25 protein-coding genes and 2 pseudogenes are annotated in these 48,089 nt (G+C 67.2%); 17 read left to right on the plus strand and 10 right to left on the minus strand.

The genetic code is table 11. The annotated features are described in order from the left end of the window. Positions 1-171: 171 nt before the first annotated feature. On the minus strand, positions 172-888 hold the full coding sequence (locus ABDV69_RS03755) for a spermidine synthase (RefSeq protein ID WP_343571990.1): 717 nt from the start codon (positions 886-888) through the stop codon (positions 172-174). A 76-nt stretch (positions 889-964) separates the two neighbouring features. On the opposite strand from ABDV69_RS03755, the pseudogene ABDV69_RS03760 reads away from it, so the two are divergent. After that, a pseudogene (locus ABDV69_RS03760) lies at positions 965-1,456 on the plus strand (ArsA-related P-loop ATPase); the annotation flags it as partial. Beyond that, positions 1,433-1,549 (plus strand): annotated as a pseudogene (locus tag ABDV69_RS03765) (transcriptional regulator); the annotation flags it as partial. The pseudogenes ABDV69_RS03760 and ABDV69_RS03765, both read left to right, overlap by 24 nt. 31 nt (positions 1,550-1,580) lie before the next feature. On the opposite strand, the gene nhaA reads toward ABDV69_RS03765, so the two are convergent. Beyond that, positions 1,581-2,762: a Na+/H+ antiporter NhaA gene (gene nhaA / locus ABDV69_RS03770; RefSeq protein ID WP_343571991.1), complete on the minus strand. Its 1,182-nt coding sequence runs from the start codon at positions 2,760-2,762 to the stop codon at positions 1,581-1,583. A 31-nt stretch (positions 2,763-2,793) separates the two neighbouring features. Next, entirely contained in the window at positions 2,794-4,299 is a 1,506-nt protein-coding gene (locus ABDV69_RS03775) for a SulP family inorganic anion transporter (protein ID WP_343571992.1), read from the minus strand. Positions 4,300-4,680: 381 nt separating this feature from the next. Between ABDV69_RS03775 and ABDV69_RS03780 the strand changes: the two genes are divergently transcribed. The 3 genes from ABDV69_RS03780 (at position 4,681) to ABDV69_RS03790 (ending at position 7,770) form a co-directional block, all read left to right on the plus strand. After that, positions 4,681-5,670 carry a malate dehydrogenase gene (locus tag ABDV69_RS03780; RefSeq protein WP_343571993.1) on the plus strand — a complete coding sequence of 330 codons (990 nt, stop codon included), beginning with the start codon at positions 4,681-4,683 and terminating at the stop codon, positions 5,668-5,670. Between the two features lie 70 nt (positions 5,671-5,740). Continuing rightward, the gene (locus tag ABDV69_RS03785) at positions 5,741-6,925 is read left to right on the plus strand and encodes a malic enzyme-like NAD(P)-binding protein (protein WP_343571994.1); all 1,185 of its coding nucleotides are present in this window, start codon (positions 5,741-5,743) and stop codon (positions 6,923-6,925) included. Between the two features lie 20 nt (positions 6,926-6,945). Beyond that, positions 6,946-7,770: a glycine betaine ABC transporter substrate-binding protein gene (locus ABDV69_RS03790; protein WP_343572018.1), complete on the plus strand. Its 825-nt coding sequence runs from the start codon at positions 6,946-6,948 to the stop codon at positions 7,768-7,770. Between the two features lie 108 nt (positions 7,771-7,878). On the opposite strand, the gene ABDV69_RS03795 is transcribed toward ABDV69_RS03790, so the two are convergent. From ABDV69_RS03795 to ABDV69_RS03815, 5 genes are all read right to left on the minus strand, one after another. Next, entirely contained in the window at positions 7,879-8,709 is an 831-nt protein-coding gene (locus ABDV69_RS03795; protein WP_343571995.1) for an SDR family oxidoreductase, read from the minus strand. Positions 8,710-9,058: 349 nt separating this feature from the next. Further along, positions 9,059-9,343, minus strand: a complete 285-nt coding sequence (locus ABDV69_RS03800; protein ID WP_343571996.1) for a WXG100 family type VII secretion target — start codon at positions 9,341-9,343, stop codon at positions 9,059-9,061. A 20-nt stretch (positions 9,344-9,363) separates the two neighbouring features. Then, positions 9,364-9,660 carry a WXG100 family type VII secretion target gene (locus ABDV69_RS03805; RefSeq protein WP_343571997.1) on the minus strand — a complete coding sequence of 99 codons (297 nt, stop codon included), beginning with the start codon at positions 9,658-9,660 and terminating at the stop codon, positions 9,364-9,366. A gap of 56 nt (positions 9,661-9,716) precedes the next feature. Continuing rightward, positions 9,717-10,916: a PPE family protein gene (locus ABDV69_RS03810; RefSeq protein ID WP_343571998.1), complete on the minus strand. Its 1,200-nt coding sequence runs from the start codon at positions 10,914-10,916 to the stop codon at positions 9,717-9,719. A 16-nt stretch (positions 10,917-10,932) separates the two neighbouring features. Further along, the gene (locus ABDV69_RS03815) at positions 10,933-11,229 is read right to left on the minus strand and encodes a PE family protein (protein WP_343571999.1); all 297 of its coding nucleotides are present in this window, start codon (positions 11,227-11,229) and stop codon (positions 10,933-10,935) included. Between the two features lie 302 nt (positions 11,230-11,531). Between ABDV69_RS03815 and ABDV69_RS03820 the strand changes: the two genes are divergently transcribed. From ABDV69_RS03820 to ABDV69_RS03870, 11 genes are all read left to right on the plus strand, one after another. Next, on the plus strand, positions 11,532-12,233 hold the full coding sequence (locus ABDV69_RS03820; RefSeq protein WP_343572000.1) for an alpha/beta fold hydrolase: 702 nt from the start codon (positions 11,532-11,534) through the stop codon (positions 12,231-12,233). Positions 12,234-12,852: 619 nt separating this feature from the next. Continuing rightward, the gene (locus ABDV69_RS03825) at positions 12,853-14,598 is read left to right on the plus strand and encodes an AMP-binding protein (protein ID WP_343572001.1); all 1,746 of its coding nucleotides are present in this window, start codon (positions 12,853-12,855) and stop codon (positions 14,596-14,598) included. A 261-nt stretch (positions 14,599-14,859) separates the two neighbouring features. Next, a complete protein-coding gene (locus ABDV69_RS03830; protein ID WP_343572002.1) occupies positions 14,860-20,163 on the plus strand; it encodes a type I polyketide synthase in 5,304 nt (1,767 codons plus the stop codon). Further along, positions 20,147-24,907 carry a type I polyketide synthase gene (locus ABDV69_RS03835; RefSeq protein ID WP_343572003.1) on the plus strand — a complete coding sequence of 1,587 codons (4,761 nt, stop codon included), beginning with the start codon at positions 20,147-20,149 and terminating at the stop codon, positions 24,905-24,907. Before ABDV69_RS03830 ends, ABDV69_RS03835 begins: the two co-directional genes overlap by 17 nt. 6 nt (positions 24,908-24,913) lie before the next feature. Beyond that, on the plus strand, positions 24,914-30,208 hold the full coding sequence (locus ABDV69_RS03840; RefSeq protein WP_343572004.1) for an SDR family NAD(P)-dependent oxidoreductase: 5,295 nt from the start codon (positions 24,914-24,916) through the stop codon (positions 30,206-30,208). A gap of 17 nt (positions 30,209-30,225) precedes the next feature. Beyond that, positions 30,226-35,649, plus strand: a complete 5,424-nt coding sequence (locus tag ABDV69_RS03845) for a type I polyketide synthase (protein ID WP_343572005.1) — start codon at positions 30,226-30,228, stop codon at positions 35,647-35,649. Continuing rightward, complete coding sequence (locus tag ABDV69_RS03850) at positions 35,646-40,076, plus strand: beta-ketoacyl synthase N-terminal-like domain-containing protein (RefSeq protein WP_343572006.1); 4,431 nt, start codon at positions 35,646-35,648, stop codon at positions 40,074-40,076. The genes ABDV69_RS03845 and ABDV69_RS03850 overlap by 4 nt, the downstream gene beginning before the upstream one ends. Before the next feature lie 9 nt (positions 40,077-40,085). Further along, positions 40,086-41,078: an ATP-binding cassette domain-containing protein gene (locus tag ABDV69_RS03855; RefSeq protein ID WP_343572007.1), complete on the plus strand. Its 993-nt coding sequence runs from the start codon at positions 40,086-40,088 to the stop codon at positions 41,076-41,078. A gap of 13 nt (positions 41,079-41,091) precedes the next feature. After that, positions 41,092-41,937 carry an ABC transporter permease gene (locus ABDV69_RS03860; RefSeq protein ID WP_343572008.1) on the plus strand — a complete coding sequence of 282 codons (846 nt, stop codon included), beginning with the start codon at positions 41,092-41,094 and terminating at the stop codon, positions 41,935-41,937. Next, positions 41,934-42,797: an ABC transporter permease gene (locus ABDV69_RS03865; RefSeq protein ID WP_343572009.1), complete on the plus strand. Its 864-nt coding sequence runs from the start codon at positions 41,934-41,936 to the stop codon at positions 42,795-42,797. The genes ABDV69_RS03860 and ABDV69_RS03865 overlap by 4 nt, the downstream gene beginning before the upstream one ends. 36 nt (positions 42,798-42,833) lie before the next feature. Next, a complete protein-coding gene (locus ABDV69_RS03870) occupies positions 42,834-44,093 on the plus strand; it encodes an acyltransferase (protein ID WP_343572010.1) in 1,260 nt (419 codons plus the stop codon). Here ABDV69_RS03870 and ABDV69_RS03875 read toward each other — a convergent pair. Further along, a complete protein-coding gene (locus tag ABDV69_RS03875) occupies positions 44,086-44,916 on the minus strand; it encodes a class I SAM-dependent methyltransferase (RefSeq protein ID WP_343572011.1) in 831 nt (276 codons plus the stop codon). The two genes, ABDV69_RS03870 and ABDV69_RS03875, sit on opposite strands and share 8 nt — an antisense overlap. 125 nt (positions 44,917-45,041) lie before the next feature. Here ABDV69_RS03875 and ABDV69_RS03880 point away from each other — a divergent pair, with 125 nt between their 5' ends. Beyond that, complete coding sequence (locus ABDV69_RS03880) at positions 45,042-46,520, plus strand: cytochrome P450 (RefSeq protein ID WP_343572012.1); 1,479 nt, start codon at positions 45,042-45,044, stop codon at positions 46,518-46,520. Positions 46,521-46,542: 22 nt separating this feature from the next. Here ABDV69_RS03880 and ABDV69_RS03885 read toward each other — a convergent pair whose 3' ends face one another. Continuing rightward, positions 46,543-47,859 carry an IS4 family transposase gene (locus ABDV69_RS03885; protein WP_343572013.1) on the minus strand — a complete coding sequence of 439 codons (1,317 nt, stop codon included), beginning with the start codon at positions 47,857-47,859 and terminating at the stop codon, positions 46,543-46,545. Between the last annotated feature and the right edge of the window lie 230 nt (positions 47,860-48,089).

The following is a 48,089-nucleotide window of genomic DNA, read 5'->3' on the forward strand; positions in this document are numbered from 1 at the left end:
TACGGTGAGGGTAGATATCCACTCGGCCCCAGTGAAAGCCATCGGTAGCGGCGACGTCACGCGCCGACAGCAAATCGGTGTTCGCTGGTTCACGTCGCGACCCACAGTCAGTCGCCGAAATGTGCGCTGTAAATCGCGGGGGCTGTGCGACGTAGTCAATCCAGACGGTCGTCAGGATCGGGTCGCGAGGTAGACGGTGGCGGATGACCGACCTCGGATGAGGGGGTTGTCGAACCAGATCTGCTGGGCCTCGACGTCGGTGAAGACGGTCTCGAGGACGGATCTGAAATCGTCATCCGGTGCATCGTCGGACCACATCGCAAATGCACCACCGGGGACGAGCCGAGCGGACGCGGCGCGTAGGCCGTCGCAGGTGTAGAAGTCTGCATGAGGGTCGTGCAAAACGTGGCGGGGCGAATGGTCGATGTCCAGGAGGATCGCATCGTAGGTTCGGCCTGGCTGCTGCGGGTCGAAACCCACCGAATCCGTCGCGGTCGCGAAGAAGTCCGCGCAGACCAGCGAAACCCGGCTGTCGGCGGCTAGGCCGGCCGTATCTGGTAGCAAGTCGCGCTTGTGCCAGTCGATGACCGCATCGGAGTATTCGATGACAGTGAGCGTCCGGATCCGGTTGCATCTCAAAGCTTCTCGCGCAGTGTAGCCAAGGCCGAGTCCACCGATGATCACGTCCAGACCCGCTCCCGGCGTCCGTGCCAGGCCCAGCCGCGCCAACTCCTTTTCGGCAGCGGTGAACAGGCTGGACATGAGGTACTCGTCATCGAGCTTGACCTCATACACATCGGCACGCACCGTCAGATCGAATCGGCGCCGCAAGCTGATCACACCCATCGGCGTCTGCTGCCACCCCAACTCCTCCAAGCGTGCGCTCATCGAAGCGACGATAGTCCAGTCTGAAACGGTCACGGCAGACACGAGATTCCGGGACATTCGTCTCGGGGGAAGGTCACACCTGACCACCACCGACCCCGCCGGCCACCTCACCGACACGCTCCACGGAACACCGGAAAACCTGCGGGTGTCGAGCATCGACCCTGTCGAAGCGACCCGCGCCTACCGCGATCATGTGCTGGCCACCAAGGGCGCCGTGCTCGACGAGCAGGGCCGCTCGATGCTCGCCGAAGAGCTTCGCTCGCCCTGCACCGAGGAAGTCGCGGTGTTCTAGCTGTAGTTCTAGGCGTTCTCCCGCGTCATCGGCGAATCGCGACACACATTCGTCGTCGTCGACACCGCAGCGACCGGGCACACACTGCTGCTCCTCGACGCCTCCGGTTCCTACCATCGCGAGGTCGCCCGGCAACTGGGCAACCGCCACTTCACGACGCCGCTGATGCGCTTGTAGGACCCACAGCACACCAAAGTAATCGTCGCGACTTTGGCCGAAACCACCCCGGTCATCGAGGCCGCCGGATTGCAGGACGAACTCGAACGCGCCGGAATCCACGACCGCCGTGGCATGAACGTCCACCACCGCCCGCATAGCGACGCCGTCGCCGCGCTCTGCGCGGTGTTGGACCCCAATTGCTGCCGTTAGCCCGTCCCACACAGCGAGATTTAAAAGGGGTTCAACGCTGGCTTCGGGACCAGGTGAATACCGTCGCGGCGAGCATGGCGCCCACGATGGACGCAATGAAAATCCCAATCTTCGCGTGCTCGGTGAGCGCGGGGTCGGTATAGGCGATTTCAGTGATAAATAGCGCAACAGTGAATCCGAGCGCGCCGAGCAGGCCTAATCCGAGCGCGTCGGACCTGGTCACGCCCTTGGGGAGCTCGCCGAGACCGCTGCGTTCGGCAAGGATGATGGTGCCGGTGATGCCCACAACCTTGCCGACGAGCAGTCCCGCCAATACCGCCCAGGTCACTGCCGTTCCGAAAGCCGCGGCGGTTGCGCGCACCGAGAGTTCGACGCCTACGTTGACGATCGCGAAGACGGGCACCACCACAAATGCGCTGAACGGCGACAGCAGCCGCAACAGTCGCGCAAGCACGGCGCGGCCGCCGACGGTCTTCGCCGGGGTAAGCAGCGCCAGGACGACACCAGCAATGGTGGCGTGCACCCCGGATTGCATGGTGGCAAACCAAATTGCCAGTGCGACAGGGACATACGGCCAGATTTGAGCCACCCCCGCCGCTCGCAGCAGGACGACCAGCAGGCACCCGGTCACGGCGGCGGCCAGCCACTTGACGTTAATGCTGCTGGAGTAACCGAGCGCGATCACCGTGACCGCCAGCGCGTCGTCGACGGTCGCGATGGCCAGCAACAATGCCCGCACCCCCGTGGCCGCTCGACGAGCGACCAAGGCGAGTACGCCGACCGCGAAAGCCGGATCGGTCGCCATGGGTATGCCCCACCCGGCTGTCGCCGGCCCGTGCCGCGTGATCGCGAGGAACACCAGGGCAGGTAGCACTGCGCCACTGGCGGCGGCCAGTGCGGGCACGATGGCGGTGCGCAGACGGGCGAGTTCGCCGGTAGTCAGTTCTTGTTTGAGCTCTAGGCCGATGACGAAGAAGAACACCACCATCAGCCCGTCGTTGACCCAGTGCCGCAGCTCCAGGCGTAACCCCACCGATGCCCACCCCACCGGGGTTTCCCAGATGGTGTGGTAGGCGTGTCCGAGCGGGCTGTTGGCCCAGACCAGCGCCGCGGCCGTCGCGATCAGCAGCGCCAATCCCGATGCGGTGTCGGCGCGCCACCACTGGCGAAAGCCTCGCGATGGCCGATCGAGAGCGTCCAATGCAGTGCTCACCCCTTGTTGTTGACTCAGCCGACTCCAGGCCTCAGTGGGCTCCTGCCAGCAGCTCGCTAAGTTGTGCGTGCCGCTCCGCGCTGTTGTCGTTCATGCCGACGATTTTTACGGCTTTGCCCTTGGATTCGTACTTACGAACGATGGCGTCCAGTGTCGCCACACTCGACGCGTCCCAGATGTGCGCGTCGCTCATGTCGATGACAACGTTGACGGGGTCGCTGGCGTAGTCGAATTGGTAAACGAGGTCATTGCTGGAAGCGAAAAAGAGCGCGCCTTTTACTGCGTAGATGCGGGTGTCGTCGTCGGGGTGGGCGATGTCAACCACGTCGGTCACATGCGCGACCCGGCGCGCGAACAACACCATGGCGGTCAAAGTCCCGACCGCGACGCCAAAGGCCAGGTTGTCGGTGACGACCGTGACCGCGACTGTGCAGAACATCACGAAGGTCTCGCTTTTTGGCATGCGCCGCAATGTCTTTGGACTGACACTGTGCCAATCCATCGTGGCGACCGACACCATGGTCATCACCGCGACCAGAGCGGCCATCGGAATCTTGGCAACCAGATCACCCAAGCCGACCACGAGAGCCAACAGCAATGATCCGGCCAAGAACGTCGAAATCCGGGTGCGGGCACCGCTGATCTTCACGTTGATCATGGTTTGGCCGACCATCGCGCAGCCGCCCATGCCACCGAAGAAGCCTGTCACGATGTTGGCCACGCCCTGGCCGACTGCCTCGCGCGACTTGTCGGAGTGGGTGTCGGTGATGTCGTCGACCAGCTTGGCGGTCATCAGCGACTCCAACAGTCCGACCAGCGCCATCGCCAGCGCGTAGGGGGCGATCAATCCGAAGGTGTGTGCGGTCAACGGAACATCAGGCATCAGTAGATGCGGAAGGCTCTCGGGCAGCCGCCCTTGGTCACCGACATTCGGCACCGACCATCCAAGTCCGACAGTGGCGACAGTCAGGACCACGATGGCCACCAACGGCGCCGGCACGACCGTGCTCACCTTCGGCAGCAGCACCATCACCGCGACGCCGAATCCCACCATCGGATACACCAACCACGGCACCGAAAGTAGGTGCGGCACCTGCGACATCAAAATCAGAATCGCCAGCGCGTTGACGAAGCCCACCATCACGCTGCGCGGGACGAACCGCATCAGCTTCGCCACCCCGAGCCCGCCCAGGGCAAGTTGGAAAATTCCGGCCAGAATCACCGCTGCCAGGAGGTAGTCCACGCCGTACTGCCGAGCCAACGGCGCCACGACCAGCGCCACTGCTCCGGTGGCCGCTGAAATCATCGCGGGACGTCCACCTACGATCGCGATCGTGACCGCCATGGTGAAAGCCGCGAACAACCCGATCCGCGGGTCGACTCCAGCGATGATCGAGAACGCGATGGCCTCCGGGATCAACGCCAACGCGACCACCAAGCCGGCCAGCGCCTCCCGGCGCAGCCGGCGCGGTGAGCGCAGCGTTTTCAGCACCGACTGTTCATCGGCAGGCGTGACCCCGGTGGGCACGATCGTCATCACGACTCCGTTTCTACGGACGCGCGTCACCGCGCGAGGTTCGAGTCAGTTGTCGGCGGAATCGCCGTACTGCGAGGGAAGTGTTGCCGCCGAACGTCTTTGCATCAGCGGCGGTTCGAGGACGCCTACCCGATCCGTGCGGACCCGGGTGCGACTCGACTGGAATCACCCTACCTACGCGGGAGGGTTGAGCCGCAAACCCAAGTGCCACAATGTGCTCAAGCGCACAGCCGGTGTCAATCGCCTGCCTGCAGAGGGCGCAGCTCACACCGCGGAGGGGTAGGCATTCTCCGAGTGCGGCGGTGCGCTAGTTTCGACCCGACGCGATTGCGCATCAGGCCGATATCCACACTCCGATCTGCACGCAAGGAGCCAATGACCGTGAGCACTACCCCCCTGAAGGTTGCCGTCACCGGTGCCGCCGGCCAGATCGGCTACAGCCTGTTGTTTCGCCTGGCCAGCGGCTCGCTGCTGGGCCCCGACCGCCCGATCGAGCTGCGACTGCTGGAGATCGAGCCCGCGCTGAAGGCCCTCGAGGGTGTGGTGATGGAACTCGACGACGGCGCGTTCCCGCTGCTGTCCGGCGTGCAGATCGGCGCCGACCCGAACAAAATTTTCGACGGCGTGAACCTGGCGTTGCTCGTCGGCGCCCGTCCGCGCGGTCCGGGCATGGAGCGCGGCGACCTGCTGGAGGCCAATGGCGCGATCTTCACCGCCCAGGGCAAGGCGCTGAACTCTGTCGCCGCCGACGACGTCCGCATTGGTGTCACCGGCAACCCGGCCAACACCAACGCCCTGATCGCGCTGAACAACGCGCCCGACATCCCCAAGGAGCGGTTCTCCGCGCTGACCCGGCTGGACCACAACCGGGCCATCTCGCAGCTGGCCCGCAAGACCGGTGCCAAGGTCACCGACATCAAGAAGGTCACCATCTGGGGCAACCACTCGGCCACCCAGTACCCGGACATCTTCCACGCCGAGATCAACGGCCGCAACGCCGCCGAGGTGGTGGGCGACGAGAAGTGGATCGCCGACGACTTCATCCCGACCGTCGCCAAGCGCGGCGCGGCGATCATCGACGCGCGCGGCAGCTCGTCGGCCGCCTCGGCCGCCTCGGCCACCGTCGACGCGGCCCGGGACTGGCTGCTGGGTACGCCGAAGGACGATTGGGTCTCGATGGCCGTCGTCTCCGACGGCTCCTACGGCGTGCCCGAGGGTCTGGTCTCGTCGTTCCCGGTGACCACCAAGGGTGGCGACTGGAGCATCGTGGCCGGCCTGGACATCAACGACTTCTCCCGCGGCCGGATCGACACGTCGACCGCCGAGCTCGCCGACGAGCGCACCGCGGTCACCGACCTGGGCCTGATCTGAACGGGTCCGATCTGGGGCGGGCGCCGCTGTCGATTAGGGCTCCTTATGGGTAGTCAGTACGCTGGTTTGTGTGTCTGAGTTGATTGAATCGATACAGACCCACTCCGACGAAGGCGCCATCACCGACGCGGAGATCTTCGAAGCGCACGCGGGGGGCAAGCTGTCCGTCGGTTTGACGACCGCGCTGGACTCCCAGCGTTCGCTGTCGATCGCCTACACCCCGGGTGTGGCACAGGTCAGTCGCGCGATCGCCGGCGACCACACGCTGGCCGCCCGCTACACCTGGTCGGGACGGCTGGTCGCGGTCGTGAGCGACGGCAGCGCGGTGCTCGGTCTCGGTGACATCGGCCCCGCCGCGTCGCTGCCGGTGATGGAAGGCAAGTGTGCGCTGTTCAAGGAGTTTGCCGGGCTGGACGCCATCCCGATCGTGCTGGACACCAAGGACCCCGACGAGATCGTCGAGACACTGGTGCGGCTGCGTCCGACATTCGGTGCGGTGAACCTCGAGGACATCGCCGCGCCGCGCTGCTTCGAGATCGAGCGCCGCGTCATCGAGGCGCTGGACTGCCCGGTCATGCACGACGACCAGCACGGCACCGCGATCGTGGTGCTGGCCGCGCTGATGGGTGCCGCGACCGTGCTCAACCGGGACATGGCCGCGCTGCGGGTCGTCATCTCCGGCGCCGGGGCGGCCGGTGTCGCCTGCGCCAATCTGCTTGCGGCCAAGGGTATTTTGGATATCACCGTGCTCGACTCGCAGGGCATCCTGCACCGCGACCGGTCCGGCATGAACGCCGTCAAGGCCGAACTCGCGGCGCGCACCAACCCGCTCGACCGCACCGGCGGCATGGTCGAGGCGCTCGAAGGCGCGGACGTATTCGTCGGGGTGTCCGGCGGCGTGGTGCCCGAAGAACTGATCGCGACCATGGCGCCGGACAGCATCGTGTTCGCGCTGTCGAATCCCGACCCGGAAGTCCACCCGGACGCGGCGGCCAAGCACGCGGCGATCGTCGCCACCGGGCGCAGCGATTTCCCGAATCAGATCAACAATGTGCTGGCCTTCCCCGGCGTGTTCCGCGGAGCGCTGGACGCCGGTGCCCGCCGAATCACCGAAGAGATGAAAATGGCTGCGGCCGAAGCGATTTACTCTATCGCCGGCCACGACTTGGCGAAGGACCGGATCGTCCCGAGCCCGCTGGATCCGCGGGTCGAGCCAGCGGTCGCCGCTGCCGTTGCGGCCGCTACTGCGGAGTGACGGCCAGCCGGTTCGCTGCGCTGGCGCTGGCCGCGGCGCTGGCGACCGCGGGATGCGGACCCAGCGCGCATCACCCGGCCGAGTTGGTGGTCGGATCCCGGGCCGGCATCGAGCCGACGCTGCTGGCTGACATCTACACCGGCGCACTGCGTTCCTATGGTTTTCCGGCTCGCACCGAGCAGGCGCCAGACCCGTTGTCCAAGTTGGACTCCGGAGCGTTCGTCGTCGTCCCCGGCCTCACCGGCCAGGTGTTGCAGGTCTTCCAGCCGGGAGCCGGTGTGCGGTCCGACGCGCAGGTCTACCAGGCGATGATCGGCGCACTGCCGGAGGGCATCGCGGCTGGTGACTACGCCACCGCCGCCGAGGACAAACCCGCGCTGACGGTCGCCGGGTCGACGTCGAAGGACTGGGGCGGCAGCGATCTCGGCGTGCTGGTTCGGCACTGCGACGGCCTGACCGTCGGATCGGTCGTCGGTGCGCTCACGCCGACGGCGGTCGGTAGCTGCCGGTTACCCGGCAGCCGCGAATTCTCAGATGACGCGGCGCTTTTCGCGGCGGTGCAGTCGGGGGAGGTGACAGCGGCCTGGACCACCACGGCCGACCCGAAGGTGCCCGCCGATCTGGTGGTGCTCATCGACGTCAAGCCGGCGCTGGTGCAGGCCGAGAACGTGGTGCCGCTCTACCGCCGCAACGAGTTGTCGACTCGACAGCTGCTGGCGGTCAACGAGGTGGCCGGCGTGCTGGACACCGCCGCGCTGGTCGACATGCGTCGCCAGGTGACTGCGGGTGGCGATCCGCAGGCGGTGGCCGACGCCTGGCTGAACGAACACCCGCTCGGCCGCTGACGACGATGCAGACCGGAACGGTCTGAGGAGGAGCAGCGCAGACGACCGCTGACGACGATGCAGACCGGAACGGTCTGAGGAGGAGGAGCGCAGACGACCGCGCTAGCGCTAGCGCGACGGCGGCTTCAGCCGGCCGACGACGGGGGAGAGCAACCGCTGATAGCCGGCACCGGTGATGCGCACCAGCGCGTCCAGCACCACGGCGTCGTGGCCGACCAGCACCCGCGGCTTGTTCTTGCGGACGCCGTCCAAGATGATCTCGGCCGCCCGCCGTGGGCTGGTGCTGGCCAGTCGTTTGTCGAACAGCGACGACACCTTTTCGGCGTTGACGCCGTCGGCAGTCAGGCTGTTGCGGGCGATCGCGGTCTTGATGCCGCCGGGGTGCACCGACGTCACCTTCACCGGGTGGCCGTTGAAGAACATCTCCTGATTAAGGGCTTCGGTGAAGCCGCGCACCGCGAACTTCGCGGCGTTGTAGGCGGCCTGGCCGGGCATCGCCATCAGCCCGAACAGGCTGGAGACGTTGATCACGTGGCCGTCACCGGAGGCAATCAGGTGCGGCAGAAAAGCCTTGGTGCCGTTGACCACACCCCAGAAGTCGACATCCATCACCTTTTCCATCTCTTTGAACTCGGTGATCTCGATGTCGCCGGTGAACGCGATGCCGGCGTTGTTGTAGATCTGGTTGACCTTGCCGTAGTGCTCGTTGATGTGCTCGGCGTAGCTGCCGAAGGCCTCACGCTCGGTGACGTCGAGCCGATCGGATCGCACCGACGCGCCGATCGCCTTGAGCTGTTCTTCGGTGTGCGCGAGCCCTTCGAGGTCGACGTCGCTGATCGCCAGCGCAGCACCCGAGCGGCCGAGTTCGAGGGCCAGCGCCTGGCCGATCCCCGATCCGGCGCCGGTCACGACGGCAACTTTGCCGGCAAAGCCTTCCATGGACGCTCCTTGTCACGAGGTTGCCATCTAGGCTAGCCGGTACCACTGGTACCGCCGAGGGCGGGATCGGCCTGGTGCTCGGCGGCGCGACTCCCGCCAGCCTCACCCGTTACATCTGCCTCTGAGAGTGGCGACATCCTTTTTTCAGTCTGTGACCACAGCCGATATCACGGCCGGTTGATATCGCATGTGGTCACGATTTCAAAAAAGAGTGTGAACCAACTGTCGGTGCTGCTGTGACTCGTGGTGACTGCAACGAAAAACGCCGACAGGCCCGCGGGGTGCGGGCGCTGTCGGCGCCACGAATAGCATTCAACGCCAACGGAGTTGGCGTGGTGTGGGGGGGGTGTCAGGCCCAGCTGGAGCCGACGGCGGAGTCGGTCGACGACATGTTGTTGCCGGCAGACTGCACCTTCTGACCGTGGCTGTTGGCCTGCTCGTAGATGACCTGGAAGTTGCGGCCCAACTGGGTGATGAACTCCTGGCAGGCCACCGAACCCGAGCCACCCCAGAAGTCACCGGCAGCCAGCACATCGCGCACGATGGCCTGGTGTTCGGCCTCCAATGAAGCAGCTTGGGCGCGAATCAGCGCGCCGTGGGAATCGACATCACCGAACTGGTAGCTGATCGACATGAGTGTTCTCCTTGATAAGGCTAGCTGGACAGGATCTGCTGGGAGGCCTGCTCTTGCGCCTCGTAGTTGTTGGCGTCACGGATCAACCCGTCACGCACCCCGTGCAGCATGTTCACGATGTTGCGGAACGCGGTGTTCATCTGCCCCATGGTGTCGTGGGAGGTCATCTGAGCGGTACCGCTCCAGCCCGCACCGGCAATGTTCTGGCTCGATGCCCACATCTTGCGGGCCTCGTCCTCGACGGTCTGGGCGTGGGTGTCGAACCGGCCGGCCATCGAACGCATCTCATGCGGGTCAGTCATAAAACGGGTAGGCATGTTCTTCTCCTTGTTGTGGGCGTGTCGAAAGTTGTCGGGTTGTCTGTCAAGGAACGTTATCCGCCGGCGGGCGAGCGTGGCATCACCTTGGCGGCGACACGCGAGCCCATGGCGCTCATACCGCGGCCGGCCAGTGCGCCCATCAGTCCCTGCGAGAACGGGCTACTGGGCAGACCGGTCGACATGCTCGGTGCAGCGACGCTGTTGGCGGGCAGCAGCGGGGCGGCGCGATCCAGTCCCGCACCCGGTACACCGGTGTGCCAGGCGTGCGGCACCGACAGCCCACCCGCTTGCAGCGCATTGGACATCTGAGCCTGGATGCCGGCACCAAACTTGCCCAGTTGACCGCTCACGCCGCTCAGCACGGCGGCACCCTTGGTGTCGACCAGCTTGCCGACGTTGTCCAGCAGCGAGTCCTTCATGCTGGCCAGCGTGTCGACCGAGGGGCCGGCGCCGGCCCCGCCGCCGCTGCCCATGAACATACGAGCCGGAATGCTGGCCAGCATTCCCCCGTAGTACCCGCCCTGCAGTGGCAGCAGTGCACCCTCCGGGTTGGCGGCGAGCGCGGTGGCGACTGTCCCGAGGTAGGTCGGCAAATCAGCGAAGGATGCCGGCGTCGTCGCGCCCGAGTCGCCGAAAAGAAGCGCGACGTCGTTGATCAGTTGAAGGAAAACCGAGCTGGCGCCGGCACTGCTGGCCGCGGACGTCGCGGCGGCCGGCTGCGCGCCACTGGTCACCAACGGTGCCGCCGTCTGTGCCGGCAACGCGGCGGACGCGCCGGTCGAGGCATGCTGGTAGGTGTCCATGCCCAGCGCGTCCTGGATCCACATCTCCAGGTAGTCGGCTTCGTTCTGGGCGATCGCCCCGGTGTTCTGACCGAGGAAGTTGTTGGACACCAGCGTGGTCAGCGCGGCCCGGTTGGCTGCGATCACCGGCGGCGGGACCATCGACGAGTACGCGGTTTGGTAGGCGGCGGCAGCGGCCTTGGCCTGGGTCCCGGTCTGGGCGGCTTCGGTCGCGGTGCTCTGCAGCCAGGCGATGTACGGCTCGGCGGCCGAGGCCATGTGAGCCGATGACGGACCGAGCCAGGTGCCGGTGGTCAGGTTGGTGACCGCGGTCTGGTACTGGGTGGCGGTGGCCTCCAGGTCGGCGGCCAGTTCATCCCACGCCGTTGCGGCCTCCAGCAGCGGCGCAGACCCCGCGCCGGAGTACATCAGCGCGGAGTTGATCTCCGGGGGTATCAGCGAGAAGCTCATCGGCCTACGACCCCGCCTAGCCGGCCGTCGCGGCGTTGGCCGCTTCGGTGAGCGCGTAGGCGCCGGCGCCGGAGCGCAGCGCGGCCACCAATTGCTCGTGCACCTCTGCGGCCTGCGCGGCGATCTGCTGGTAGAGCGCGCCGTGCTGACCGAACTGGGCTGCCGTCATCGCCGAGACGAGGTCCGAAGCCGCCGGGGCCAGGCCCGTCGTCGGCGCGGCGGCGGCCGAGTTGCGGGCGACCATCGCGTCACCGATTCCGGACAATGTGCCTGCAGCCCCCTGCAACACGTCTGGCTGTGTAGTTACGAACATCTTGTCAAACCTTTCCCGCGACCCGGCCGGCACTGAGAGCTAACAGTACGTGAACCCTGTCGTGTGGATGGACCTCCCCTGGAACGATAGCCACTCATGGCGGCAAGTAAATCGTAAGACTTTTTTGCCTTTGGCGATAGACGAATCGGTGAACCCGTGTCGCCCAAAAAAGGCTCAGTGATTCCTTGGTATTTTCACAGGATCTTCAATTGGTTAACTGATCGACGTCGACCCGAAGCGGTTGGGGCCGGCGCCACCGCGTCGCCGTCAGGCCGGCACGTGGCGGACTGTATCGTTGCCGCGTGACCGGGCAGCCACCAAAGCTTTTCATCTTTCCGCACGCCGGGGGATCGGCCGAGTTTTACGTTCCCTTCGCCAAAGCCTTTGCCAGCGATATCAAACGCGTCGGCATCCGGTACCCGGGGCGCGGTGGTAATCACGACCTCGGGTCATTCACCACCATCGGTGCTCTCGCCGACAAGGTTTGCCAGATGATCAAGCCGCCGGCAGACCGGGAGGAAAAAGTCACCTTTTTCGGCCACAGCATGGGCGGACTGCTGGCGTTCGAGGTCGCGCGTCGGTTCGAGCAGGCGGGCAGTCCGATTGCGGCGCTGTTCGTCTCGGCCGTCGCCGCGCCGGGCCACGTCGGCTACCAGCACATCGCCGAGTCGGACCGTGGGCTGCTGGACGCGGTGAGCGAGATGACGGGGATCAATCCCGAGTTCCTGGAAAACGAAGAATTCGCGACCAGCATCTTGCCGACGCTTCGCGGGCTCAAGGCGATCTCGAAATACGACTGCCCACCCGAGGCGAAGTTGTCCTGTCCGATCTCGGCGTTCCTGGGCGACGATGACGAAGTCGCGACCCCGGAGAAGGTTCGACCGTGGTCGGAACGCACCACATCTGAGTTCACTATGAAAGTTTTTCCCGGCCACCATTTTTATCTGACTGACCACATCGCCGAGCTGGTGAGTGAGATCGAGACAAAGATCTTGTCCTCGTGAAATAAGACGATTGTTGTCACCAAACGCCGATCCAATCACGAACGGGAAACAGTGCCGTTTATTAGTCGCCGAACGCCTTATGTAGCCGAATGATTGGACGCCAATACCAAAAACCTGGATGGTTCGGCTGGCCTCTACCGGTTCGGGGTATCCGCGCCACATGCCGCCCCACGTCCAACCGGGGGCATCTGACCGAGAGTGAAAAATCCCACACCACTGCCTCGGCATGGCAAAATCCAGCAAACCCCCCCTTCGGCGGAGGTTTCACAGGTGGCGCAGCTGTCACGGCGGCGAGGGCGTCGCGTGCGTGGCGGTCGGCGCTGTCTCCACCACGCAAAAGTGACCGCGAACCGTTTAATAATCGGAATTATGTCAAGGATCTGACCGTCCGGTAAGGTGATCGCGACGCGACCGGGGAGTGGACGCCTCCGGAAGCGGTCGACTTAGCAAACCGATGGTCCCAGCAATGACGCTGGCTGGAGCGGGTCTTATGTTTGGTGCATGTATTACGTTCTCGGGTTTTTGGTCCGAGAAGCATGAGGCCCCTGTTAATCTCCGCATCACATGCGCCCGCTTGTTTGTCGTCCGGGGCGCTAGATCTCCAAGAGGGGGTGTCCCGATGGCAGTAACCGAAGCATCTATTGCCGCAATACTGCGGGAATGGGCCCGGCGGCAGCCGGATGCACCGGCGTACACGTATATCGACTACGACGTCGATCCGGCCGGCTACCGGCAGATGCTGACGTGGGGCGAGTTGTACGGCCGCGTGCAGGCGCTGGCCGCGGAGATCTCGACGGTCGGCGCGCCGGGGGATCGCGCCGCCATCCTCGCGCCGCAGGGCCTGGAGTACGTCGTCGCCTTTTACGCCGCGCTGGAAGCCGGACTGGTTGCTGTCCCGCTGCCGGTGCCGCAGTTCGGGCACCACGACGAGCGGGCTTCGGCCGCGCTGCAGGACTGCGCTCCCGCTGTCCTGCTGACGACCTCGACCGTTGTTGACGACGTGGCCGATAGCGCGCGCTCGCTGCCCGGCAAGGCGCCCGCGTTAATCGAGGTCGACAGCTTGGACCTGGACGTGGTGCCCGACTTCTCGCTGCCGGCTGCGCCGCGAACGAAGAACGCTTTGCTTCAGTACACCTCGGGATCGACGCGATCCCCGGCGGCCGTGGTGGTCACCCACAAGAACATCTTGGCCAACGCGCAGCAGGTGCGCGAGGACTACTTCGAGGCCGAAGGCGCTGTTCCGCCGGCCGACACCACCTTGGTGTCGTGGCTGCCGGTGTTCCACGATATGGGATTGTTGGTGGGTATCACCGGAGCCTTGATCATGGGCCTGCACTCGATATTGATGAGTCCGATGGCTTTCCTGCAGCGGCCGGCCCGGTGGGTTCAGGAAATGGCGAGAAACACCAGGGTGTTCACGGCAGTCCCGAATTTCGCATTCGAATTGGCGGCGCGCCGGACCACCGACGAGGACATGGCCGGCCTGAGTCTGTCCGGTGTGCACACGATCCTGTCCGGTGCCGAGCGCGTGCACGCGGCAACGATCCGGCGCTTCAACGATAGGTTCGGCCCGTTCGGGTTCCCGGCCAGCTCGCTGAAGCCGTCCTATGGTCTGGCCGAGGCGATGGTCTACGTGAACTCCTCCGGCCCCGGGCGACCGCCCACCGTCGCCACTTTCGACTACGAGAAGCTGTCCGCTGGCCACGCCGAGGCTTGCGACACGGGCAACGGAGTCGAACTGGTCAGTGTGGGCATCCCGCGCGCGTCGACGATCCGCATCGTCGACCCGGAGACCCGGGTGGAGAACCCGGCCGGCATGGTCGGCGAAGTCTGGCTGCACGGCGACAACATCGCCGCCGGTTACTGGCGCAAGCCGCAGCAGACCCAGAAGACCTTCGGGGGTCAGCTGGTCGGCCCGTCCAGTGGCACGCCGCTGGGCCCGTGGCTGCGCACCGGTGACCTGGGCACCATCTACGACGGAGAGCTGTACATCATCGGCCGGATCAAGGACCTGCTGATCGTCGACGGGCGCAATCACTACCCCGACGACATCGAGGCCACCACGCAGGAGATCAGCGGCGGACGTGTCGCGGCGATCTCCATCGAGGATGGTCGCACCGAGCGCCTGATCGTGATCGCCGAGATGAAAGACAAGGGCAAAACCCAGGAGATGGCCGACCGTCTCCGCGACGTGAGAGCGCAAGTCACCTCCGCCATTTCCAAGGCCCACGGGCTGCGGGTGGCCGACCTGGTGCTGGTTCCGCCCGGCTCGATTCCGATCACGACCAGCGGGAAGATCCGCCGTTCATCGTGCGTTGAGGTCTACCGACAGGACGACTTCAGCCGTTTGGATTCCACCGCTTAGTGAGGTCCAGACGGCTTTGCACCGCAGCGGAAGTAAAGCCAGTGTCTGCTCACACATTTTCAATGCCCGCTGTGCCGGGGGGGTGCGTTCGACAGCGGCCGAGTAGCGGTAACATCAGACTCCTCGGCTGGGTGGAACGTTGTGGGCGCGACGAGGCGAACCGACTGAACACGCCCGGATGACATCGGTCTGCGTCGCCGCGTTTTTCGTCGCACACGGTGTAATACAACAACAACTTTCCGACAGACCGGGGGGAGCGCGATGACTGCTGCACCGTCGGACCGTCGGGCCATCATCACCGAGGCGCTGCGCAAAATCGACGACCTGACGGCGCGGCTGGAGATTGCCGAAAAGGGTGACACCGAGCCGATCGCCGTGGTGGGAATCGGCTGCCGGCTTCCGGGCGGAGCGGACAGTCCCGCTGAGTTCTGGCGGATGCTGCAGGACGGCGGCAGCGGCATCGTCGCAGTTCCGGCCGAGCGCTGGGACGCCGACGCTTTCTTCGCCGAGGATCATTCCGTGCCGGGCACGATCGTCAGCAAGAAGGGCGGCTTCCTCACCTCCTGGCGCCCTGACGAGTTCGACGCCGAGTTCTTCGGGATCTCGCCGCGCGAGGCCGCGGCGATGGATCCGCAGCAGCGGCTGTTGCTCGAAGTCACCTGGGAAGCACTGGAAAACGCGGGCATCACCGCGGCTATGGTCCGCGGCAGCCAGACGTCGGTCTTCGTCGGCTTGACCACAAGCGACTACTACGTGAACGCGGTCGGAAAATCGCGGCCAGAAGATATCGACCCCCACGTCCCGTTCGGAAATGCGTCGAATTTCGCCGCTGGGCGGCTGGCGTATTTTCTGGGCGTTCACGGCCCAGCGGTCGTCCTCGATACTGCGTGCTCGTCGTCACTGGTCGCCATCCATTTGGCGTGTCAGAGCCTGCGCCGCCGGGAAAGCGATCAGGCGTTGGCCGCCGGCGCCAACCTGATGCTGACTCCGGAAAACAGCATCGCCACCTCGCGGTGGGGAATGCTGGCCCCCGATGGCCGCTGCAAAACCTTCGACGCCGCTGCCGATGGGTATGTCCGCAGCGAAGGTTGCGGGGTGGTGGTGCTCAAACGGCTCAGCGATGCGCTGCGCGACGGAGATTCGGTGCTGGCGGTGGTGCGCGGGTCGGCGGTCAACCAGGACGGCCCGAGCAGTGGTCAGACGGTACCCAACGGGCCGGCTCAACAGGCATTGCTGCGCACGGCGCTGGCCGCGGCGCGGCTGGCGCCCGCCGACATCGACTACATCGAGGCCCACGGCACCGGCACTGCGCTGGGCGATCCGATCGAACTGGGCGCGCTGTACCAGGTTTTCGGCGAGCGCAACGGCTCCGCGCCGTTGGTGCTGGGCTCGGTGAAGACCAACCTCGGCCACCTGGAGTCGGCCGCCGGTATCGCCGGCTTCATCAAGACCGTGCTCTGCGTGCAGCACGGCCACATTCCGGCGCATCTGCATTTCACCGCGTTGACGCCGAACGCCGTCGAGGGCGCGTCGACGTTCACCATCGCCGCCGACGGCATGGATTGGCCGGCGGTCGGGCGGGCCCGTCGGGCCGGGGTGTCGTCCTTCGGGGTCAGCGGCACCAACGCCCACGTGGTCCTCGAGCAGGCGCCAGCCACTGAACATGTTGCGCCGCAACCAGAATCGGTGATCACCACGCTGGTGGTCTCGGGTAAGACCCCGGCGCGCATCGCATCGACGGCCGCGATGCTGGCCGACTGGATGATCGGTGACGGCGCCGCGGTGCCGCTGGTCGATGTCGCCCACACGCTCAACCACCACCGCACTGCGCACAAGGCGTTCGCGACGCTGGCCGTCCGCGACCGCGCCCACGCCGTCGCCGGCCTGCAGGCGCTGGCGGCCGGCCAGTCGGCGGTCGGACTCGTCGAGCCGCACGAGGGATTGTGTAAGCCCGGAACGGTTTTCGTGTATTCGGGGCAGGGCTCGCAGTGGGCCGGCATGGGCCGGCGGTTGCTTCTCGACGAGCCGGTGTTCGCCGCGGCGATCGAGGAGTTGGAGCCGCTGTTCCGCGAGCACATGCGCTTCTCGCTGCACCAGGTTCTGACCGAGGGCCAGCCGGTGGCCGGCGACGCGCGGGTGCAGCCGGTACTGATGGGTCTGCAGTTGGCGTTGACCGCGTTGTGGCGCTCCTACGGCGTGGAACCCGATGCGGTGATCGGACATTCGATGGGCGAGGTGACCGCGGCGGTGGTGGCCGGGGCGCTCACTGCGGACGACGGCATGCGGGTCATCGGGATCCGGTCGCGGCTGATGTCGCGGCTGGCCGGCCAGGGCGCGGTGGGTCTGCTGGAGATGGACGCCGAGACGGCCTCGACGTTCCTCGCCGACTACCCCGAGGTGAGCGTCGCGGGGTTGCTGTCGCCGCGCCAGACCGTGGTCGCCGGCTCGGTGCCGCAGGTCGACGCCGTGATCGTGGCCGCCGGCGCCCAGCAGCGTTTCGCGCGGCGGGTGAACATGGAAGTCGCCTCGCACACCGCGCTGATGGACCCAATCCTGCCCGAAATGCGTTCCGCGCTGGCCGGTCTCAAGCCCACGACGCCAACGATTCCGTTCATCTCCACGGTCGCCGACCCGACCAGCGCGCCGGCGCTGGACGCCGACTACTGGGTCGCGAATGTGCGCGAGCCGGTGCGGCTGCACCAGGCCATCACCACCGCCGCGCAGCACGCCACGTTCGTCGAGATCAGCCCGCACCCGACCCTGACGCACGCCGTCACCGAGACGCTGGAATCGGGGCATCACCACAGCGTCGGGTCACTGTCGCGCGACGGCGATGACACGGTCAGCTTCCACACCAACCTCAACCGCACGCACGTGTTGCGTCCCCCGACTCTGCCGCACCCGCCCGGGCCGCATCCGGTGGTGCCGAGTGCGCCGTGGCATCACACCCGACACTGGATCAGCGCCGAGGAATTCGCGACGACCGCCGAGTCGGCGCCGCGACGCGGCACCCTGCTCGGTCAGCACATCCCGGTCGCCGGGAACCCGCCGACGCATCTGTGGCAGGCGCGCCTGACGTCGGCCACCAAGCCCTACCCGGGATCGCACCACAACAACGGCATCGAGATCATCCCGATTTCTGTTCTGCTGCAGACGCTTTCGGCAGCCGCCGGGGAATGCGACGCAGCGGCGCTGTCCGACATCCGCTTCGAGTACCCGATCGTCGTCGGTGAGCCGCGGGTCGTCCAGGTCGTCGCCGACGGCGCATCGGTCACCGTATCGTCGAGCGCGGGCGGCACCGGCTGGATCCGGCATGCCGATGCCCGCATCTCGTCCGTCGACTCGTCGGCTCGCCCATCGGAGGCGATCGCCGCGCCGGGCGCCACCGACGCCGACTTCGACGACGAGTCGGTGACCTCGTTGTGGCAGACCTGGGGCAGTGAAGGCCGGCCGTTCGGCTGGTACATCGGCTCCTGCCAGTCGAATGCAGGCGAGCTGAGCGCCGACGTCGAGCTGATCCCATCCCCGGCAGTCGGGGCGTCGGTCGTTGCCTTACTGGACGCGGCAATTCACATCGCCCGCCTGCTGGAGCGCGACAACCCGCGGTTGATGGTTCCGGCCGCGGTCACCAGCGTCCGACTCGCCGGCGAACTCGCCGAGCCGGGTGGCCGCGTCGTGGTGCGCCGTCGCGGCGGTAGCGAGGAAGAACTCGTCGTCGACATCACCGCGACCGGCCGGGACGGCAACACCTGCATCGAGGTGCGCGGACTGCGTTTCGCCGCGGTGGACTCCAGCGTCGCGGCCGGGCGCACCGACGATCCCGCCACGATGGTGCACGCCATCGACTGGCAGCCGTTCACTTCCGACGCGAGCGACAACAGCGGCTCGGGCGCTGTTGCAGTATTGGGCGACAACGAGATTCGTGACGCCCTAACTCAGTTCGGGTACACCGCCGCCGCCGTCGCCGACGCGCGACACGTCCTCTACGTCGCCGAGTCACGGTCCGGTGAAAGCGATGTCGACGCCGCCGTGCGGATGTCGATGGACCTCGTCGACCTGGTCCGCGGCCTGGCCGAGCGCGACGAGAGTCACCCGGCGACGCTGTGGATCATCACCCGCGGTGTGCGCGAAGGCAGCTCGGATGCCGCGGTCGCACAGAGCCCGCTGTGGGGGACGGCCGGTGTCATCCGCGCCGAGCAGCCGCAGCTGTGGGGCGGCCTGGTCGACGTGGCCGAGGACGCGGCCATCGGTGCGCTGATGCCGGCGCTGGCCCCGATGCTGCGCACGCCCGCGAAGTCGATCCTGGCGCTGCGCGGCGGGGAGTTCTTCGCGCCCGTCCTCAAGCCGGTGTCCGGCGAGCCGGTTCGTCAGCCGCTGCGCTGCCGCCCCGACGCGGCCTACCTGATCACCGGTGGCCTGGGCGCGCTGGGTCTGCTGACGGCCGGCTGGCTGGCCGACCGCGGTGCCCGCCGGGTGATCCTGGCCGGCCGCACCGCGCTGCCGCCGCGGCGCGACTGGGACAGCGACACCGGCGACGCCGCATCGGGCGAGAAGATCGCCGCCGTCCGCGCGCTGGAAGCCCGCGGGGTCGCGGTCGAAGCAGTCGCACTCGACATCGGCTCTGCCGAGGCGATGGCCGCGCTGCTGGCCAAACGCGACGCCGAGGGTGCGGTGCCGATCCGCGGTGTCGTCCACGGCGCCGGCATCACCGACGCCGAGCTGTTTACCGAGCTGGAGGAAAGCCGGCTGCGGCGCACGGTGTGGCCGAAGATCGCCGGCGCGCAGGTGCTGCACCGGACTTTCCCGCCGGGCAGCCTCGACTTCATGTTCCTGACCGCCGCGGCCGGCGCCGTGTTCGGTGTGCCGGGCCAGGGCGCCTACGCCGCCGCCAACGCCTACCTCGACGGCCTGGCCCAGGCGCGTCACCGGCAGGGCTGCCACACCGTGAGCCAGGACTGGGTGGCCTGGCGCGGGCTCGGCTTCGGCGCGGAGGCGCAGATCGCGTTGGCCGAACTCGAGCGGCTCGGTTCACGGGCGATCAGCGCCGACGAGGCCTTTGCCGCCTGGGACCACCTGGCGCGCTACGACGTCGCGCAGGCCGTGATGGCGCCGATGGCTTCGATTTCGACGACCGCCGGGTCCGGTGCCGCCGGGTTGCGCGCGGCCACTCCGGCCTGGTCGGAGATGCCCGCCGCGGACGTCCGCGCCGAACTGCAGACCGGGTTGCGGGCCATCCTGGCCCGCGAGTTGCAGCTGGCCGAGGACGACCTCGACTCCGAGCGGCCGTTCGCCGAATACGGGCTGAACTCGGTGATGGCGATGTCGGTCCGGCGCGACACGGAATTGTTCGTCGGGATCGAGTTATCGGCGACCATGCTGTTCAACTACCCAACTATCGTGGCGCTCGCCGAACACCTGGCGAAAAAGGTGTCGCCGCAGCCGGAATCGGACAGTGACGTCGACGTTCCGGGCGATCCGGACGGCAGCGTGCTGAATGATCTGTTCGCTGACGTGGAGTCGGCGCCGGCTGGCCGGGAAAGGGGATCTGATGACCTCCTCGTATGACGAGGAAGCGCTACGACACTGGCTGGCCGATTACCTGGTGACCAACGTCGGTTGCAGTCCCTACGACATCGACTTCGACGCCCCGATGAGCGACCTGGGCCTGGGTTCGCGTCACGCCGTGGTGCTCTCCGGCGAGCTGTCCGAGCTGCTCGGCCGCAAAGTCTCGCCGGTGGAGTTCTGGCAGCACCCGACGATCGCCGATTTGGCCCGGTTCCTGACCGGCGCCGAGGCGTTGGCCGCCGAGCCCGAGGTCGAGGCCAGCCGTGGTCATCTGGACGAGCCGATCGCGGTGATCGGGCTGGGCTGCCGATTTCCCGGCGGCATCTTTGGCCCCGACGAGTACTGGCAGTTCATCTGCGAGGGCCGCAACGCGGTTACCGAGGTACCGGGCGAGCGCTGGGCGCCGTTCGACGACGGCACCCCCGAGGTTGCCGCGGCGTTGTCGCACACCACCCGCTACGGCGGCTACCTGGATGACCTCGACGCCTTCGATGCCGAGTTCTTCGACATCTCCAGCCGCGAGGCCATCAAGATGGACCCGCAGCAGCGCATGCTGCTCGAAGTCGCGTGGGAGGCGCTGGAACACGCGGGCATCCCGCCGAGTTCGCTGCGCCGCTCGCAGACCGGTGTGTTCGCCGGCGCCTGCTACACCGACTACGGCTATGTCGCCGGCATGGACCTGACAAATGTCGACGCGTGGACCAATTCCGGTGGGGCACTGAGCATCATCGCCAACCGGCTGTCGTACTTCCTGGACTTCCGCGGACCGTCGGTCACCGTCGACACCGCGTGCTCGTCGTCCATCGTGGCGCTGCACCTGGCCTGCCAGAGCCTGCGCATCGGCGAATCCGACGTGGCGCTGGCGGCCGGTGTCAACCTGATGCTGGCACCCTCGGTGGTCCGCGCCTTCGACCAGACCGGCGCGCTGTCGCCCACCGGCGCGTGCCGCGCGTTCGACGCCGACGCCGACGGGTTCATCCGCGGTGAAGGCTGCGGTGTCGTGGTGCTCAAGCGCCTCGGCGAGGCGGTCCGCGACGGCGACCGGGTGCTGGCCGTAGTGCGGGGTTCGGCGGTCAACCAGGACGGCCGGTCCAACGGCCTGTTGGCGCCCAACCCCGCCGCGCAGATGGCGGTGCTGCGATCGGCCTACGCCAACGCCGGTCTAGAGCCGCGGGAAGTCGACTACGTCGAGGCGCACGGTACCGGAACGCCACTCGGCGACCCGATCGAGGCGCGCGCGCTCGGCACGGTGCTGGGCCGCGGTCGCGCCGAAGACGCGCCGCTGCTGATCGGTACCGTCAAGACCAACCTCGGCCACCTCGAGGCCGCCGCCGGCATCGCAGGCCTGATCAAGACCGTGCTCGCGGTGCATTCCGGCAGCATCCCGCCCAACCTGCACTTCCACACCCCCAGCCCGCACATTCCGTTCGACCAGTTGCGGCTGAAAGTCGTTGCCGATCAAACGGAATGGCCGCAGACCGGCCGGCCGCGCCGAGCCGGTGTCTCGTCGTTCGGGTTCGGTGGCACCAACGCGCACGCGGTGCTCGAGCAGGCGCCCCCCGCGATGCCGGTGATCCGCGAGGCCGACCCGGCGGTCAGCACGCTGGTGGTGTCGGGCAAGACGGCGGAGCGCATCTCGTCGCAGGCCGCTTCGCTGGCGGACTGGCTGCAGGGCGCCGGTGCGCAGGTGCGGCTGCCCGACGTGGCCCACAGCCTGAGCTACCACCGTGAACGGCACGCCCAGTTCGCCACCGTCTGCGTCCGTGACCGCGCCCAGGCGGTGGCGCACCTGCAGGCGCTGGGCGACGGCCGGGCGGCTGAAGGTCTGGTCGGTCCGCACGACGGACCGTGCAGTCCGGGAACGGTGTTCGTGTTCTCCGGCCAGGGTTCGCACTGGGCCGGCATGGGTCGGCAGTTGCTGGCCGACGAGCCGGTGTTCGCCGAGGCGATCGCCGAGCTCGACCCGATTTTCATTGAGCAGGTTGGCTTTTCGCTGCAGCAGATCATCGCCGACGGCGCGGCGATCAGCGGCGACGCGCAGGTCCAGCCGGTGCTGATGGGCCTGCAGTTGGCGCTGACCGAGCTGTGGCGCTGCTACGGCGTGCACCCGGACGCGGTGATCGGCCACTCGATGGGCGAGGTCACCGCCGCGGTGGTGGCCGGGGCGCTGAGCGTCGTCGACGGCCTGCGGGTCATCGCGATCCGCTCGAAGCTGATGTCGAAGCTGGCCGGTCAGGGCGCGGTGGCGCTGCTCAAGCTGGACCCCGACGCCACCGCGGCATTGCTCGCCGGCTACCCGGAAGTCAGTGTGGCGGGCTATATTTCGCCGCGCGAGACGGTGGTCGCCGGCCCGGTCGGTCCGGTCGACGCGGTGATCGCCACGGTGAGCGCGCAGAACAAGTTCGCCCGCCGGGTGAACATGGAGGTCGCGTCGCACACCGCGTTCATGGACCCGATCCTCGACGAATTGCGCTCCGCGCTGGCGGATCTGACCCCTGAGATCCCGACCATCCCGTTCTATTCGACGGTGATGGCGGGCTTCGTGTCGCCGATGCTGGACGCCGACTACTGGGTGGCGAACGTTCGTCAGCCCGCGCTGCTCAGCCAGGCCGTCGCAGCCGCTGCCGAAGAGCACGGAACGTTCATCGAGATCAGCGCGCACCCGATCCTGATGAACGCCGTCGGCGACACGCTGGATCCCGCCAGCCACCACCACAGCGTCGGCACGCTGTGGCGTGACGGCGACGATACCCTCCGATTCCACACCAACCTGAACACCGTCCACACCAGCCACCCGCCGCAGACCCCGCACCCGGTCGAGCCGCACCCGGTGCTGCCGACCACGCCGTGGCACCACGGTCGGTTCTGGGTGACCTCGCGTCCGATCACTCCGGTCAGAAGCGCCGCCGTCGCAAGCGATTCGGGTGCTGCACCGGTCGAAGGACCGATCCCGTCGCAGTGGTACCTGAACCTGGCCTGGCCGGCTCGCGAGCTGTCCGGAGCGAAAGGCGACCCGGACGCCTCGTGGCTCGTCATCACCGACTCCGGGTTGGGTGAGGAGATCGGCCGGGTGCTCGGCGACGAACATGCCGCGACTCCTGCGCCGACGTCACTGCTGGCCGACGGCGTCGACCCGTCGGCGATCACCGACGCGCTCGCCGGTGTGACCCACGTGCTCTACGCGCCAGCGGTGACCGGCGGGCAGTTCGACGCCGAAGCCGGCTACCAGCTATTCAACGCCGCACGACGGCTGACTGTGGCGATCGCCGAAATGGGCGTGGCGCCACAGCTTTATCTGCTCACCCGCAACGCCCAACCGGTCAGCGATGGTGACCGGGCCAACGCCTCGCAGGCGGTGCTGTGGGGCTTAGGGCGCACGCTGGCGCTGGAGCACCCCGAGTTCTGGGGCCGCGTCATCGACATCGACGAGTCGGTACCGGATGGTCTTGCCGCCGTCTACCTGGTGGACGAGGCGCAGGCCGACGACCACGAAGACCAGGTCGTCTATCGGGCCGGTCTGCGCCGGGTTCCGCGGCTGCAGCACGGCCCTGCCCCGTCGACCGCTCCCGCCGAATTATCCTCCGACAGCAGCTATCTGGTGATCGGCGCGACCGGAAACATCGGTCCTCACCTGATCCGGCAACTCGCCGACTCGGGTGCGGGCACGGTGGTCGCCGTCTCGCGTAACCCCGGTGCCAAGCTGGACGACCTGGCCGCTCGCCTGGCGCCGTCCGGCACCGCGCTGGTGACGGTCGCCGCCGACGCGGCAGACGAATCCGCGATGAGCGCGGTGTTCGACCGCTTCGGCGACGACCTGCCGCCGCTGGCCGGCATCTATGTGGCGGCGTTCGGCGGTGGGCCGATCACCCTGCTGGAGATGACCGAAGACGACGTCACCGCGATGTTCCGACCCAAGCTGGACGTGGTGTCGGTACTGCACCGGCTGTCGTTGCGGCACAAGATCGATCAGTTCGTACTGTTCTCGTCGATCTCCGGTCTGACCGGGTCGCGTTGGCTAGCGCACTACACCGCGACCACCACATTCCTGGACACCTTCGCGCTGGCCCGCCGGGCCGCCGGCCTGCCGGCCACCGCGATCAACTGGGGACTGTGGAAGTCGTTGTCCGACGGGCAATCCGAAGAGGAGCGTCAGGTCACCCTGGCCTCGGGTCTGGAACCGATGGCCGACGACGTCGCGATCAAGGCGCTGCCGTTGCTCAGCGGCGCGGGCGCCGCATCGCGGCGCAGCGTCGTCGCCGCCGACTGGCCGTTGCTGGCCGCGGCATACCGGACCCGGGCGGCGCTGCGCATCGTGGACGACCTACTCTCGACCGAGGCCGCCGGCGCGGACGGCCCGGCCGCACGCAGCACCGAATTCCGGGATGCGTTGCGCGAGGCCGACCCAACGCGACGACGCGGCATGCTGGTCGATCACGTCACCGCGCAGGTGGTCGGCGCGATGGGCCTGGCGTCGGCGCAACTTCTCGACCCGACTGCGGGCTTCTTCCAGGCCGGCATGGACTCGCTGATGAGCGTCACGCTGCAGCGCGCCCTGTCGGACAGCCTGGGCGAGACGCTGCCCGCGTCGGTGGTGTTCGACTATCCGACCGTCGAGGCGTTGTCGGACTACCTGGCCACCCTTATTCCGGAGGTGGCCGAGGCCGCCGAAGCCGACAACACCGACGACTACGACGACTTCAGCGACGACGAACTTCTCAAACAGCTGTCAGAAAGGCTGGGTTGAGCTCCGATGACTGCAACGCCAGATCGTCGGGCGATCATCACCGAGGCTCTTCGCAAGATCGATGACCTGACGGCCCGGCTGGAGATCGCCGAAAAGGCCGACGTCGAACCGATTGCCGTGGTGGGTATGGCCTGTCGGCTGCCGGGTGGGGTCAACAACACGGGCGACTATTGGCAGCTGCTGCGCGACGGCGTCAGCGGCGTCATCCGGGTGCCTGCGGACCGCTGGGACGCCGACGCCTACTTCTCCTCCGACCACACCCGTCCGGGGACCATTTGCAGCCGGGAGGGCGGCTTCCTCACCTCGTGGCGGCCCGACCAGTTCGACGCTGAGTTCTTCGGGATCTCGCCGCGTGAAGCGGTTGCGATGGACCCCCAGCAGCGGCTGCTGCTCGAAGTCGCCTGGGAGGCATTGGAAAACGCCGGCATCACGCCAAAGGCGGCGCGTAACAGCCAGACCGGGATCTACGTCGGCCTGACCACCTATGACTACTCGTTGATCGCGGCCAAGAGGCCGCCGGAAGAAGTCGACCCGTATATTCCGTTCGGTAATGCGTCGAACTTCGCCGCGGGCCGGCTGTCGTATTTCCTTGGTACACATGGCCCGGCAGTGGTGCTCGACACCGCGTGCTCGTCGTCGCTGGTCGCCATCCACCTGGCCGTCCAGAGCCTGCGCCGTCGGGAAACGGACTCTGCGCTGGCGGCCGGCACCAACCTGATCTTGAGTCCAGAGAACAGCATCGCCTGTTCGCGGTGGGGCATGCTGGCTCCGGACGGTCGGTGCAAGACCTTCGACGCCACCGCCAACGGTTATGTGCGCAGCGAAGGCTGCGGGGTGGTGGTGCTCAAGCGGCTCGCTGACGCGCAGCGCGACGGGGACAACGTGCTGGCGCTGGTGCGCGGTTCGGCGGTCAACCAGGACGGGCCGAGCAGCGGCCAAACGGTGCCTAGCGGTCCCGCGCAGCAGGCGGTGCTGCGGGCGGCGCTGGCGTCGGCGCGGCTCGAACCGTCGGAGATCGACTACATCGAAGCGCATGGCACCGGCACCGCACTCGGTGACCCGATCGAACTCGACGCGCTCAGTGCGGTTTTCGGCCAGCGCGACGGCTCGGCGCCGCTGGTGCTCGGCTCGGTGAAGACCAACCTGGGCCATCTGGAGAACTCCGCAGGTATCGCCGGCTTCATCAAGACCGTGCTCAGCATGAACCACGGCTACATCCCGCCGCACCTGCATTTCACCGGGCTGACCCCGAACGCCGGGGCCGGCGCGTCGAAGTTCACCATTGCCGCCGACGGCATGCCGTGGCCGCAGGTGAGCCGGCCGCGCCGCGCCGGTGTGTCGTCGTTCGGGGTCAGCGGCACCAACGCCCACGTGCTGATCGAGCAGGCACCCGCCGCCGAACCTGTTGCCGCCCAACCGGAACCGGCGGTCAGTACGCTGGTGATCTCCGGAAAGACCCCGGCGCGCATCGCGCCGATCGCCGGGATGCTGGCCGACTGGATGTCCGGTGCCGGCGCCGACGTGCCACTGGCCGACGTCGCGCACACCGTCAACAACTACCGCGGCCGGTACCGCAGCTTCGCCGCCGTCGCCGCGCGCGACCACGAGCAGGCCGTCGCGGGACTGCGCGCACTCGCCGCGGGCGAACCCGCGACCGGTGTCGTCGAACCGACCGAGAAGCCGCACCGCTCGGGCACGGTGTTCCTCTACTCGGGTCAGGGTTCGCAGTGGGCCGGGATGGGTCGGCAGTTGTTGGCCGACGAGCCGGCGTTCGCTGTCGCGGTGGCCGAGTTGGAGCCTGATTTCGTTGCGCAGGTTGGTTTTTCGCTGCGTGACGTGCTCAGTGCCGGGGAGCCGGTGGTCGGCATCGAGCGCATCCAGCCGGTGCTGGTCGGGATGCAGTTGGCGTTGACCGCGTTGTGGCGGTCCTTTGGCGTCGAACCCGACGCGGTGATCGGTCATTCGATGGGGGAGGTGAGCGCGGCGGTGGTCGCCGGCGCGCTGAGTCCGGCTGATGGCCTGAAAGTCATTGCGACGCGGTCGGCCTTGATGTCGCGGTTGTCCGGGCAGGGCGCGATGGCGCTGGTCGAGTTGGATGCTGCCGAGGCCGAGAAGCTGGTCGGGCAGTACCCGGACATGACGGTGGCGGTGTATGCCGCGCCGGCGCAGACGGTGATCGCCGGCCCGCCCGAGCAGGTCGACGCCGCGATCGCGGTCGTCGACGGGCAGGGCAAGCTGGCGCGTCGGGTCGAGGTGGACGTGGCCTCGCATCACCCGACCGTCGACCCGATCCTGGCCGAGTTGCGCACGGCGCTGGTAGATCTGAAGCCGCAGATGCCGCGAATTCCGTTGATCAGCACGGTCGGTGCGGACGGCGCCGCCCCGGCATTCGACGCCGACTACTGGGTGGTCAACCTGCGCAACCCGGTGCGGTTCAGCCAGGCCGTCGCGAAAGCCGCTGAAAACCATTCGGTGTTCGTCGAAATCAGCCCGCACCCGCTGCTCACCCACGGCATCGGCGAGACGCTGGCCGCGGTGGCCTCCCGCGACCAGTTCGCCGTCACCGCGGCGATGAAGCGCGGCGACGATGAAACCCGCTCTGTCCATGAGCAACTCGCCACCATCGGCGTGACCGGCGATACCGGCGGCCGTCGCCGCGTCGCGATGCCGGCTTCGCCGTGGCTGCACGCCAGCTACTGGGTCGACGAGAAGCCTGCCGGCCAGCGGCTGGCAGGCGTCCACCCGCTGCTGGGTGCACATATCGAACTGCCGTCCGGCCACGAGCACGTGTGGCAGACCGACATCGGTGTCGAGACGCTGCCGTGGCTGGCCGACCACACCATTCACGGGCAGGCAGCGCTCTCGACGGCGGGCTTCGCCGAAATGGCGTTGGCCGCCGCCACCCAAGCGCTGGGCGAGGATGTACAGATCGACGCGCTCGCCGTCGAGCGGCCGCTGATGCTGGCCGCCCAGACCCGCGTCACCACCCAGTTGTCACTGGGCCCCGAGGTGAATCGGGTTGAGATTGTGGCCCGCTCGGCCGGTGGCAGCTGGACCCGGTACGCGGTCGCTGACGTGACCCAGCCGGGCGCACCGGCCGGCCAGGCCGCCGGGCAGCCCACCGAGATCGCGTTGCCCGACGCGGTCGCCGATCACCCCGCGTACCGCATCCACCCGGTGCTGCTGGACACGGCCTTGCGGCAGCTGGCCGCCGGCATCAGCACGGAAGACGCTTCCTACGAGCCGGTTTCGGTCGAAACCATCAAGGTGTTCGGCCCGATCCGCGCCCGCGCCCGCGCGCACGTCGAATCGGCCGAAGAGCGTGGCCGCATCGTTCTCACCGACGACGCCGGCGCCGTGCTCGCGGAGCTGACCGGTGTCGAGTTCAAGGCCGTCGACCTGGCCGGCGTGCCGATGTCGTTGGAGCAGAAGATCTTCGACGCCGCGTGGGTGCAGACTCCGGCTGCAGACGGCGACGCCGTGGCCGCGGGCACCTGGGTGGTGCTGACCGAAAACGACCCAGAAGCAACCGAATTCGCGGCCGACGTGACGGCGGCCTTGACCTCGCCGACCCGGCGGGTGGTCAGCGCTACGCTGGCCGACGAGTCCGCGGTGGCCGAGGCCGTGGCCGGCACCGCGGCCGAACAGCCGGTCGGCATCGTGGTGCTGCTGGCCAACCCGCCGTTTAACGGCGATGACATTGAAGCCACCGACGCCGCCCTGAAGCGGGCCCACGACCTGGTGGTGGACATCTCGGCCGCCGCCCATGCGGCCGTCGACGGCCGGCAGGGCGCCCCGCCGCGGCTGTGGCTGGTCACCCGTGGCGGTCTGTCGGTGCACGACGACGAACCCGGCGATCCGGCGATCGGCGCGCTGAAGGGACTGATCCGCAACTGGCGGTTCCCCGGCGAAGCGGCCCGCGTGCTGGCCGGCGAGCCGGATCTCGGCGCCACCCTCCTCGACGTGGGCAGCTGCGACGTCATCGACAAGCTGACCGACGAACTCGGCGCCGCCACCGGCGACGATGTCGTCGCGCTGCGCGCCGACGGTCGCTACGCCGAGCGGATGGTGCGCGCCACGCTGGAGACTGGGCACGACGCCGTGGTCCGCGCCGACGGCTCCTACCTCATCACCGGTGGTCTGGGCGGTCTGGGCACCGTCGTCACGCGCTGGCTGGCGGAGCGCGGCGCGGGCCGCATCGTGCTCAACGGCCGCCGTGAGCCGTCCGAGGCGCAGCGCGAATACCTCGACAGCCTGGGCCCCGAGGTCGTCTTCGTGGCCGGCGACATCGCAGCCGCAGGCGTGGCAGAGCGACTGGTGGCCGCGGCCGAGGAGACCGGCCGGCCGTTGCGCGGGCTCGTGCACGGCGCCGGCGTCACCGGTGACGGTCTGGTCAGCGCCCTGACCCGCGAGGGTCTGGAACGGGTCTGGGCGCCCAAGGTGGCCGGTGCGCTGCGACTCAACGCGGCGACGGCCACCAAGGAGATGGACTGGTGGGTGGGCTTCTCGTCGATGGCCACCCTGCTGGGGCTGCCGGGTCAGCTGGCCTACGCGACCGGCAACGCGTGGCTGGACGCGCTGATGACGTGGCGACGCGCATCCGGGCGACCCGCCACGGCGATCAACTGGGGACAGTGGTCCGCGGTCGGCATGAGCAGCAAGCTGACCTACAGCGTGCTCGACCCGATCACACCGGACGAAGGCATCGAGGCGTTGCAGGCCCTGGTCGGCGGTCCGCTCAACCGGGTGGGCGTCGGACGACTGCGACTGGACCGCGTGCTGGCGGCCACCCCGGAATTCCGCGACCTCGACTACTTCGAGAGGATCGCCGCGGAATTCGGCGCCGCGGCGCAGGTGTCGAGCGCGGAGCATCGGTCGACAGGGGACGGTCAGGATCGTTCGGTACTGTCGGCTCCGGATTGGTCACAGTTGCCGGCCGAGAAGAGGCTGGGTGAACTCGAGATCAGGCTGCGGACCATTTTGGCCCGCGAATTGCGGATGTCAGCGTCGGCGATCAACGTGGATCAGCCATTCCCCGAGTTGGGACTCGACTCTATGATGGCGATGTCCGTGCTGCGGGAGACGCAACGGCTAGTGGATCTGGACTTGTCGGCGAACATGTTGTTCAACAACCCGACCATCTCGTCGCTGGCGGCGTATTTGGCACAGCGGCTGGCGCCCAAGCAGGTGCCGCAGGATGACGCCGCCAACGGGGTGCACGACGCGGCCGGTGGTGTGTTGGACGAGTTGTTCGAGCAGGTGGAGTCCGCTTCGGCGGGCAGTGAGAGCGGTGTGTTGTGATAGGAAATGTCCGCTAGATGACAACGATCTTCAACAGGGTGTCGGCGATGACCGCCGACAAACGAACTGCGCTGACCGAGCAGTTCGACAAGGCTTCCCGGATAGCGTCGGCCGAACCGATCGCGGTGGTGGGAATGGGTTGCCGTTTCCCCGGCGGCGTGTCCGGGCCGGACGGCTACTGGAACTTTTTGGCGCGGGCCGGCGATGGCATCAGCGAAATCCCGCCGGATCGCTGGGACGCCGACGAGTTCTACGATCCGGATCAGTTCGCGCCTGGCCGGATGTCGTCGAAGTGGGGCGGTTTCTTGCCCGATGTAGCCGGCTTTGACGCCGACTACTTCGGGATCTCCCCGCGTGAGGCGCAAGCCATGGACCCCCAGCAGCGACTGATGCTGGAAGTGGCCTTCGAGGCGCTCGAGCATGCCGGGATCGCGCCGGATACGCTGTCCGGGGTTCGCGGCGCAGTCATGATGGGCGTGTATTACACCGAGTACCAGAGCATTTCGGCGGCCAACCCCGACACCATCGACGCCTACTCGGCGACCGGCAACGCCCACGCGGTCGCGGTGGGGCGGATCGCGTATCTGTTGGGGTTGCGTGGTCCGGCGGTGGCGATGGATTCGGCGTGCTCGTCGTCGTTGGTGACGATTCATCTGGCCTGCCAGAGCCTGCGGTTGCGGGAGAGCGACCTCGCCCTGGCCGGCGGGGTCAGCCTGATCTTGCGGCCGGAAACTCAGCTGGCGATGTCGAAGTGGGGAATGTTGTCTCCGCGCGGCCGTTGCTACAGCTTCGACGCGCACGCCGACGGGTTCGTCCGCGGCGAGGGCGGCGGTGTCGTCGTGCTCAAGCGACTCACCGATGCGGTCCGCGACGGCGACCGGGTGTTGGCGGTGGTGCGGGGTTCGGCGATCAATCAGGATGGCCGCTCCAACGGTCTGACCGCCCCCAACACCATCGCGCAGTCCGACGTCATCACCCGGGCCTTGCGCAGTGCCGACGTCGGGGCGGGCTCGGTGAACTTCATCGAGTCGCACGGCACCGGAACCGCGCTGGGCGATCCGATCGAGTTCGAAGCGCTGGCCGATGTCTACGGGCGCGGGGACGGTCCGTGCGCGCTGGGTGCGGTGAAAACGAACATCGGCCACCTGGAGGCGGCCGCCGGTATTGCCGGGTTCATCAAGGCCGCGCTGTCGGTGCAGCGGGGCCAGATTCCGCCGAACCTCAACTTCTCGCAATGGAATCCAGCGATCGACCCGAAACCGACGCGGCTGTTCGTTCCCACCGAGCTCAGCTCCTGGCCGGCCGGCGACGGCCCGCGGCGGGCCGCGGTGTCCTCGTTCGGCCTGGGTGGGACAAACGCGCACGTGGTGATCGAGCAGGGGCCCGATCCGGCGCCGGCGTCCGACGCCGATTCGCCGGTGACGACGTTGGTGGTCGCCGGCAAGACTGACCAACGGATCGCGTCGTGGGCCACGGCGTTGGCTGACTGGATCGACCACGACGGCACCGTCGTGCCGATGCGCGACATCGCACACACCCTGAACCACCGCCGCAGCCGCCAGCACCGATTCGCCACGGTGTCCGCGCGCGACCGCGCCGAGGCGGTGGCCGGGTTACGCGCGCTGGCCGCCGGGCAGCCGACGCCGGGCGTGGTCGGCCCGCGCGACGCGCCCCGCGGTTCGGGCACGGTGTTTTTGTACTCGGGTCAGGGTTCGCAGTGGGCCGGCATGGGCCGGCAGCTGCTGGTCGACGAGCCGGCGTTCGCCGCGGCGGTCGACGAGTTGGAGCCGGATTTTGTTGCCCAGGTGGGTTTTTCGTTGCGTGATGTGCTTCTCGCCGGGGAGCCGGTGACGGGAATCGAGCGCATCCAGCCGGTGCTGGTCGGGATGCAGTTGGCGTTGACCGCGTTGTGGCGTTCCTACGGGGTGCGCCCGGACGCGGTGATCGGGCATTCGATGGGGGAGGTGACCGCGGCGGTGGTGGCCGGGGCGCTGAGCCCGGCCGACGGGCTGAAGGTTATCGCCACCCGGTCGCGGTTGATGTCGAAGTTGTCCGGGCAGGGCGCGATGGCGTTGCTCGAGCTTGAGGCTGCCGCCGTGGAGAAACTGATCGCCCAGTATCCGGACCTCACCGTGGCGGTGTACGCCGCCCCTACCCAGACGGTGATCGCCGGGCCGCCCGACCAGGTCGACGCGGTGGTCGCAGTCGTGGACAAGCAAGGCCGGTTGGCGCGGCGCATCGAAGTGGACGTCGCGTCGCATCACCCCACGGTCGATCCGATTCTGCCGGAGTTGCGCAGCGCGCTGACGGATCTGGCGCCCAGGACGCCGACCATCCCGCTGATCAGCACGGTCGGCCAGACCGACGGCGCCGGCTTGCCGAGTTTTGCTGCCGACTACTGGGTGGCCAATCTGCGCAATCCGGTGCGGTTCAGCCAGGCGGTGGCGGCTGCTGCCCAACAGCACGTCACCTTCGTCGAAGTCAGCCCGCACCCGCTGCTCGGCCACGCTATCGCCGGAAGCCTAGAGTCTGCCCAGTCCCGCGATGACGCCGTGGTGGCGGCGACGTTGACCCGGGACAACCCCGAAACGCTGACGTTTCACACCCAGCTGGCAACGGTCCGACCCCCCATCGCGACCGACACCACGAACGGCGCACAGGGACTCGCACAGGGACTCGCACAGCGCCTGGTTGATCTCCCTCCGACGCCGTGGCTGCACACCCGGTACTGGGCCGCCGCCTCGTCGGCGAATCAGCACGCCGCCACCGCCCATCCGTTGCTGGGGACGCACGTCGAACTGCCGTCGGGCCGCGACCACGTCTGGCGGGCGGACGTCGGCACCGAACTCAACCCCTGGCTGGCCGATCACAAGGTGCACGGCCAGCCGGTCATGCCGGCAACCGGTTTCGCCGAGATAGCGCTCGCCGCCGCTTGCGAGGCGCTCGACGTGCCCGCGCAGTCCGTCGCCGTGCATCGGCTCGAGGTGGAACAGATGCTCCCGCTGGGTGAAAACACCCAGTTGACGACCCAGCTGACGCAAAGCCCCGACGGTGATGACATCCGGGTCGAGATCCATTCGCGCTCGGCCACCGGCAATTGGTCTCGGCACGCGGTTGCGCGGGTCGAGGTGGTAGCGGCCACGACGCCGACCGGGCAGTCCGCCCGGCCCGAGACCGGCACGGTCGTGTCAACGGCGGACTTCTACTCCGCGCTGCGCGACACCGGATTGCATCATGGGCAGGCGTTTGCCGCACTCACCCGGATCGTGCGCACGACCAATGGTTGCTCGGAAACCGACATCGTCCTGCCCGACGAGGCCACCGCGCATCGCAGTTACCGCCTGCACCCGGTGCTGCTCGATGCCGCGCTGCAGGGACTGGCTGCCGCGTTGTCCGCGGAGTCGCTGGCCGATTCCAGCGAGGCCACCTTCTTGCCGGTGTCGTTCGAGACGATCCGGGTATTCGGTGACGTCGGGCGGCGGGCCCGTTGCCGCGCCGAGTTGGTCGATCCGGGAACCGACGGCGCCGGCATCGTGGGCCGCGTCGTGCTGATGGACGACGCCGGCACCCCGACCGCCGAGATCGCCGGCATCTACCTGCAACGCGTGCAGCGTCGTACCGTGCCAATGCCGTTGACGCAGAAGATCTTCGACACCACCTGGGTCCAGACCCCGGCTGCCGCGGCGTCGACGGCGCCCGACGGCAGCTGGCTGGTGCTGACCGACGGCGCCGAGGCCGAGCCGATCGCCGAGGAATTCCTGCGCCAATTAAGCTCGCCGACCCGACGGGTATTGCGCGCCGATCTCGCCCAGGAATCCGCGGTGCGCGAGGCGTTCGCGAAGACCGCGGCCGACCCCGAGTTGCCGCCGGTGGGAGTGATCATCGTCGCCGGACAGCACTCATTCCACGGCACCGACCTCGACGACGCGCGCAAAGGCCGGGATCTGACCTGGGGCGTCGCGTCGACGGTGCGCGCGGTGATGGGCGGTTGGCATGGAAAAGCGCCGCGGCTGTGGCTGGTGTCCCGTAACGGCCTTGCCGTCACGCCCGGTGAGCCCGGCGACCCGTCCATCGGTGCGCTGCGGGGACTGATCCGGGTTCTTGCCTACGAGCACCCCGATCTGCGCGCCACGTTGGTGGACTTGCCCGACGACAACCCGACACCGCTGATCGCCGAGCTGGGGCTGCCCGGCAGCGATGACCTGGTCGCCTGGCGCGACGAGCACCGCTATGTCGAACGTCTGTCCCGGGCGAAGATCGGCGCAGCCAAGCTGGACCCGGTCGTCCGGCACGACGGCGCCTACATTCTCACCGGGGGTCTGGGCGGCATCGGTCTGGCGGTGACCCGTTGGCTCGTCGACAACGGCGCCGCACGCGTCGTCCTCAACGGCCGCTCCGAGCCGTCCGAGGAGGCGCGCACGGTGCTCGAGGAACTCCAAGCGCGCGCGCAAATCGTGGTGGCGCCTGGCGACATCTGCGCACCCGGGATCGCCGAGCGGCTGGTGAGCGTCGCCGAGGAGACCGGTGTGCGGCTGCGTGGCGTCGTGCACAGCGCCGTCGTGCTCGACGATCAGATCATCGCCGCGCTCAGCAAGGAGAGCCTGGAACGGGTCTGGGCCCCCAAAGCAGAAGGCGCCCTGCGGCTGCACCTGGCCACCGCCGACCGCGAGCTGGACTGGTGGGTCGGGTTTTCCTCGACGTCGTCGCTACTGGGATCACCAGGGCAGGGCGCCTACGCCGCCGCCAGTGCGTGGCTCGACGGCCTGGTCGATTGGCGTCGCGCCTCGGGTCTGCCCGCCACCACGATCAACTGGGGTCAGTGGTCGGACATCGGTGTCGCGCGCTCGTTGACGTTCAGCGCGCTGGATCCCATCGCCCCGGCCGAGGGCATCGAGGCGCTGGAGTCGATCCTGGCCGGCGACGTCGCGCGGATGGGCGTTGCGCGGCTGCGGTTGGACCGCGCCGCGGCCGCTTTCCCCGAAATCCAGCAGCTCGGCTACTTCGCCGCGCTGGCCGAGGAATTGGACATCGACAGCGACGACGACGACTGGGCCGGTCCGGATGCGCTGCGCGCGATGGACCCGACGGACGCCAGCCGGCTGGTGTGCGCACGGCTGGGCGGACGTATTTTGGCCGTGATGGGCTATCCGAAACACAGCACCATTGAGACCGATAAACCGTTGATCGAATTGGGTATGGATTCGTTGATGGCAGTGCGAATCCGGAACACCGTTCGCGGCGACTTCGGTGTCGAACCGCCGGTGGCGTTGTTGTTGCAGGGCGCCTCATTGTCGGATCTGACGACCGATCTGATGCGTCAACTGGGTATCGATGGGCAGGAGAAGCCCGAGAGCGCCGGTGGCGTGGGCGATCGGGCCAAGCAACGCGCCGCCGCGCGGCAACGAGCCGCAGCGCGGCGAAAGGTAGGAGACCGAGCGTGAGCACCAACAGCGAACTGCCGCCGCACGCGATTGCGGTGGTCGGGATGGCAGCCCGACTTCCGGGTGCCAACACCGTGTCGGCGTTCTGGAACAATCTGCGCGACGGTGTGGAATCGATCGTCGACTTGTCCGAGGCCGACCTGCAGGCCGCCGGCATCAGCGACAAGACGCTGGCAAATCATGCCTACGTGCGCCGGGCGGCACTGCTGGACGGGATAGCCGAGTTCGACGCCGATTTCTTCGGCTTCACCCCGCAAGCCGCTCGGATGACCGATCCGCAGCATCGGTTGTTCCTGCAGTCGGCCTGGCATGCACTGGAAGACGCCGGCTACGACCCGGCGCAACTCGAGAGCACCGTCGGCGTGTACGCGACCAGCACGACCAGCGGTTATTTGTTGCACAACATCATGTCCAACCACGACCCGAACGTGGTCATCGGGCAGGGCGTGACGTTCGAGATGGTCCAGCTGTCGTTGCAGAACGACAAGGATTACCTGGCAACCAAGGTCGCCCACCAGTTCAACCTGCGCGGCCCCGCGCTGTCGGTCCAGACGGCCTGCTCGTCGGCGTTGGTCGCCGTGCATTTGGCCTGTCAGAGCATCCTGAACGGCGAATGCGAGATGGCGTTGGCCGGCGGCGCGTCGCTGCGGATCCCACACCACGTCGGGTACTGGTATGACCCCGGCTCGATGGTGTCGGCCACCGGCCACTGCCGGCCGTTCGACGCACGTTCGGACGGCACGATCTTCGGCAGCGGGGTCGGCGTGGTGGTGCTGAAGGCGTTGGCCGACGCCATCGACGACGGTGACCGGATCCACGCCGTGATCCGTGGATCGGCGCTGAACAACGACGGATCGACGAAGATGACCTTCGCCGCCCCCAACGCCGCCGGACAAGCCGATGTCATCGCCGAGGCGCAGGCGATCGCGGAAGTCGACGCTTCGACGGTGAGCTACGTCGAGACGCACGGAACCGGTACGCCGCTGGGTGACCCCATCGAAATCGAGGGCCTGAGAAAAGCATTCGCGGTTTCCGAAGAGACCCGGCAGGGTCCCTGTTTCATCGGCTCGGTCAAGTCCAACATCGGTCACCTGGAGTCAGCCGCCGGTATCGCGAGCCTGATCAAGGCGATTCTGTGCCTCAAGCACAAAGCCCTTCCGGCAACCCTGCACTACACCAGCCCCAATCCGGAACTGCATCTGGACTCCGGACCCTTCGTCGTGCGCAGCGAGTACGGCCCGTGGGAGTCCGACGGTCCTCTACGGGCCGGGGTCAGCTCGTTCGGTGTCGGCGGCACCAATGCGCACCTGGTGCTCGAGGAGGCCCCGGCAGTTGCGGCCGCTGCAGTGGCGCATCCGGGCCCGCAGGTGCTGCTGTTGTCGGCCCGCAGCGCCGAGGCTCTGCAGCAGTCACGTTGCGACCTTGCCGCCGAACTGTCGGGCGCCCAGGACATCAGCCTCCCCGACGTCGCCTACACCCTCGGGCGCCGCAGGAAAGACACCCTGCGGATGGCGGCGGTCGTCAAAGACCGCCACGACGCAGCGACGGTGCTGACCGCCGACGAGCACGAAAACGTGTTCATCGGCGAATCGGTGCCTAATGTCGTCGACAACGCCGACCGGGTCGTCTTCCTGTTTCCGGGTCAGGGCGCTCAGCACATCGGCATGGCGCGCGGCCTGTACGAGTCCGAGCCGGTGTTCGCCCGGCACTTCGACGAGTGCGCCGCGGGATTCGGCGACGAGTTGGGCGTCGACTTGCGCGCCGAGATCTTCGACGGCACCGCACGCAATCTGGAACGCACCGACCGGACTCAACCGGCGTTGTTCACCGTGGAATACGCGCTGGCGAAGCTGATCGAGACCTACGGGGTTCGCCCGGCCGCCCTGGCCGGACACAGCATCGGCGAGTACGTCGCGGGCACCATCGCCGGCGTCTTCGACATCGCGACGGCCATCACAGTGGTGTCGATGCGAGCACGCCTGATGCACACCGCCCCGCGCGGGGTGATGGTCGCGGTGGCGTTGAGCCCGGATGCGCTGGCCGAACACCTGTCCGGCGATGTCGACATCGCCGCCGTCAACGAACCCGGTGGATGCGTGGTCGCCGGCTCCGAGGAGAGCATTCGTCAGTTCAGTGACCGCCTGAAAGAACAGGGCATCGTCGCGCGCCGGGTCCGCACCTCGCATGCATTCCACTCGCGATTGATGGACTCGATGATCCCGGAATTCACCGGGTTCCTGGCCCGCCAGACGCTGCGCGAGCCCAGTATCCCGTTGCTGTCCAACGTCACCGGAACCTGGTTGGCTCCCGGCGATGCGACCAACCCGGCCACCTGGGCGCGCCAGGTGCGGTCCACGGTGCGCTTCGCCGACGAAGTCGACGTGTTGCTTGCCCACCCGAATCGCGTCATGGTCGAGGTCGGCCCCGGCGGCACGCTGACCGCGTCGGCAACCCGTCACCCTAAGTGGTCGGGCGGTCACCGAGCGGTTCGGCTGATGCGCCACCACGCGCAAAACCGGGACGACCGGGACACCTTCCTGCTGGCGCTCGGCCAACTGTGGTCGGCAGGAGTGGACGTCGACTGGACCCCGCTACGGTCGGCGCAGCGCGGGCAGTTGGTCTCGCTTCCGGGCTATCCGTTTGAGCGGCAACGGCATTGGGTCGAGCACCGGCGCGGTGGCTGGGCGGCTGACGCCGTGGCAGCCGACGGGCAGGCGAGCTCGGCGGCTGCCGCTGCGGCTGCCGGTGCGGGCACCAACGGCACCTCGCCGATAGAAGCGCAGTTACAACGTATTTGGGCGCAGTGCCTCGGCGTCGCCTCGCTGAGTCGGACCGCCAACTTCTTCGAACTGGGTGGCGACTCGCTGGTCGCGATCAGCGTCGCGATGACCGCCGCCAACGAAGGACTGGACCTCACACCCCAAGATCTGTATGAAAACCAGACCGTGGCCTCGCTCGCCAAGGCCCTGACCGCCCGGTACGCGGTCGGCGGGCTGGCCCGCCAATCACCAGGTGACGTCGTGCATCCCCCGGTGCCGCCCAACATCGCCCACTTCGTCGAGCGGGGTGTCGCAGAGCGCGGCCAGTGGCGGGTGCCGCTGATCCTGCAACTTCGCCCCGAGGTGGCAACCGAGGACATCCGTGCGGTGCTCACCGCCGTCACCAACCACCACGATGCGCTGCGCCTGCGCCTCGCCGAGCGCGCGGGCACCTGGGAGCAGACCGTCACCGACCCGCAGGAATTCGCCGAACTGGCCACCAGATCGCTTCCCGCCGGGCTACCCGCGGCCAGCACGCAGGAGCGTGAAGCGGTGCTTGCCATGCTCAAAGAGCAGATCAGTCACCAGGATCTGTCCAGCCCACCGCTGACGGCCAGCTACATCCAAGGCCAGCCGGGCGGCCCGTGTTACCTCGCGATCAGCCTGCACGGCACCGTCGGCGACAACGCCTCGCGCGACATCCTGTTCACCGACATCTTCACCGCGTTCGGGCAACGGTTGGCCGGCGAAGAGATTGCGCTGCAACCGGTTACCACGCCGTGGACCGAGTGGTCGCAGCGCTGCGCCGCACTGGCCAGCCATCCCGCGGTCATCGAAAGCCGGGACTTCTGGCTGCAGACCGCGCAGGCGACCGGCTCGCGCGCCGGCGCGGAAGTCACCGGTGTCATCACACCGCCAGGAGTGGACGATCTCGCCAAATTGTCCTCGACGCTGCCGGCCTCGGACACCACCGAGATCGACGATGCTCGGCGTCGGCTCCGGTTGCCGATCGAGGAGCTGCTGCTGGCCGCGCTGAGCCGCGCGGTCGCGGTGACGACCGGGGACGCGACCATCCGCGTCGACCTCGCCGGACCCGGCCGGTCGGTGCTCAAACCCGAGGTCGACCTGCGGCGCACCGTCGGCTGGTTCAGCACCCTGTATCCCGTCGCGTTGAACTGCGCGACCGGCCAGGACGTCAGCGCCCGAGATCTGTTGGGCGAGGTGCACGACACACTGACAGCGGTTCCGCACTACGGCATCGGTTACGGGCTGCTGCGCTACCTCTACGCGCCCACCGCGCGGCTGCTCGGCGCCGCCGGGCCCGCCGACATCTTCTTCTCCTATGTCGGCGCCATTCCCGACCTGCCGGCGGTGTCGTCGGACGACGCTCCGGTGCAACTCGACACCGACACTGCCATGCCGGTACGCGAGGCCATTCCCGGACTTGGTCACCCATGCGAACTGCGGGTGTACCGCAGCGCCGGTTTGATTCACCTCGATTGGTGGTATGACACCCGCAAGCTCGAGTCCACGACGGTACAGGCCTTCGCCGACGCGTTCACCCAAGCGGTGATGGATCTGACCCGGGAAGCGATCATCGAAGACGAAACCGACGCGGGCAGCGACGAATTGACCCTGGTGGACTTGTCGTCGAGCGACACCGCATAGGAGAAGGAAATGACGAGCAGCAACGATGCGGTCATTGTCAACGGGGTCAGGAAAACGTTCGGTTCGGTGGTCGCGTTGGCCGACATCAGTTTCAAGGTCGGGCGCGGCGAAGTGCTCGGGTTGCTGGGGCCCAACGGCGCCGGCAAGACGACGATGGTCGATATCCTCTCGACACTGTCGCGGCCGGATTCCGGTTACGCAGAGGTCGCCGGCCATGACGTGATGTCCGACCCGGCAGGGGTGCGGCGCTCGCTGATGCTCACCGGTCAGCACGTCGCCCTCGACGACATGCTGACCGGCCGGGAAAATCTGGTGATGTTCGGTCGTCTGCAGGGGCTGAAAAAGTCGCGTGCGCGATCCCGGGCCGAGGAACTTCTCGATCAGTTCGATCTGGTGCACGCCGCCGACCGCAGCGTCAGTACCTATTCCGGCGGGATGCGCCGACGCATCGACATCGGCTGCGGATTGGTGGTGCGCCCAGAGGTGGTATTCCTGGACGAGCCCACGACCGGGCTGGATCCGCGTAGCCGGCAGAGCATTTGGGAACTGGTGTCGGATTTCAAAGCGGCCGGCATCGCCACGCTGTTGACGACGCAGTACCTCGAGGAGGCCGATGCGCTGAGCGATCGCATCATCGTGATCGATCACGGGACGATCATCGCCGAGGGCACGGCCGATGAACTCAAGGAGCGGACCGGCGCGACGTACTGCGAAATCGTGCCGCGGCACGCCTCGGATCTGCCCGCCATGGCGCAGGCGCTCGGTTCGCTGCTGCCGGAGCGCAACCGTGCCGCGTTGACGGCGTCATCCGACCGCATCGCGCTGCCCGCCCCGGATGGCCCGAAAACCCTCGCGCGGGCGCTGTCGCAATTGGACACGGCGAACGTCGAATTGCTCGACATCGCATTGCGACGGCCTTCACTCGACGAGGTGTTTCTTGCGCTGACCAACCGGGACGCCCGCGACCTGCCGACCGCGGATGTCGCCGGTGGGTCTCGATGAGACGCGGTGTGTCGTGGTGATCCCTGTCGAGCAGCAGCAGCGGCAGCAGTCGTCGTCGGACGCAGTGGTCCGGCCGTCGACGTCCACTCTGCAACAGTGGTGGGTGTTGACGGTTCGGATGATCACCCCGACGCTGCGCAACGGCGAGGTACTCACCCAAGTCGCGCAGTCGGTGATGTTCACGGTGGGTTTCTATATTCCGCTCAAGCACCTGATGGGCGCCTTCAGCCAGGGCATGAGCAGCTATGCGCAGTACCTCATGCCGCTGATCGCGCTGGAATCCGTTTCGTTCGCCGGCGTGTCGGCGGCTTTCCGGTCGGCCACCGACTCGGTCCTGGGCATCAACCGCCGATTCCGGGCCATGCCGATTGCCCCGCTGACCCCGTTGGCCGCCCGCATGTCGGCCAGCATCTACCGCTGCTGCACCGCGTTCGCGTTTGCGTTGGTGTGCGGCTACGTGATCGGGTTCCGCTTCTACGGCGGCGTGGCGCACACCGCTGGTTTCTGCCTGCTGGTGCTGCTGATCGGCGTCGCCCTGTCACTGCAGGGCGATCTGATCGGCGCGGCGAACCGCAACCCGGAGGCCACCATCCCCCTGATGCTGTTGCCGCAACTGATCTTCGGTCTGTTGTCTGTCGGACTGCAACCCGTCGAACGTTTTCCGGCCTGGATCCAGCCTTTCGTTCGCGATCAACCGATCTCCCAGTTCATCTACGCGCTGCGGGTGCTGGCCGGCGACAGCACGCCGGCCGCCGGTGCCGTGCGCTGGGCGGTGGTCGGCCCGGCACTGGCGTGGGCGGCGGCGCTGGTGCTGATTGCGGTTCCGTTGCACGGTCGCGTGGCGCTGGAGCGCCGATGATGTCGGTGGCCGCGCAGGACACGACGGCCGTGGCGCCCAGCGGATTCGGTGACCCACGCCCGGAACTGGGACGTGACCCCCGGGAGAATTCACCGCGGCGGCTGATGGCTAACACCTTGGTGCTGGCCGGGCGGTTGCTGGTTCGGTGGCGCCGCGACCGCGCGACCGTCCTGGAGTCGCTGGCCATGCCGGTGGTGTTATTGGTCACGTTGAATATCGTGTTGGGAGACGCGATCTCGCGGGTTACCGGTCACGACGCGCTGTACGGCAGTGTCCCGTTGATCGCGATGGTCGGGGCCATGTCCGGATCGATGGTCGGCGGGATCGGCCTGATGCGGGAACGCAGCAACGGACTGCTTCCCCGGTTATGGGTGCTTCCCGTGCACCGTGCTTCGAGTCTGCTGGCCCGCCTGATGGCCGATGCGGTCCGCATCGTGTCGACCACCGCGGTCGTCATGTGCGCCGGCCTGGCGCTGGGTCTGCGGTTCCGGCAGGGGATCCTGGCGACAGTGGCCTGGCTGTTCGTCCCCGCTGTTTTCGGGGTGGCGTTCACCATGATCGTCATCACCCTGGCCCTGTATGCGGCGAACACCATCGTGGTGGAAGCCAGCGAGGTCGTCTGGGGATTGCTGATGTTCTTTTCCACCGGCTTTGTGCCGCTCGACCAGTATCCACGTTGGGTTCAGCCCATCGTGGCGCATCAGCCGATGAGTTATTCCATCGAGGCGATGCGCGGACTGTCGCTGGGGGGTCCGGTGCTGGCGCCGGTCACCGCAGTGCTGCTCTGGTCGGCGGGCGTCGCCGCTGTCGTCGCGGTCCCGATGGCGATCGGATATCGAAGGGCCAGCATGCGGGGATGAAGTCCCCGTGTTCGCGAATTGTCATGGAGTTGGGAAATGTTTTCATCGTCGGTGATCCGCAAGCTGTCGCGTAGCGAGGAAATCTTCGCCGAGACACAATGTTTCGTGGGAGTCGGCGCGCATCTGAAGGGGCCGGTCGACGCCGACGCTTTCTCGGCTGCCTTCGATGCGCTGCTGGAGGCGCACCCGGTTTTGGGCGGTCACCTCGAACGCGGCGACGACGGGCGGCACCAGATCGCCGTCGACGATCTTGTCCACCCGGGAATCGAGGTGATCGAGACCGACGATCCGGCGCGCGACTGCCCGGCGGTGCACTTGAACCAGAGCGAGTCGCTGATCCATCTGCGGTTGGTCGTCGGCGGCGAAGGCGCGCAACCGACGCTGTACGTCCATCACGCGCTTGCCGACGGCCACCACGAGTTCAAGCTGGTCGAGGAGATGTTCTCCTACTACACCGACCTGGTCTGCAACGGCCGGATCGGGCCGGTCACCGTGCACGCCGCGCCCGAATCACTGGAAGCCGTGCTGGCCCAGCGAGGCATCCACAAGCAGCAGCGATCAGGTCTGGAGCGGTTCATGCCGGCGATGTTCGCCTACGACCTGCCGCCGTCCCGCCGGGCCGCGGGTGGCGCCACCCCGGCGTCGCCGCTGCGGGTTCCGATGGTGCGCTGCCAACTGAGCGAGCGGGAAACGCAGGATCTGATCGCGTTCGGTCGCGCGAATCGGGTTGGCCTGAACGGCCTGTTGTCGGCGGTTCTGCTGTTGGCCGAATGGCGCCTTCGCGGCAAGACGAATATCCCGGTGCCCTACATTTATCCGGTCGATTTGCGCTATGTCCTGTCGCCTCCGCTATCTGCGACCGCGTGCACAAACCCCCTGGGCGTGGCGGCTTATCTCGCCGAAATCGACGACAGCACCGATGTGGTGGACCTTGCCCGCGATATCGCCGAGACTTTCCGGGCGGACCTCTCCGATGGTGTGGTGCAGCAGTCGCTGCTGCATTCCAGCCCGCAATATGTCGGGAACTTTCCCGGCTTGCCCGACCTCGTGATGCTGACCGACGGCGGTCTGGCGCCGCCGGTACGGACACCGCCGGACGTCGAAATCATTGCTACCCACGACGAGTTGTTCTTTGCTGTCAGCGCGGGAATCGACATGTATCTGAGCAATATCTTTGCCGGGCAATTGGTAATCGAGTATCACACCCATGCACCGCGGCCGGAGAAATCGATCGAGACGATACATTCGCTGCTGCGAGTCATCGCCGAGCAGCACGCCGCCAGCGGGGTCAGCTGACCCGTCCGAAGGCGTAGCGATGGTATTGCAGTATCCGGCGCAGCGGCGGGGCCACCCGAAGCGCTCCGCCCGCCAACCTGAACCCGGCAGCTGCCTGGGCAAACGTGCTCGCGTCGAACAATGTTGTGGCGGCCAGCAATCGGGCCCCGGGAAGGTGGCCGAGGATCTGTTGCGGACTGTTGACGCCCCAGTGCAGCGTCGACCCGGTCCGTCGCACCAACGTGTGGGCTTTTTGCGACCTGATTCCCAGCCGAGTGTAGAAGTCGATCTGCAACTCACCGGATTCGAAGCGGTCGACGACGCGGCGCAGTAGTGCGATGCCGTCGCTTTCGGTCAGGTACATGCTGATTCCTTCGGCGATCAGCAGAATGGGGCGGTCGACGCGAAAGCGGTCGAATAAGGACGGATCGGTCGCCGACGCTGCGATCAGATGATATCCGGGGCGGGACGGATAGACTTTCGTGCGCAGTGCAATAACTTCCGGGTAGTCGACGTCGTACCATTCCACGCCCGGGCCCGGATTCAACCGAAACACCCTGCCGTCCAAACCGCAGCCCAGATGCACCACTGTGCAGTGCGGGTTGACGGCGAGGAATTGGCGCGTCCAGATGTCGTACTGAGCGGTGCGCACGGTAATCAGCGGCGCCCACTTGGCGGGGATGCCCATTTCGCGGAAATCGTAATCGAGGCGGCCGACCACATGTTTCGCGTAGCGATCGGCTAAGACCGGGCGATCGAAATCGCTGTCTAATGCCTTGAGGTACAACGTTGCCAGCATGGTTTGCGCGGCACCGCTGAGATTGACGGAAACTTTGTTGTCCACGCATCCAGGCTACTGTCCGGTAGCCGCGCGTTTCGGAGTGTGTGTCCTGGCCAGCACTCAACTCATTTGCCAACAACGTCCACCACGGACACCGTACCCTGTTGTTACCTACGCAAGGAGGGTCGGTGGCCGCCATCGGAACCCCGCATTACCTGCTCGATCAGGCGCGTCGCCGGTTCACGCCGACGCTGAACAACATTCCGGGCATGGGCATGATCGAGAAGCGCTCGCTCGCTCACAAGTGGAAGCCGAAGGTGCTGGCGAAGCCACCCGTCGGCAGCGGCCTCAAGCCGGTTCTGGGCAATTCGGGCCTGCCGCTTCTCGGTCACAGCATCGAGATGTACCGCGGGGGACCCGACTTCGCGCTGCGCCTGTACCAGCAGCACGGCCCGCTGTTTTTTTCCGACGTGCGGATTTTAGGCTCGGTCAACGTTTTGGGGCCGGATGCCACTCAGGCCGTGTTCGCCAACAAGAACAAGGACTTTTCACAGAAGGGCTGGTACCCGATTTGCGGTCCGTTCTTCAATCGGGGCCTGATGCTGCTGGACTTCGACGAGCACCTATATCACCGGCGCATCATGCAGGAGGCCTTCACCCGCGCCCGGTTGGCCGGCTACGTCGAGCACATCGACCGTGTGGTGACGGCCGTCGTGGCTGACTGGCCGGTCAACGATGCGCGGTTCCTGTTGCACCCAGCGACTAAGAAGCTCACCCTCGACGTGGCGTCGATGGTGTTCATGGGCCATCAGCCGGGCAGTGACGATGACCTGGTCACCAAGGTGAATCATGCCTTCACGATTACCACCCGCGGCGGTGCCGCGTTCATCCGCTACCCCGTCCCGCCGTTCAAGTGGTGGCGCGGCGTGCGCGGTCGAAAGGTCCTCGATGATTACTTCACCGAGCGGGTCAAGGAACGCCGCAACGCCCACGGCAGCGACATGCTCACCGTGCTGTGCCACGCCCAAGACGAGGACGGCAACAGCTTTGCCGACGAGGACATCGTCAACCACATGATCTTCTTGTTGATGGCCGCTCATGACACCGCGACGTCGACGATCACCACGATGGCGTACAACTTGGCCGCCCACCCAGAATGGCAAGAACGGTGCCGCGACGAATCGGCCCGGCTGGGTGATGGCCCGCTGGACATTGAGTCGCTGGAGAAACTGGAGACACTGGATCTGGTGATGAACGAGTCGCTGCGGATGGTGACCCCACTACCGTTCGTCATGCGCCAAACTGTGCGCGACACCGACCTGCTGGGCTATTACATCCCGGCCGACACCCTGCTGTTGATCTGGCCGTCGATGAACCACTGGCTGCCCGAATTGTGGACCGAACCGGACAAGTTCGATCCCGAGCGCTTCGCCGAACCGCGGGCCGAGCACAAAAAGCACCGCTACGCCTTTGCCCCGTTCGGCGGCGGGGCGCACAAGTGCATCGGATTGGTGTTCGCGCATCTGGAGGTCAAGACCGTCATTCACCGGCTGCTGCGCCGCTACCAGCTCGAGCTGGCCCGGCCGGGTTACCAGCCACGCTGGGACTACGGCGGGATGCCGATCCCGACGGACGGCATGCCGATCGTCCTGCGCCCGCTGGGTTAGGCCCAATGCCGCTCAGTTAAGTTCATGGGCCGGTTGTCAACTGGCTGTTGATGGTCACGTCGACGGTGATCTGGTAGCTGTTGCGGTCGATGGGGCCTTTGGCCCGGTGTTTGGAGATGGCGCGTTTGACGACGCGGGGGCTGGTTCGGCGGCGGCGGGCCGGGAGTGGGTGATCGCGTACGGCGTGGCCGATCTTGCCGATGAAGTCGATGGTGGTGTCGGCGATGACGCCGGCGGCCTGGATGACTTGGTCGCGGGCGGTGTTGAGGGCGATGCTGAAGCCCGCGCGGTCAGCGGTGTCGGTGCCGGTGGCCTCAGACATCGCGATGCGCAGCGCTTGGTAGGTGACCAGCAGGGCATAGATCTCCTGGGCGATCCCGTCGGGTGTGCGGGCGCGCAGCACCCGGCCACCGAGGATGGTGGATTTCAGTTCCAGATAGGACGTTTCGATCTCCCAGCGCTGGTGGTAGAGGGCGACCAGTTCGGTGGCGGGGTAGCGCCGGTGGTCGGACAGGGTGGTGATCAGCAGGTAGCGCTCGGTGCGACATGGGCCGCCGGCGAGTCGCACGACAACCTGGGCGTCGATCACCCGGATGGGCGTCGCGCCGATCCGCGACAGCCACGAGCCGTCGCCGCAGTGGCTGATCACGGGGAGTTTGCGGTTGGCTTTGGCGCGGAACAGCACCTCGGCGCCCGTGGCGGCGACCTGCTTGATCAGGTCGGTGGCGGCGAAGTTACGGTCGGCGAGCAGCAGCATGCCTGGGTGCAGGCAGCCCAAAAGCTTGGGCGCATAGTTGGTTTCGCCCATGCTCAAGGCGCCGAAGACAGCGTCCAGGACGGTGCGGGTGCCGCACGCGACCACCGTCAGCATCCGCAGCATCGGATACCCCGAGGGGCCGTTGCCGCCGCCGACCCGGCCGAAGGCGGCCAGGTTCGCCGGGGTGTCGGGGGTGAACATCGACGTGCCGTCGATCGCGCATACCAGCAGGCCCCGCCATCGCGCCGCACCGGCGGCGGGGCCGCGGACCAGGTCGAACAGCTCCCGCAGCGGTTTGACACCGATGCGGCGACGGGCCTGCGCCAACGCCGAGGACACCGGATCGGCGACGCTGATCCCGTCCAGGCCCGCGGTCATCCGAGCCCACACCTGGCCGTAGCCGAGCTCAGCGAACAGCGCCGCCGCCAGCAGCAGGTACACCACCACCCGCGACGGCAACGCCCGGACCCTGGCCTGCACCGTCCGGGTCGATTCCAGCACCGCATCGACCATCTCGAACGGGACGATCTGGGTCAACTCACCGAGGTGACCGGGCGCGAACGGACCCGCAGCAACCAGCACCGAACCACGAATGACAGACTGAACAGACAGCGGAACTCCCTGGTGAAGGGTCGTCTTACGAGGACACCCATCAATACCGGGAGTTCCGCTGCCTTCAACTCACCGACACGCCGCACACGTCACACTTGACCCAACAGCCACACCCTTAACTGAGGGGACTGTCCGATATTCGGTGTAAGCGGCGTTTCTCGGATTTTCTTTCGGTCAGCGTTCTTCGGCGGCTGGCATGC

The sequence above is a fragment of the Mycobacterium sp. genome, assembly GCF_039583785.1.
Lineage (GTDB): Bacteria > Actinomycetota > Actinomycetes > Mycobacteriales > Mycobacteriaceae > Mycobacterium.

What these genes read in the sequence shown, in the direction of transcription:
- ABDV69_RS03755 (WP_343571990.1), bottom strand. Translation starts at nt 888, where the DNA reads ATGAGCGCACGCTTGGAGGAGTTGGGGTGGCAGCAGACGCCGATGGGT.
- ABDV69_RS03775 (WP_343571992.1), bottom strand. Translation starts at nt 4,299, where the DNA reads ATGACGATCGTGCCCACCGGGGTCACGCCTGCCGATGAACAGTCGGTG.
- ABDV69_RS03795 (WP_343571995.1), bottom strand. Translation starts at nt 8,709, where the DNA reads ATGGAAGGCTTTGCCGGCAAAGTTGCCGTCGTGACCGGCGCCGGATCG.
- ABDV69_RS03800 (WP_343571996.1), bottom strand. Translation starts at nt 9,343, where the DNA reads ATGTCGATCAGCTACCAGTTCGGTGATGTCGATTCCCACGGCGCGCTG.
- ABDV69_RS03805 (WP_343571997.1), bottom strand. Translation starts at nt 9,660, where the DNA reads ATGCCTACCCGTTTTATGACTGACCCGCATGAGATGCGTTCGATGGCC.
- ABDV69_RS03810 (WP_343571998.1), bottom strand. Translation starts at nt 10,916, where the DNA reads ATGAGCTTCTCGCTGATACCCCCGGAGATCAACTCCGCGCTGATGTAC.
- ABDV69_RS03815 (WP_343571999.1), bottom strand. Translation starts at nt 11,229, where the DNA reads ATGTTCGTAACTACACAGCCAGACGTGTTGCAGGGGGCTGCAGGCACA.
- ABDV69_RS03825 (WP_343572001.1), top strand. Translation starts at nt 12,853, where the DNA reads ATGGCAGTAACCGAAGCATCTATTGCCGCAATACTGCGGGAATGGGCC.
- ABDV69_RS03830 (WP_343572002.1), top strand. Translation starts at nt 14,860, where the DNA reads ATGACTGCTGCACCGTCGGACCGTCGGGCCATCATCACCGAGGCGCTG.
- ABDV69_RS03835 (WP_343572003.1), top strand. Translation starts at nt 20,147, where the DNA reads ATGACCTCCTCGTATGACGAGGAAGCGCTACGACACTGGCTGGCCGAT.
- ABDV69_RS03840 (WP_343572004.1), top strand. Translation starts at nt 24,914, where the DNA reads ATGACTGCAACGCCAGATCGTCGGGCGATCATCACCGAGGCTCTTCGC.
- ABDV69_RS03845 (WP_343572005.1), top strand. Translation starts at nt 30,226, where the DNA reads ATGACAACGATCTTCAACAGGGTGTCGGCGATGACCGCCGACAAACGA.
- ABDV69_RS03855 (WP_343572007.1), top strand. Translation starts at nt 40,086, where the DNA reads ATGACGAGCAGCAACGATGCGGTCATTGTCAACGGGGTCAGGAAAACG.
- ABDV69_RS03865 (WP_343572009.1), top strand. Translation starts at nt 41,934, where the DNA reads ATGATGTCGGTGGCCGCGCAGGACACGACGGCCGTGGCGCCCAGCGGA.
- ABDV69_RS03870 (WP_343572010.1), top strand. Translation starts at nt 42,834, where the DNA reads ATGTTTTCATCGTCGGTGATCCGCAAGCTGTCGCGTAGCGAGGAAATC.